This window comes from Dyella telluris, from assembly GCF_014297575.1.
Classification (GTDB): domain Bacteria; phylum Pseudomonadota; class Gammaproteobacteria; order Xanthomonadales; family Rhodanobacteraceae; genus Dyella; species Dyella telluris.
On sequence record NZ_CP060412.1, the window covers coordinates 338789 to 396459 of the forward strand.

53 protein-coding genes and 1 tRNA gene (1 of these 54 cut by a window edge) are annotated in these 57671 nt (G+C 65.4%); 25 read left to right on the forward strand and 29 right to left on the reverse strand.

All coding sequences use genetic code 11. From position 1 onward, the window contains the following. Window positions 1-310: 310 nt before the first annotated feature. From H8F01_RS01690 to prmB, 9 genes are all read right to left on the reverse strand, one after another. On the reverse strand, window positions 311-958 hold the full coding sequence (locus H8F01_RS01690) for a phosphoribosylanthranilate isomerase (RefSeq protein WP_187057373.1): 648 nt from the start codon (window positions 956-958) through the stop codon (window positions 311-313). After that, window positions 955-1722, reverse strand: a complete 768-nt coding sequence (gene truA / locus H8F01_RS01695; RefSeq protein ID WP_187057374.1) for a tRNA pseudouridine(38-40) synthase TruA — start codon at window positions 1720-1722, stop codon at window positions 955-957. The genes H8F01_RS01690 and truA overlap by 4 nt, the downstream gene beginning before the upstream one ends. A 105-nt stretch (window positions 1723-1827) precedes the next feature. Then, a complete protein-coding gene (locus H8F01_RS01700; protein WP_187057375.1) occupies window positions 1828-4257 on the reverse strand; it encodes a motility hub landmark protein FimV in 2430 nt (809 codons plus the stop codon). Window positions 4258-4460: 203 nt separating this feature from the next. Then, the gene (locus H8F01_RS01705; RefSeq protein WP_187057376.1) at window positions 4461-4751 is read right to left on the reverse strand and encodes a hypothetical protein; all 291 of its coding nucleotides are present in this window, start codon (window positions 4749-4751) and stop codon (window positions 4461-4463) included. Beyond that, on the reverse strand, window positions 4751-5779 hold the full coding sequence (locus H8F01_RS01710) for an aspartate-semialdehyde dehydrogenase (protein WP_187057377.1): 1029 nt from the start codon (window positions 5777-5779) through the stop codon (window positions 4751-4753). The genes H8F01_RS01705 and H8F01_RS01710 overlap by 1 nt, the downstream gene beginning before the upstream one ends. 111 nt (window positions 5780-5890) lie before the next feature. Then, window positions 5891-6910: a 2-hydroxyacid dehydrogenase gene (locus tag H8F01_RS01715; RefSeq protein ID WP_187057378.1), complete on the reverse strand. Its 1020-nt coding sequence runs from the start codon at window positions 6908-6910 to the stop codon at window positions 5891-5893. Window positions 6911-6961: 51 nt separating this feature from the next. Beyond that, window positions 6962-8050 carry a chorismate synthase gene (gene aroC, locus H8F01_RS01720; protein ID WP_187057379.1) on the reverse strand — a complete coding sequence of 363 codons (1089 nt, stop codon included), beginning with the start codon at window positions 8048-8050 and terminating at the stop codon, window positions 6962-6964. A 35-nt stretch (window positions 8051-8085) separates the two neighbouring features. Next, window positions 8086-8652, reverse strand: a complete 567-nt coding sequence (locus H8F01_RS01725; RefSeq protein ID WP_187057380.1) for a GNAT family N-acetyltransferase — start codon at window positions 8650-8652, stop codon at window positions 8086-8088. A gap of 5 nt (window positions 8653-8657) precedes the next feature. Further along, window positions 8658-9584, reverse strand: coding sequence for a 50S ribosomal protein L3 N(5)-glutamine methyltransferase (prmB, locus tag H8F01_RS01730; protein WP_187057381.1), 927 nt, complete (start codon window positions 9582-9584; stop codon window positions 8658-8660). Between the two features lie 128 nt (window positions 9585-9712). Here prmB and asd point away from each other — a divergent pair, with 128 nt between their 5' ends. Both asd and H8F01_RS01740 read left to right on the forward strand, forming a co-directional pair. After that, entirely contained in the window at window positions 9713-10558 is an 846-nt protein-coding gene (gene asd / locus H8F01_RS01735) for an archaetidylserine decarboxylase (protein ID WP_187057382.1), read from the forward strand. 150 nt (window positions 10559-10708) lie between these two features. Further along, window positions 10709-11146 (forward strand): hypothetical protein, encoded by a 438-nt coding sequence (locus tag H8F01_RS01740; protein ID WP_187057383.1) that lies wholly within the window; start codon window positions 10709-10711, stop codon window positions 11144-11146. Between the two features lie 81 nt (window positions 11147-11227). Here H8F01_RS01740 and H8F01_RS01745 read toward each other — a convergent pair whose 3' ends face one another. Next, a complete protein-coding gene (locus tag H8F01_RS01745) occupies window positions 11228-12730 on the reverse strand; it encodes a transglycosylase SLT domain-containing protein (RefSeq protein WP_187057384.1) in 1503 nt (500 codons plus the stop codon). Between the two features lie 165 nt (window positions 12731-12895). Between H8F01_RS01745 and H8F01_RS01750 the strand changes: the two genes are divergently transcribed. From H8F01_RS01750 to greB, 4 genes are all read left to right on the forward strand, one after another. After that, complete coding sequence (locus tag H8F01_RS01750) at window positions 12896-14401, forward strand: helicase HerA-like domain-containing protein (protein ID WP_187057385.1); 1506 nt, start codon at window positions 12896-12898, stop codon at window positions 14399-14401. Window positions 14402-14447: 46 nt separating this feature from the next. After that, the gene (locus H8F01_RS01755) at window positions 14448-15725 is read left to right on the forward strand and encodes a tetratricopeptide repeat protein (protein ID WP_187057386.1); all 1278 of its coding nucleotides are present in this window, start codon (window positions 14448-14450) and stop codon (window positions 15723-15725) included. Window positions 15726-15870: 145 nt separating this feature from the next. Next, the gene (locus H8F01_RS01760; RefSeq protein ID WP_187057387.1) at window positions 15871-16302 is read left to right on the forward strand and encodes a hypothetical protein; all 432 of its coding nucleotides are present in this window, start codon (window positions 15871-15873) and stop codon (window positions 16300-16302) included. Between the two features lie 109 nt (window positions 16303-16411). Further along, window positions 16412-16909, forward strand: a complete 498-nt coding sequence (gene greB / locus H8F01_RS01765; protein WP_187057388.1) for a transcription elongation factor GreB — start codon at window positions 16412-16414, stop codon at window positions 16907-16909. Between the two features lie 13 nt (window positions 16910-16922). Here the strand turns inward: greB and H8F01_RS01770 are convergent, their stop codons facing one another. From H8F01_RS01770 to rimO, 4 genes are all read right to left on the reverse strand, one after another. Beyond that, window positions 16923-17414 (reverse strand): hypothetical protein, encoded by a 492-nt coding sequence (locus H8F01_RS01770; RefSeq protein ID WP_187057389.1) that lies wholly within the window; start codon window positions 17412-17414, stop codon window positions 16923-16925. 52 nt (window positions 17415-17466) lie between these two features. Next, window positions 17467-18507, reverse strand: coding sequence for a phosphate/phosphite/phosphonate ABC transporter substrate-binding protein (gene phnD / locus H8F01_RS01775; protein WP_238481109.1), 1041 nt, complete (start codon window positions 18505-18507; stop codon window positions 17467-17469). A gap of 98 nt (window positions 18508-18605) precedes the next feature. Continuing rightward, window positions 18606-19409, reverse strand: coding sequence for a DUF3025 domain-containing protein (locus tag H8F01_RS01780; protein ID WP_187057390.1), 804 nt, complete (start codon window positions 19407-19409; stop codon window positions 18606-18608). 15 nt (window positions 19410-19424) lie between these two features. Further along, on the reverse strand, window positions 19425-20744 hold the full coding sequence (gene rimO, locus H8F01_RS01785) for a 30S ribosomal protein S12 methylthiotransferase RimO (RefSeq protein WP_187057391.1): 1320 nt from the start codon (window positions 20742-20744) through the stop codon (window positions 19425-19427). Window positions 20745-20849: 105 nt separating this feature from the next. On the opposite strand from rimO, the gene H8F01_RS01790 reads away from it, so the two are divergent. Further along, entirely contained in the window at window positions 20850-21521 is a 672-nt protein-coding gene (locus H8F01_RS01790) for a dienelactone hydrolase family protein (protein WP_187057392.1), read from the forward strand. Beyond that, on the forward strand, window positions 21518-21931 hold the full coding sequence (locus H8F01_RS01795) for an HIT domain-containing protein (protein WP_187057393.1): 414 nt from the start codon (window positions 21518-21520) through the stop codon (window positions 21929-21931). Before H8F01_RS01790 ends, H8F01_RS01795 begins: the two co-directional genes overlap by 4 nt. 64 nt (window positions 21932-21995) lie before the next feature. On the opposite strand, the gene H8F01_RS01800 is transcribed toward H8F01_RS01795, so the two are convergent. The 3 genes from H8F01_RS01800 to apbC form a co-directional block, all read right to left on the reverse strand. After that, window positions 21996-22457 (reverse strand): hypothetical protein, encoded by a 462-nt coding sequence (locus H8F01_RS01800; RefSeq protein ID WP_187057394.1) that lies wholly within the window; start codon window positions 22455-22457, stop codon window positions 21996-21998. A gap of 127 nt (window positions 22458-22584) precedes the next feature. Beyond that, window positions 22585-23151 (reverse strand): dCTP deaminase, encoded by a 567-nt coding sequence (gene dcd, locus H8F01_RS01805; RefSeq protein WP_187057395.1) that lies wholly within the window; start codon window positions 23149-23151, stop codon window positions 22585-22587. Window positions 23152-24408: 1257 nt separating this feature from the next. Beyond that, a complete protein-coding gene (apbC, locus tag H8F01_RS01810; RefSeq protein WP_187057396.1) occupies window positions 24409-25497 on the reverse strand; it encodes an iron-sulfur cluster carrier protein ApbC in 1089 nt (362 codons plus the stop codon). 149 nt (window positions 25498-25646) lie between these two features. Here apbC and H8F01_RS01815 point away from each other — a divergent pair, with 149 nt between their 5' ends. Continuing rightward, window positions 25647-26096, forward strand: a complete 450-nt coding sequence (locus H8F01_RS01815) for a DUF2147 domain-containing protein (protein ID WP_187057397.1) — start codon at window positions 25647-25649, stop codon at window positions 26094-26096. A 100-nt stretch (window positions 26097-26196) separates the two neighbouring features. Here the strand turns inward: H8F01_RS01815 and H8F01_RS01820 are convergent, their stop codons facing one another. From H8F01_RS01820 to H8F01_RS01830, 3 genes are read right to left on the reverse strand one after another with little or no spacing between them, the layout of a single operon-like run. Further along, window positions 26197-26997 carry a DeoR/GlpR family DNA-binding transcription regulator gene (locus H8F01_RS01820; protein ID WP_187057398.1) on the reverse strand — a complete coding sequence of 267 codons (801 nt, stop codon included), beginning with the start codon at window positions 26995-26997 and terminating at the stop codon, window positions 26197-26199. Then, window positions 26990-27631 (reverse strand): HAD family hydrolase, encoded by a 642-nt coding sequence (locus tag H8F01_RS01825; protein ID WP_187057399.1) that lies wholly within the window; start codon window positions 27629-27631, stop codon window positions 26990-26992. Before H8F01_RS01825 ends, H8F01_RS01820 begins: the two co-directional genes overlap by 8 nt. Further along, a complete protein-coding gene (locus H8F01_RS01830; protein ID WP_274380576.1) occupies window positions 27628-28797 on the reverse strand; it encodes an MFS transporter in 1170 nt (389 codons plus the stop codon). The genes H8F01_RS01825 and H8F01_RS01830 overlap by 4 nt, the downstream gene beginning before the upstream one ends. 373 nt (window positions 28798-29170) lie before the next feature. Between H8F01_RS01830 and metG the strand changes: the two genes are divergently transcribed. From metG to H8F01_RS01875, 9 genes are all read left to right on the forward strand, one after another. Next, entirely contained in the window at window positions 29171-31261 is a 2091-nt protein-coding gene (gene metG / locus H8F01_RS01835) for a methionine--tRNA ligase (RefSeq protein ID WP_187057400.1), read from the forward strand. A 10-nt stretch (window positions 31262-31271) separates the two neighbouring features. Then, complete coding sequence (gene rsxB, locus H8F01_RS01840; protein WP_187057401.1) at window positions 31272-31880, forward strand: electron transport complex subunit RsxB; 609 nt, start codon at window positions 31272-31274, stop codon at window positions 31878-31880. Next, entirely contained in the window at window positions 31877-32512 is a 636-nt protein-coding gene (gene nth / locus H8F01_RS01845; protein ID WP_187057402.1) for an endonuclease III, read from the forward strand. The genes rsxB and nth overlap by 4 nt, the downstream gene beginning before the upstream one ends. Window positions 32513-32980: 468 nt before the next feature. After that, the gene (locus H8F01_RS01850; protein ID WP_187057403.1) at window positions 32981-33289 is read left to right on the forward strand and encodes a hypothetical protein; all 309 of its coding nucleotides are present in this window, start codon (window positions 32981-32983) and stop codon (window positions 33287-33289) included. A gap of 236 nt (window positions 33290-33525) precedes the next feature. Continuing rightward, window positions 33526-34191, forward strand: coding sequence for a response regulator (locus H8F01_RS01855; protein ID WP_187057404.1), 666 nt, complete (start codon window positions 33526-33528; stop codon window positions 34189-34191). Next, window positions 34188-35597 (forward strand): sensor histidine kinase, encoded by a 1410-nt coding sequence (locus tag H8F01_RS01860; RefSeq protein ID WP_187057405.1) that lies wholly within the window; start codon window positions 34188-34190, stop codon window positions 35595-35597. The genes H8F01_RS01855 and H8F01_RS01860 overlap by 4 nt, the downstream gene beginning before the upstream one ends. Window positions 35598-36011: 414 nt before the next feature. Next, window positions 36012-39251 (forward strand): efflux RND transporter permease subunit, encoded by a 3240-nt coding sequence (locus H8F01_RS01865; RefSeq protein ID WP_187057406.1) that lies wholly within the window; start codon window positions 36012-36014, stop codon window positions 39249-39251. Then, on the forward strand, window positions 39241-40422 hold the full coding sequence (locus tag H8F01_RS01870; protein WP_187057407.1) for an efflux RND transporter periplasmic adaptor subunit: 1182 nt from the start codon (window positions 39241-39243) through the stop codon (window positions 40420-40422). Before H8F01_RS01865 ends, H8F01_RS01870 begins: the two co-directional genes overlap by 11 nt. Before the next feature lie 4 nt (window positions 40423-40426). Then, window positions 40427-41920, forward strand: a complete 1494-nt coding sequence (locus H8F01_RS01875; RefSeq protein WP_187057408.1) for an efflux transporter outer membrane subunit — start codon at window positions 40427-40429, stop codon at window positions 41918-41920. Between the two features lie 102 nt (window positions 41921-42022). Here the strand turns inward: H8F01_RS01875 and H8F01_RS01880 are convergent, their stop codons facing one another. The 4 genes from H8F01_RS01880 to H8F01_RS21765 form a co-directional block, all read right to left on the reverse strand. Next, window positions 42023-43534 carry a SulP family inorganic anion transporter gene (locus H8F01_RS01880; protein WP_187057409.1) on the reverse strand — a complete coding sequence of 504 codons (1512 nt, stop codon included), beginning with the start codon at window positions 43532-43534 and terminating at the stop codon, window positions 42023-42025. A gap of 14 nt (window positions 43535-43548) precedes the next feature. Continuing rightward, window positions 43549-44232 carry a carbonic anhydrase gene (locus tag H8F01_RS01885; protein WP_187057410.1) on the reverse strand — a complete coding sequence of 228 codons (684 nt, stop codon included), beginning with the start codon at window positions 44230-44232 and terminating at the stop codon, window positions 43549-43551. A gap of 219 nt (window positions 44233-44451) precedes the next feature. Next, complete coding sequence (locus H8F01_RS01890; protein WP_187057411.1) at window positions 44452-44808, reverse strand: hypothetical protein; 357 nt, start codon at window positions 44806-44808, stop codon at window positions 44452-44454. 211 nt (window positions 44809-45019) lie between these two features. Beyond that, a complete protein-coding gene (locus tag H8F01_RS21765) occupies window positions 45020-46660 on the reverse strand; it encodes a prefoldin domain-containing protein (RefSeq protein ID WP_187057412.1) in 1641 nt (546 codons plus the stop codon). Window positions 46661-46882: 222 nt separating this feature from the next. On the opposite strand from H8F01_RS21765, the gene rnt reads away from it, so the two are divergent. From rnt to phoU, 6 genes are all read left to right on the forward strand, one after another. Continuing rightward, window positions 46883-47542, forward strand: a complete 660-nt coding sequence (gene rnt / locus H8F01_RS01900; protein ID WP_187057413.1) for a ribonuclease T — start codon at window positions 46883-46885, stop codon at window positions 47540-47542. Between the two features lie 412 nt (window positions 47543-47954). Beyond that, on the forward strand, window positions 47955-48986 hold the full coding sequence (gene pstS, locus H8F01_RS01905; RefSeq protein ID WP_425490127.1) for a phosphate ABC transporter substrate-binding protein PstS: 1032 nt from the start codon (window positions 47955-47957) through the stop codon (window positions 48984-48986). Window positions 48987-49172: 186 nt separating this feature from the next. After that, on the forward strand, window positions 49173-50189 hold the full coding sequence (gene pstC / locus H8F01_RS01910; RefSeq protein WP_222615711.1) for a phosphate ABC transporter permease subunit PstC: 1017 nt from the start codon (window positions 49173-49175) through the stop codon (window positions 50187-50189). Then, window positions 50189-51064 (forward strand): phosphate ABC transporter permease PstA, encoded by an 876-nt coding sequence (gene pstA / locus H8F01_RS01915; protein WP_187057415.1) that lies wholly within the window; start codon window positions 50189-50191, stop codon window positions 51062-51064. Before pstC ends, pstA begins: the two co-directional genes overlap by 1 nt. Continuing rightward, a complete protein-coding gene (pstB, locus tag H8F01_RS01920) occupies window positions 51057-51872 on the forward strand; it encodes a phosphate ABC transporter ATP-binding protein PstB (RefSeq protein WP_187057416.1) in 816 nt (271 codons plus the stop codon). Before pstA ends, pstB begins: the two co-directional genes overlap by 8 nt. Window positions 51873-51959: 87 nt before the next feature. Then, on the forward strand, window positions 51960-52694 hold the full coding sequence (gene phoU / locus H8F01_RS01925) for a phosphate signaling complex protein PhoU (protein ID WP_187057417.1): 735 nt from the start codon (window positions 51960-51962) through the stop codon (window positions 52692-52694). A gap of 95 nt (window positions 52695-52789) precedes the next feature. On the opposite strand, the gene sugE is transcribed toward phoU, so the two are convergent. The 4 genes from sugE to rnr form a co-directional block, all read right to left on the reverse strand. Continuing rightward, complete coding sequence (sugE, locus tag H8F01_RS01930; protein WP_187057418.1) at window positions 52790-53113, reverse strand: quaternary ammonium compound efflux SMR transporter SugE; 324 nt, start codon at window positions 53111-53113, stop codon at window positions 52790-52792. 127 nt (window positions 53114-53240) lie between these two features. Next, window positions 53241-53528 (reverse strand): CBU_0592 family membrane protein, encoded by a 288-nt coding sequence (locus H8F01_RS01935; protein ID WP_187057419.1) that lies wholly within the window; start codon window positions 53526-53528, stop codon window positions 53241-53243. After that, window positions 53525-54271 carry a 23S rRNA (guanosine(2251)-2'-O)-methyltransferase RlmB gene (rlmB, locus tag H8F01_RS01940; RefSeq protein WP_187057420.1) on the reverse strand — a complete coding sequence of 249 codons (747 nt, stop codon included), beginning with the start codon at window positions 54269-54271 and terminating at the stop codon, window positions 53525-53527. The genes H8F01_RS01935 and rlmB overlap by 4 nt, the downstream gene beginning before the upstream one ends. Continuing rightward, window positions 54268-56910, reverse strand: a complete 2643-nt coding sequence (rnr, locus tag H8F01_RS01945; protein WP_425490057.1) for a ribonuclease R — start codon at window positions 56908-56910, stop codon at window positions 54268-54270. The genes rlmB and rnr overlap by 4 nt, the downstream gene beginning before the upstream one ends. 157 nt (window positions 56911-57067) lie before the next feature. Here rnr and H8F01_RS01950 point away from each other — a divergent pair. After that, window positions 57068-57152, forward strand: a tRNA-Leu gene (locus H8F01_RS01950). A gap of 79 nt (window positions 57153-57231) precedes the next feature. On the opposite strand, the gene H8F01_RS01955 is transcribed toward H8F01_RS01950, so the two are convergent. Continuing rightward, on the reverse strand, window positions 57232-57671 hold the 3' portion of the coding sequence (locus H8F01_RS01955; protein ID WP_187057421.1) for a ThiF family adenylyltransferase. It continues 1123 nt past the right edge of the window; the window shows 440 of its 1563 coding nt (coding positions 1124-1563); its start codon lies beyond the right edge, outside the window; the stop codon is at window positions 57232-57234.

Consider the following 57671-nt stretch of genomic DNA (forward strand, 5'->3'; position numbering starts at 1 on the left):
ACAGATAGGGCATCTATCCACAGTGTTTTCCAGCATGCATCCACATTCGCTGTGGAAAACATGGATGGCACCGACATGTATCGACGCTTGTCGCGCACAGGGTGCGCTCCTACAGGGTGGGGATCGCGCATGGGGGGAGCGCACCCTGTGCGCAACGGCGAGGCGCTGCACAATCGCGCATCAACGCGTCACGATGTCTTTTCCATCAAATAGATAGGGCACCTATCCACAGTGTTTTCCAGCATGCATCCACATTCGCTGTGGACAACATGCCTGACACTGCATCGACCCAGGCCCAGGGGCGATGCCGTCAGCCGCCCGTCCCGTTCGCCTCAAGCTGCGCATCGGCGTCGCGAACCGCCCGAATGAAGTCCGCCAGCTTCCGGGAATCCTTGATGCCGGGCGACGACTCGATGCCACTGGCGACATCCACGCCCCACGGCCGTGCGGTGCGCACGGCATCGGCCACATTGGCGGGGACCAGGCCACCGGCCAATACCAGCGGCTGGGTGAGATCACGTGGCATCAGTGACCAGTCGAAGGCCTTGCCGCTGCCACCGGCCTCGCCCAGGCCGTGGCCATCCAGCAAGAGACCGGACGCGTCGGGATAACGCCGCAAGGCCGGCAAGGCCGCGGCGCCATCGCCCATGGCAATCGCCTTCAGGTAGCGGTGCCCGAACTGGCTGCACCATTCGTCCGTCTCGGCGCCGTGGAACTGCAACAGGTCCGGCCGGATGGCGGCCACGGCATCGCGCACGAAGGCCGCGTCGTCATCCATGAACAGCGCAACCGTCGTGACGAACGGCGGCATGGCGGCCACGATCGCCGCAGCCTGCCCGATCGACACGCGCCGCTTGCTGCGCGCCGTGAGCACTACCCCGATGGCATCCGCACCCAGCTGCGCCGCGAGCAGCGCATCGTCGATACGGGTCATGCCGCAGCACTTGATGCGCGTCACTGGCTCACCTCGGCCGGCAGGCCCCATTGCGCTTCGTAGCGCGGTCCAAGAAAGGTCAGGCCCGACGCCGGAGCCGTGGGGCCGGCGACTTCGCGATTGCGTCCTTCCAGCAGCTCGCGCATCCATGCCACCGGCTGCTCGCCACGGCCAATGGGCAGCAACGAGCCCACGATGTTGCGCACCATGTGATGAAGGAAGGCATTGGCCTCCACCTCGATGATGACCTGCTCGTCCTCGCGCCGCACGCTCGCCCCGAGCATCTGGCGACGCGCATGTGCCGCCTGGCAGGAGATGGCACGGAACGCAGTGAAATCATGCTCGCCAACCAGCGCCTGCGCGGCTTCGTGCATGCGCGTGGCGTCGAGCGGCAAGCGTTCCCAGGTGACGTAGCGGGCGTCGAGCGCGGCGCGCACCTGCCGGTTGAGGATGCGGTAGCGATAACGTCGGCTCCGCGCGGAAAAGCGCGCATGGAAGGTCGGCTCCACCGGCTGTGCCCACAGCACCGCCACCGTCGGCGGCAGGTTGGAACAGGTACCCAGCACCCAGCTGCGCATGTCGCGCTGCACCTCGGTGTCGAAGTGCACTACCTGGCAGCGCCCATGCACACCGGCATCGGTGCGCCCGGCACAGGTCACTTCCACCGGGTGGGCAGCGACGAACGACAACGCACGCTCCAGCGCGCCCTGCACGGTTTCCCCGTGGGTCAGCCGCTGCCAGCCGGAGAATTCAGTGCCGTCGTATTCAATACCCAGGGCAATGCGCATGACATCCAGGAAAAAAGGCCTACAGAAGCGCAAAGGTTAGCAGGCTCAAACGCACACGGGCCGGCAAGAGCCGGCCCGTGTGGCAACGCTTCGAAAAGCGAGGTATCAGCGGATGGTTTCGAGCAGGCGCTTGGCCACGTCCTTCTGCATCTGCGTGCCTTCGTGAATCACTTCTTCCAGCATGGCCTGTGCGCCATCCGGATCGCCCATGTCGAGGTAGGCGCGGGCCAGGTCAAGCTTGGTGTCCACCGGATCGTCACTGAACTGACCGCCCAGGTCGTGATCCAGCTCATGGTCGGCCGCCTCGTGACCAAAACCGGTGTTCAGGTCGTGACTCTGCGGCAGCGCCTTGTCTTCCAGCGCTTCCTCGCCCTCCGGCTCGGCGAAGTGCCAGGTCGGCGTGTGGGCTTGGACGTCGTGCTCTTCCTCACGCACCTCGTCATGACCACCCGTAACCGGGGTGCCGCCGGCCGCCTGGGCCTGACGCGGGGTCAGGTCGAAGTCGAAGTGGTAACCACTGACCTTCGGCGCATGCTGGGCCGGCGAGGTCGGGATCGGCGGAATGTCGTCTTCATCGTGATCGTGGTCCAGCTCGTGTTCCTTGGCATAACTGCCCAGGTCGAACTGGTCCAGCGCCTCGTGCTCGTCGCCGGCATGCGCGCGCATGGTCGGGAGGGCGTGGGCAAACAGCGGATGCTCCGGCACCAGGTCTTCGCCCATGTGCACCACGTCCACCCACTCCGGCTGCTGCGGGTCGGTGATGTGGGCGTGCATGGCTTCGGCTGCGGCTTCGAAGTGATCGACGTCGCGACGGCTGTAGTAGAGGCTGACCAGTTCCAGGTGCAGGCCGATGTCGTCCGGATGCTCGGCGAGCTGGTCGAGCAGCTCTTCCTGATCGTGATCTGCGTCGGTCGCGCCACCCGGGGTGACGGTGCCAAAGCGATCGGCCAGCGAGGACGCACCCGCGCCAGCCTCCGGCGCAGCGGCCTTGCGGCTGCGGCCACGCAGGGCTGCCAGCAGGCCGAGCAGGATCACGCCGGCACCGGCGCCCCATGCCCAGGTCTGCATGTACCAGGGATCTTCCTCGGCCACAGGCGCCGCCGGCTGGGCGGCGGGCTTGGCTGCCGGTTTGGCCGGCGCAGGCTTGGCCGCAGCGACCGGTGCCGAGCTGGCATGCGCAGGCGCACTGGCACTGGAGGCCGGCGCAGCCGATGCCGTCGACGGGGCACTGCCCGCGGCGGCAGGCGCGTTGGCCTTGACCACGGTTTCCGCTTCGGGCGTCTTGGTGGCGGTTGCCTTGGCAGCCGCCGCAGCAGCGGCAGCAGTCGCGGCAGCCGCCGGCTGGCCAGCCGTCTTGCGGGCGTCGGCAAGCTTGTGTTGCAGGTCGGCGATCTCGCTGTCCTTCAGCGACAGCAGGCGCTCGTTCTTGCCGTTGATGTCTTCCAGGTCCTTCAGGCGCGACTTGAGCTCGTCACCCTGCTTGGTCAGGGAGGTCAGGGCCTCCTGGCTGCGCAGCAGGTCCTGATGCAGGGCCACCATGCCCTTCTCGGCAGCGGCCTTGTCGCCCTTGCCACCGTGACCGGCGGCGTTGTCGGAGCCTTCCTTCGACGGCACCAGCGCCAGGTGGTCACCCGTGGGGTTGGCCGCGGCGGGTGCCGAGGAGGCGTTGGCGCGCGTACCCGTATCAGCGACCGTGGTCGGCGTGCGGGCGGCGCCGGAGCGCCAGTCGCTGTTCTGCTGGCGCACTTCGGCCAGGGCCGCCGCGGCGGTCAGGGCGGCGGCGTCTTCCTTGGTGGGAATGCGCAGCACTGCGCCGGTCTTCAGCGCGTTGATGTTGTCGCGGTAGAACGCGTCCGGGTTGCTGCTCTTGAGGGCCAGCAGCATCTGGTTCATGTCCACGCCGGCAGGCGCGGTTTCATGCGCGATGGCGGAGAGTGTCTGGCCGCGCTCCACCGTGTACGAGCCGCCAGCGCTGGCATTGGCGCGCGGCGCCGGTGCGGGCTTGGACGGCTTGGCTTCCGGTGCGGGCGCGGGTGCGGCGGCGGTCGATTCGGTGCTGGAGGCGGCCGGCGGGGTCGTGTGACGCGACGGCTTGCCTGCTGACTGTGTCGGCGCACGGGTGGCCGGCACATTGCTGGCGGCACTGCCGGGCGGATCAAGCAGGATGGTGAACTCGCGCAGGCTCTTGCCCGAGGCGTTGTTCACTTCGACCAGCAGGTCCAGATAGGGATCGTTGACGGGTGCCGCACTGGTGATGCGGATCACCTTCTTGCCGTTGGCGCCATCCACCACGGCGAACTGCAAGGGGATCGAAGGGCCTGCCGCCACGCCAGCCTGGGCGGCGTCCTCGGAGGACGCCAGCCGTGCGGTGAGGTTCTGGAGCTCGGCGGGGCTACCGGGGTTGACCGGAATTTCGGCCACCAGCGGCTGCCCGAGGGCGGATTTCACCTGGATCTGGCCCAGCTCCAGCGCGGCTGCCTGGCTACTGCCGAGGGCGAGCGCCAGCAGTATCGACAGCTTCAACGAACGATTCATCGTGTTTTCCCCCGAACGACCCCGTGACGTTTTTATATCGGCGCGGCCAAACAACGTTACACCCGCGACGAGGCGTCACTTTAGTTAGATACAAGCCAATCAACAATAGCGTTGATCAGTATTTACAGCACCTTGCTGACTCTTCTTCTCGTGGGAGGATGCCTCCGGGAGGCCCCTCGGGGGGCTCCCGGGACACCCTCTGCTTAGTGCCCCGAGGACGGGGACGCCGCGTTCAGGGCCTTCAGCTGGGCCTGGAGCTCGGCGATGGTCTGGTCCTTTTCCTTGAGCTTGCTGTCGGCGTCGTGGGACTTGCCCTCTTCGCGCGCCACGTCGCCCTGCAGCTGCTTCACCGTCGCCTGCTGCTTTTCGATGGCCTGGGCAACCTGCTTCTGGTCACCGGCCGGGGCAGCAGGCGTTGGCGACGACTGTGCCGCCCGGGTGGTTCCAGCGAACACCAGTGCACACAACACCAACCCGGTCAGCACATGCTTCATTACAGATAGTCCTTGATGAGAAGTTCTGCGATTTGAACGGCGTTGAGCGCCGCACCCTTGCGGATGTTGTCGGACACGATCCACATGTCCAGGCCACGTTCGTGCGAGATGTCCTCGCGAATGCGGCCCACGAAGACCGGGTCCTTGCCGGCGGCGTCGGTCACCGGCGTCGGGTAGCCACCCGCCTTCTGCTCGTCCACCACCACCACGCCTTCGGCTGTCTCGAGCAGCGCTCGCGCCTGCGCGGCGGTGATCTTGTCGCGCGTCTCGATGTGCACGGCCTCGGAGTGGCCGTAGAGCACCGGCACGCGCACGGCGGTGGGGTTCACCTGGATGGTGGGGTCTTCGAAGATCTTGCGCGTCTCCCACACCATCTTCATTTCTTCCTTGGTGTAGCCGTTGGGCTGGAAGTCGTCGATGTGCGGGATCACGTTGAACGCGATCTGCTTGGAGAATTTCTTGGGTTCCGCGTCCTGGAAGCTGAGCATCGCGGAGGTCTGCTTCACCAGCTCCTCCATGCCGCTGCGGCCGGCGCCGGAAACGGACTGGTAGGTCGCCACGTTGATGCGCTCGATGCCCACCGCGCGCTGGATGGGCGCCAGCGCCACCAGCATCTGCATGGTCGAGCAGTTCGGGTTGGCGATGATGCCGCGCGTGGTGTAGTGCGCGATGGCATGCGGGTTCACCTCACTCACCACCAGCGGGATGTCGTCCTGGTAGCGATACTCGGAGGTGTTGTCGATCACCACCGCGCCCGCGGCGGCGGCACGCGGCGCATGCTCACGGCTGACCGAACCGCCGGCGGAGAAGAACGCGATGTCCACGCCGTTGAAGTCGTAGTCGGCCAGGTTTTTTACGGTGACCTGTTTGCCGCCAAAGGTGATTTTCTCACCGGCCGAACGCTCGCTCGCCAGCGGCACCAGCTCGCTGACGGGGAATTCGCGCTCGGCCAGGATGGCCAGCAGGGTCTCACCCACGGCGCCCGTAGCGCCGACCATTGCCACCTTGTAGCTGCTCTTCTTGCTCATGTCCCGGTATCAGGTAGGAGGGATCGAAAACCGCTCCGGCCTCCGCATCTGCGGAAATCTAGCCGGGGCGGCGCTTAAAACAACGTGCAACACGCATGGGCGTGAATGTCATCACGCTTTATGTGCGGTCCCGTGCGCCAAAACCGCTGGATTGAGGGCGGTAGGCGGCTTTCCCGCCGACTCGCCGAAGCCCAGTGCCGCGATCACATTGTCCACCGCCAGGTTGGCCATGGCGCGGCGGGTTTCTTCGCTGGCGCTGGCAATGTGCGGGGTCAGCACGACGTTGTCGAGAGTAAGCAGGTCCGGATGAACCGCCGGCTCTCCCTCGAACACGTCCAGCCCAGCCGCTGCCAGTCGCCCCTCGCGCAGCGCCGCCGCCAGCGCGGCATCATCCACGATACCGCCACGGGCCACGTTCACCAGCACGGCGGAGGGCTTCATGCAGGCCAGTTCCGGCGCGCCGACGGCATGCCGGTTCTCCGGCGTGAACGGCAGCACCAGCACCAGGAAATCGGACCGGCGCAGCAGTTCCGCCTTGTCCACCAGGGTGGCCTTGCACTCGCGCTCCACCATCTCCGGCAGGCGCGAACGGTTGTGGTAGAGCACGTTCATGTCGAAGCCGGCCGCGCGACGCGCGATGCCCTGCCCGATCCGTCCCATGCCCAGGATGCCCAGCGTGCGCCCGTGCACGTCCAGGCCCAGCCAGTCGTCGAAGCGCATGTGACTGCCCGGCCACTGCCCTGCCCGCAGCCAGCGCTCGGCAGCGCACACGCGGCGGCCAGCCGCCAGCATCAGCGCCCAGGCAAAGTCGGCCACGCTTTCGGTGAGCACGTCCGGCGTGTTGCTGGCGACGATGCCGTGGCGCGTGAGGGCGTCCAGGTCGAGGTTGTTGAAGCCCACGCCAAGGTTGGCCACGGCCTTCAGGCGGGTATTGCCCTCCAGCACGGTGGCGTCGATGCGATCGGCCAGGCCGACGACGGCGCCATCCACGCCGGCCAGTTTGCGCTGCAGTTCCTCGGCGCTGTGCCGGCGCTCCACCGCTTCGGCATCCACCTCGAAATATTCGGCCAGGCGGGCCAGGACATCGGGAAACAGGGGGCGGGAGACCCAGACTTTCGGTTTGGCTGTCATCACTGTGTACTTCTTGGTACCGCGCCGGCCCGCGAACGGACCGGCACGCGATCAGGGAAGGCGGGGAGACACCTCGCCCACGTCGCCGCACTGGGCGCGATGGCGGAGCGCGTGATCCATCAGCACCAGCGCCATCATGGCCTCGGCGATGGGCGTGGCACGAATGCCCACGCAGGGGTCGTGCCGCCCCTTGGTCACCACGTCCACCGGCTCGCCGGCCAGGTTCACGCTGTGGCCGGGAATAAGGATGCTCGAGGTGGGTTTGAGCGCAATGGAGGCCACCACGGCCTGCCCCGTGCTGATGCCGCCCAGGATGCCGCCGGCATGATTGGAGGCGAAGCCGTCCTTCGACATCTCGTCACGGTGCTGGCTGCCACGCTGCGGGACCACGCCGAAGCCGTCGCCGATCTCCACGCCTTTCACGGCGTTGATCGACATCAGCGCCGAGGCAAGGTCGCCATCGAGCTTGCCGTAGATCGGCTCACCCCAACCCGGCGGCACGCCTTCGGCCACCACGCTGACGCGCGCTCCCACGGAGTCGCCCGACTTGCGCAGCGCATCCATATACGACTCCAGCCGGGACACTTCGTTGGCGTCCGGCCAGAAGAACGGGTTCTGCTCCACCGCGTTCCAGTCGAATGCGGCGGGCGTGATGTCGCCGATCTGCGAGAGGTAGCCGCGCACGTGCACGCCGTAACGCTCGGCCAGCCACTTCTTGGCGATCACGGCTGCAGCCACGCGCATGGTGGTTTCGCGCGCCGATGATCGGCCGCCGCCACGCGGGTCGCGGATGCCGTACTTCTGCCAGTAGGTGTAATCGGCGTGGCCGGGACGGAAGGTCTGGGCGATGTCGCCGTAGTCCTTGCTGCGCTGGTCCGTGTTGCGGATCAGCAGCGCGATTGGCGTGCCGGTGGTCTTGCCTTCGTAGACGCCAGAGAGAATCTCCACCTCGTCCGCCTCGCGGCGCTGCGAGGTGTGGCGGCTCTTGCCGGTCGCGCGGCGATCGAGATCGGCGCGGAATTCTTCCTCGGCAATGGGCAGCCCCGGCGGACAGCCGTCGATGACGCAGCCGATGGCGGGGCCGTGGCTCTCGCCAAACGTGGTGACGGTGAAGAGTTTGCCGAAGGAGTTGCTGGACACGTGGCTCGGGTCGTCTGCGGGATAACCCTCACAGCTTACCGCGATGCAGCAAATCCTGCGCCCCTTCCGTGAAGCTCGCGCCACTCGCGCGCCAGCAAGGCGAAGATCACGTCGTCCACCCACTCGCCACGGAACTGCAGGCTCTCGCGGAAATGCGCTTCCTGGCGCATGCCGACGGTCTTGAGCAGGGCCATGCTGGCGGCGTTGCGGGGATCGACCGAGGCGTGCACGCGATGGACGTCCAGCCTGCCAAACAGCTCGCCAAACAGGCCATGCAGGGTTTCGCGGGCGTAGCCCCTGCCCTGCGCCGCGGGCGCCAGCGTGATGCCGAATTCGGCCTGCCCGTCGGCGGACAGGCAGACCCCGAGATCGCCGATCAACGAGCCATCCTCGGCAAGGCGGATGGCCCGCTGGAACCATTCGCCCGGCGACGGCGCCGAGCGCGCCGATTGGTTTCGGATGAAACACTCCACCTCACCGAGCGTTTCAGGCCGCCATCCCTGATAGCGCGACACCTCCGGATCGGCGCGATAGCCGAACAACGCCGGCGCATCGCTTTCCTTCAGTGCATCCAGTCGCAGTCGTTCCGTCGACAGCTCCATGGGAATCAGCGCCCCTTGCGGGCCTCGGCCGCTGCGCGGATCACCGCAGCGTGCTCGATCAGGTCGCGACGCTCCAACGCAAACACGCCCATGGCGCCCACCTTGAACTCGATCCACACGAACGGGACTTCCGGCAGCAGCTCCGCCAGCTGGCGTTCGCTCTCGCCCACTTCCACGATGAGCAGGCCGTCCTCGGTGAGGTACTCGGCAGCTTCGTCGAGCATGCGCACGCAGATGTCCAGGCCGTCTTCGCCCGAGGTCAGGCCCAGCTTGGGCTCGTGGCTGTATTCGCCCGGCAGCGCGGCGTATTCGTCTTCGGTGACGTACGGCGGGTTCGACACGATCAGGTCGTAACGGCGGCCCTTCAGGCCGTTGAACAGATCCGACTTGATCGCCTCGACGCGGCCTTCCACGTGCTGGAACGCGATGTTCTCGCGCGCCAACGACAGGGCGTCGTCGCTGATGTCGACAATGTCGACCTGCCAGTCCGGGTTGTACTCGGCCATGGCAATGCCGATGCAGCCCGAGCCGGTGCACAGGTCCAGCGCGCGCTCGACGTGGCGATGATCCAGCCACGGCTGGAAGCCCGACTCGATCAGCTCGGCGATGGGCGAGCGCGGCACCAGGGCGCGGCGGTCGCTCTTGAACTTCATGCCCGCGAACCAGGTTTCACCCACCAGGTAAGCCACCGGCAGGCGCTCGGTCACGCGGCGCTCGATCAGCGCCAGCACGCGCTCGCGCTCTTCCGTGGTCAGGCGGCCCGCGCCATAGGCCGGCGGGATATCCGGCGGCAGGTGCAGGCTGGCCAGCACCAGGTGGGTGGCCTCGTCGATGGGGTTGTCGTGGCTGTGCCCGAAGGTGAGCCCGGCCGCCGAGAACCGGCTGGCGCCGTAACGGATGAAGTCGATGATGGAGGCGAGTTCGTGGGTCACGGCGGGCACTGGAAGCGTCGAGGGGTCGCAGAGTATAGCCGGTGCGGCGTGTGGACCTAAGCGCCTGTTTACGCTGCCCCGGTGCGGCGCAAGGCGTAATCGGCGCGCGCTTCATTCATACTTGGCGGATGACCTTCAACGTACTCCTGCAATACATCCTGCCCCACCGCGCCCTGTCGCGGGTGGTCTACTGGGCCACGCGCTGGACCTTCAAGCCGTGGAAGAACTTCCTGATCAGCACCATCGTGCGCAACTATCAGGTGAACATGGCCGAGGCGGCGCAGCCCGATCCGCTGGCCTACCAGCACTTCAATGCGTTCTTCACCCGCAAGCTGCGGCCGGATGCCCGCCGTGCGGACGCCAACCCCAAGGCGCTGGTTTCCCCGGCCGACGGCAAGATCAGCCAGATGGGCAAGATCGTCGAAGGGCGCATCTTCCAGGCCAAGGGCCAGGAGTACACGGCCGCCGAGCTGCTGGGCGACGACGCCAGCGCCATGCCTTACCGCAACGGCCGCTTTGCCACCATCTACCTGTCGCCGCGCGACTATCACCGCGTGCACATGCCCCTGAAGGGAACGCTGAAGGAAACCGTGCACGTGCCCGGCCGCATCTTCAGCGTGGCGCCGTTCGCGGTGGAAGCCATTCCGCGCCTGTTCGCGCGCAACGAGCGACTGGTCTGCCACTTCGACGGCGAGCACGGCCCATTCGTGGTGGTGATGGTCGGCGCCATCCTGGTCTCCAGCGTGGCCACCGTGTGGGATGGCCTGGTGATTCCGCCGTATGCCTCGTCGATACGCCGCAAGTCGTTCGCTGGGCAGAACATCACGCTTGAGCGCTTTGCCGAGATGGCGCGCTTCAACATGGGCTCCACCGTCATCATGCTGTTCCCGGAAGGGACGGCCGAACTGGACGCACTGACCTCGCAGCAGCCCGTGCAGGTGGGCCAGCGCCTGGGTCTCGAACTCCAGGGCTGAACCGGCGCGCGTCAATATTTTGACGCGCAAGGTGACGCGTTTCGTCGTTTTGTGACCTTTTTGGCGCAACGACCGTACCGGGCGCCGCTATGCTCCCGGTCCGGCGGCGCCGCGTGCGCACGCCATCCCAGGGCCAGACCGAGGAGAGCCATGCGCATCGTCACCCGACTCATCGCCATGAACCGCGCACGCCTGCTCGGCCGGCAGCTGCGCGAGATCGAACGCCAGGTGCATAACCTGCCCAAGCGCACCCGCGCCCGCCTCGGCACCATGGCACTGCGGGAGATCGGCCAGGCCTCGCGCTGTGACTTCCCCCATCTTTACGGCACGCCGCCGGAAGAACGCTACCTGGCCTGGGGCCAGGGCACCGACATCGGCCTCGCCCGCGCCCGCTCAGACAACGCCGAGGTGGCCATGCGTGGCATCGCCCTGTGGCTGGCGGTGGCTTACCACGAGACCAAGAACACGCCGCACGAGAACATCCGTCCGCATCACCGCGACCTGATGCGCCTGCTGCGCGAGCTCAAGGAACAGCACCGCGCCGACCCCATGCAGGAGTGGGGCGTGCAGGCCACTGCTGCGGCCTGAGCGCGCAAACGCCCAAGGCAAAAACGCCGCCCCACGGGCGGCGTTTTCACATGCGTGACGCGTGTCGCCGCGCGGACCGGATCAGCGACAGGTCGGCAGCTTGAGCACCTGCCCCGGCTTGATTTGGTGATGCCGCAGCTCGTTCATGTCCGACACTTCCTGCAGGGACGAACAGCCGACCTTGTTGACGATGGAGGTCAGCGTGTCACCGCGCTTCACCACGTAGCTGCGCGTGCGCGAGGTATTGGAGCTGCGCGACGGCGAGGCCACCGGCGCGGGCGAAGAAGGCACCACCGGCAGCACGGCGGTGTGCAGATCGTTCGCCAGGATCGGCCACGGACCATCCGTGCAGCGCGCCTCGTACGGTTTCTCCAGCACCTTGGGCAACATGATGCGTGAACCGGTTGGCTGGGATACCTGGGGATCCAGTCGCGGATTGAGGTTGCGCAACGTACGGAACCAGCCGTCCTGCATGCCCGCGGCGGAACCCAGGCACACGGTGAGTTCGGTGAGCGAGGCCGGTCGCTTCAGCACCACGCTGCCCTGCGCACCGTCCACCTTCGGGAAGCGCAGGTTGTAGCTCTCCGGATGCAGGAACAGCCACGCCGCCGCCAGCACCGACGGCACGTAGTCGCGCGTCTCCTGCGAAAGCTGGTTGTAGATGGTGGGGTCGTACAGGCTTACCGAGGTGTTGTCGCCAACTAGGCGACGCATGCGGCCTTCGCCACCGTTGTATGCGGCCAGGCTGATCTCGAGATTGTTGTTGAACGCCTTCAGCTGCTCGTCCATGTACTCCGCATTGGCGCGGGCGGACTCGGCCGGGTCGAAGCGCGAATCGAAGCCGTCTTCGGTATTCAGGCCAAAGCGCAGGCCGGTGGCGTACATGAACTGCAACGGGCCTGCCGCGCCGGAACGCGACACCGCGTGCACCTTGCCACCCGACTCCTTCGCCATGATGCCGAACAGCAGCGCCTCGGGCAGGTCCTGCTTCTGGTATTCGGGCCACATCTGGTAGCGCAGGAACTGATAGTTGACGTAGGCATCCATCAGGTTGCCGCGCCACTGGGTCAGCCACATTTCCAGCGCGGCCTTCACCGGGCCATTCATCGCGATCAGCTGCGACAACTGCTGGCCACGCAGCAGCGTGACGCTGCGCTGCGCCTCGGGCAGGCTGGCCGCACCGGTCTTGCCGGCATCGCTGCCCTCGGGCAGGTCGTCGCTCATGGCGCTCAGATCGTCGCCCATGTCGAAATTGCCGTCCTTCAGGCGCAGCAGGCGATCGAAGGCCGAGAAGAAGCGTTGCGGATCGCAGCCCGGGGTGGACGGGCAATGCGCTGAAGCCACTTTCAGCTGATCGAGCGCCGTGCTCAGGGTCTGCTGCGAGGCCTTCGTGTTGCCCGCGCGTGCCTGCGCCAGCGCCGTCTCGTACCCCTTGCTGGCCTGGTCGAGCTGCGCGTAAAGCTGATTGGCCTGGGGCGTGGCGGCGGGCTTCGTACCTCCCCCACTCGAACACGCGGCCAGCAACAACAATGCGCCGGCCAGGGGTGCCATGCGCAACGAACGGGGAAAAGCAGGAAAAACCATGGACGACTTCACTGTCGGGCCGAAAGGTCGACCTTACTGCGCGCGCCCCTGCCGACTCAACCGAAAAACCACGGTATCGGGCACGCACCTGCCTTCTCGCTCAAGCCGGGGCGCAAGAACCTGACGCGTGGCTACAATCGCAGGGCAACCTACGGATGGAACGTCATGACTGAGATTCTTATCGGCCGCAACGACGAGAGCAGCGTCAGCCTCGACCCGCGTTACGGCAATCGCCACGGCATGATCGCCGGCGCCACCGGCACCGGCAAATCGGTCTCGCTGATGGTGCTGGCTGAAGGCTTTTCGAAGCTGGGCGTGCCCTGCTTTCTCGCCGACGCCAAGGGCGACCTCGCCGGCCTGTCGATGGCCGCCGTCGAACCGGGCGACAAGCTCAAGGCGCGTCTGGCCAAACTGGGCCTCGCCGACTGGAAGCCGCAGGCCAACCCGGTGATCTTCTGGGACATCTACGGCAAGCTCGGCCACCCCGTGCGCGCCACCATCAGCGAGATGGGCCCCACCCTGCTTGGCCGCATCCTGGAACTCAACGACACGCAGGAAGGCGTGCTCGAAGTGATCTTCAAGGTGGCCGATGACCAGGGCTGGCTGCTGCTGGACTTGCCCGACCTTCGCGCCATGCTGGGTTTTGCCAGCGAGAACGCCAAGGACATCTCCGCGCATTACGGCCTGATCAGTACGCAGAGCATCGCCGCGATCCAGCGCGCCGTGCTCAAGCTGGAACAGGACGGCGCCGACCAGTTCTTCGGCGAGCCCGCGCTGGAGCTGGCCGACCTGATGCGACAGGACATGAGCGGCCGCGGCGTGATCAACGTGCTGGCCGCCGACCAGCTCATCCTCAAGCCGCGCCTGTATTCCACCTTCTTGCTGTGGCTGCTGTCCGAACTGTTCGAGCAATTGCCGGAGGTGGGCGATCTGGACCAGCCCAAGCTGGTGTTCTTCTTCGATGAAGCGCACCTGCTGTTCGACGATGCACCGCCCGCCCTGCTGCAGCGGGTTGAACAAGTGGTGCGCCTGATCCGCTCCAAGGGCGTGGGCGTGTATTTCTGCTCGCAGAACCCGGACGACGTGCCGGGCAACATCCTTGGCCAGCTGGGCAACCGCGTGCAGCACGCGCTGCGGGCGTTCACGCCGCGCGATCAGAAGGCGGTGAAGGCTGCGGCGGAAACCTTCGTGGCCAATCCGAAGCTCAACGTAAGTGAAGCCATCACCCAGCTCGGTGTGGGCGAGGCATTGGCATCCACGCTGCGTGACGGCGGCGTGCCGTCGCCGGTGGAGCGCGTGATGGTGACCACGCCTACGGCACGCATCGGCGCCATCACCGAGGCCGAGCGCGCCACGGTGCGCCAGCGTTCGCCCGTCGGCGGTAAATACGATACGGCGATCAACCGCGAATCGGCGGCGGAAATCCTCGCCGCGCGGGCCACGCAGAAAGCGGCCAATCCGCAGAGCATCGGCAAGCCGACGCCGGCCGGGGCACCCGCGCCCGAGGGGCCGGGCTGGAGCGATGCCGTGCGCGATGCCTTGCTCGGTACCAGCCGGCGACAGGGCATGATCGAGGCCATGGCCAAGTCCGCCAGCCGCGCCGTAGGGTCTCGGCTGGGGCAGCAGATCGTGCGCGGCGTGCTTGGCAGCATCTTCGGCGGCAAGCGCTGAACCACCCATCTGACGCCTCCCGTCAACGGGAGGCGACGAGCCGCCCATGCCACGCGTCCGCACTGTTTCACCCGACACGCCACTCGCCGAACGCTTCACCGCGGGGCTGAGTTATCCGCTGCGCGGCGGTGGTCTGGCCGCCTGCGTGGTGCTCGCACTGGGCCAGTGCCTGGTGATGATCCCCGCCTACGTCGGCCTGTTCGCCGGCTTCGTGCTGTGGGCCGCCACGTGGCGTTACGCGGCCGCCTGCCTGCTGCATACCGCCAACGGGTTCGCCGACCCGCCGGACGTGGGCATCGAAGAAAACCCGGCGGCGGGCCACTGGCTGACCATGGTCCACATGATCGTGGTGATGGCCTGTGCCGTGAGCACGGTGCTCTATCCCGCCATGTTCTGGCCGCTGGTGCTGTTCTTCGCACTGACGCTGCCCGCCATCGACATGTCGCTGGCGTTCGATGGCAATCCGCTGGTCGCACTCAATCCGCTGAACTGGCAGGCAGTGATCGCGCGACTGGGCGCGGGTTATTTCATTCCCGTGGTGATCAATGTGCTGGTCGGTGGCCTCATCGTGCTGCCGGCATTAACCTCCCGCTGGCTGCCACTGGCCATCTCGCTGCCGCTGTTCGCCTTTGCCTATACCTACCTGATCATCTTCAACCTGCACTTGATGGGCGCGATGATCCATCAGCATCACGAGCAGTTCGATCTCGAGCCGGAAGCGGACACGCTGATCCGCGAAAGCGGCCAGGACGAGGACGAACGCCTGCTCGCACGGGTGCACGAGATGGCACTTGTCGACCGGCGGGCGGCGATCGGCATGCTGGTGGATCGCATGCAGGGACGCAGTGCACCCGCTTCGCTGCACCACGCCTACCGCGACCTGGTGCGCAAGGAAGGGTTGAAGGATGCCCTGGTCGAGCATGGACATCTCTGGATCGCCGCGCTCATGGCACAGGACGATCCACGCCGTGCACTGGGACTGGTGCAGGAATGCATCGACATGGACCCGGGTTTTCTTCCCGATGACCCCGCTACGACCGCGACACTCGCCGAACTCGCCGCCGGCATGGGCATGACGCGACTTTCGCTGAAACTGTGCCGTGGCTATCTCAGCCGCTGGCCACGCTCACCGGAATGCCTGCGCATGGCGCTGTTGGCGGCCGACCAGATGGCAGACCGTCTGGGCCAGCGCGCCGAGGCGGCCGTGCTGCTCGGCAAGCTCGCCACGGCATGGCCACAACACCCGCTGCAGCCGACCCTTGCGACACGTGCGTCACGCCTGCAACAGGCTGCCGGTACTGCCCACACGCCGGCTGTCGACTAGCCGTTTTTCGTGTTGAAGCAGCCGTGACGCGGGTGTAGCGTCCGCTGGCCATCTCCTTTTGGTGCACTGCCCCGACCGCTAGCGACCCCGGTGCCTGGCGGTCGCGCCGTCGACCGGTTCACACCTGGTGCACGAGGAGGTTTCCATGCGTCACTTCATTGGCAAACTGGCATGGCTGGGCCTGATGCTGGCGACACCTGTCGCCTTTGCGCAGGGCAACGCAGCGGCGAAAGAGCCGCCCAAAGCCATTGTTTCCCTGTATCGCGTCGCGCCCGGCAAGCACGAGGCCTTCCTCAAATGGATGGCCGACCGCGATGCCATCGACAAACAGCTAGGCCTGCCCCGCGCGCAATGGTATGCGCACTTCCAGGGTGACTCCTGGGACTACATCGCCATCGCACCGGCGCTCACCGACGCGCAGCAGAAGAAAGAAGACGATGCCGCCAGGGCCAAGGGCCTGACGACGGGCGCGAAGTCGTCGATCGAGTTCCGGCAGTTCATCGCCTCGCACACGGACACGGTCGCCTTCGGCCCCATGAACGTCAGCGACATGATCACCCTCATCGACGCACCCTGACGGGAGAGACGGGAGAGACGGGAGGGGACATCGTGCCGCTCCCGCCATCGCCATGGCTCGCCGGGCGGTTAAAATGGGCCGTACGCATACGCAACGGAACGATCTACGCATGAGCCGCTGGCGCCCACCTTCGCCCTCGTCCACCGCCATCATCACCCGCGACGGCTTCGAAAAGCTCAAGGCAGAGCTTGATCATCTGTGGCACACGCTGCGACCGGAAGTGGTGAAGGCATTGGCAGCGGCCGCTGCCGAAGGCGATCGCTCGGAAAACGCCGAATACACCTATCGCAAGAAGCAGCTTGGCGAAATCGATCGCCGCGTGCGTTATCTGAGCAAACGCATTCCCTCGCTCAAGGTGGCCGAAGGCGCGCCAGTGGACCGCGAGGTGGTGTTCTTCGGGGCGAGTATCGAGCTGGAGAACATCGACTCCGGCGAAAGCGTGCTCTATCGCATCGTCGGCCCGGACGAGACGGATGCACGCCTGGGCTGGATCAGCATCGACTCGCCGCTGGCCCGTGCCGTGCTGAAGAAGCGCGTGGATGACGAGTTCGACGCCGAACTGCCCGGCGGTCGCACGCGCTTCATCATCATGGCGGTCAGCTACTGAGTGCTGGCGCGGGTCACTGCCCGCGCAGCAAGGCCTGCACTTCCGCCTGGTGCGATTCGACAAAGCGGATGTTGTTCGCGTTGACCCAGGTCTGGTTGAGGTTGCTGGACAGCGCCGGATCGCTGCGCGCCTGCACGGCCATGATGGCGTTCATCAGCGCAATATTGGCAAGCATGAATTCGCGCGGCGTGAAGCCGTACTTCTTCACCAGCGCGGGAATCCGCGGATCGGCCGCCATGGCCTGATTGGCCAGGTCGTCCAGGCTGTGCACCTTGATCTGGTCCGGCGAGCCCTGCGGCGGAATGCCGGTGGCGCGAGCCTCGCGCGTCGCCGCTGAAAGCCGACCGAACACGTCATCGGTAAGCATGTACTGCTTGATCTGCTGCTTGTCCGCCTGCGGCAGCCCCGGCGGGGCCGTCTGCGCCTGCACCAGCGGCACGGCGCCGAACACCAGGGCTAGCATGCCGACGCGGCAGGCAACCAGCAGACGATCCAAAACAGCCATCGGGAATCTCCGGAAAAGAAAGCACCCTACCATCGGGTGCTTGAATGACACTTCATTCGCGCAGAAGTTGCTTCAAATCCGCCTGGTAGGCGGTGTCGATCTGCCCCATCCGGGTCTTCTTGGCCTGATCGTTCACCCAGCGACCATGCTCGGCCTGCTCGCGCATGAGCCGGTACTCCATGTCGATGAAGGGCCGCAACACCGCATTGTCGGCCGGGGCAAAGCCGGCGAGGTTGGGAATCCGCGCAAGGTTCGCCCGCTCGCGCTCACCCGCCGCGCCGGCAGCACGGCCATAGTTCTGCATGAATTCGATCAGCTGGCGCCGCTGCGGCTCGGGCATGCCGTCACGCACGACCAGTACGCCGGATGGAATCAGCGTGGAGTGCCAGATCACCCGCAACTGCGAGGCTTCCGTGGGGAAGTTGCGGCGAAACAGATCGAGATCCGGGTTGTTGCAGGTCGCCACGTCCACTTCGCCGTTGCTCACGGCAAGCGCGTTGTTCTGATGATTGCCTACGCGCACGCTGGCGAAAAACGTGTCCGAATTGAGCCCGTTGGGCGCAAACACTTCCGCCTCTGGCGCCACATAGCCGGTGACCGACAAGGTTTCGCCGCGCGCATATCGCCAGTGTCCTGGCTTCGCCAGCAGATCCTTTACCGAGCGGATCGGGCTGTTGGCACGCACGATCAACATCGCCACGTTGCCCTTCGCGCCATCGTCGCGCTCGAATTGCGCCACCACGCTCATGTGCTGGTGTTCCACTGCCTCGATGGCCAGTCGACCGGAAAGGAACGCCATGTCCACGCGCTGCTCGCCGATGGCACCGGACAGCCCGGCATAGCTGCTTACCGATACGGCGGTGACGGGATGGCCGAGCCTGTGCTCGAGATCCTCCAACAAGGGACGCCATTGTTCACGGGATTCAGCCGCACTGCCGATGGGCAGGATGCCGAAACGGATCGGCGTGCCAGTCGGCGCCTGCACGACTTCATCGGCCACGACCTCATCGGCCTGGACAGACACAAGGAACAGCAACACGCAGGCCATGCCCAGCGACCGGAGCCAGCCGGCATGCATCCATCGACAGCGCACTCGACAAGCCGTATCCATACTCGCTCCCCGCGCCCCGCTGCCTTGTTGTAGCGCGATTGGTGGGCCGCCGCAATTTGTTGCAAGAGTGGTACGGCTACTCAGAGCTCGAGCGGCAGCGGGTACTGGCGTCCCTCGCGACGCGGCTGGTAGCAGGCGGTATTGAGGTGAAACGATTCCACGGCACTATCGGGATGCCAGCCCGGCAGACCCGACAGCGGCAAGGGCCGCAGATCCAGCGGGTCGCGCAGCAGGCGCCCGGACGCGATGCCATCGACACAGGCCGCTACCGCGTCGCCCTTCCCCGCCGGGTCCATGCACACCAGCGCCTTGCTTACGAGCAGCTTGCTCGGGGTCAACGCGTGCTCAAGCAGGGCATGGCCGAACACCTGCACCACGGCCCGGCCTTCCTGCCACGCCGCCCTTTCGCGCCAGAACAGGGCGAACCAGTCGTGGGCATCCCACAGATCGAGCAAGGCTCGATCCCGCAAGGTCACGATGACACCCGCCTCGTCGAAGTGGGTCATCGCGTACTGCGGACGAGAGCGTTCACGCGGCCCCATCACCGCGATCTCGCGCATCTGCGCGGCATTCAACGCGCGCTTGAGCGACGGATAGCGCAACCACGCGAAGGCATTGAACAGGTCGTGCCAGTTCGCTTCACGCGTGGCGATGTCACCACGCACGGCAATGCGCTGCTCGTAGTGCAATCCATCATCGAGCAGCTCCGGCGTCTGCGCGACAAACCGCTCGCGCTGCCCGGCAGGGCGTGCGGCATTCAATGCATCGATGGAGGGCCAGCACGCCGCCTGCATCCAGGCCACGTGCTCGCGCCAACCATGCAACGGCTGGCGCGTGAACACGTCGGGGTCGACGCTTTCGCGGGCGGGCGCGATGTAACGCATCACGCCGCCCGGGAATCAACCAGCCAGACGCGCGTGCAGGTCGTGGTCGTCGGCGTCTTCGATCACCACGTCGACGAACTGGCCCGGCTTGAGCAGCTGGCCGTTGGCGATGTGCACCACGCCATCGATTTCCGGCGCGTCGGCCGACGAACGTGCGACAGCGCCTTCGGCGCCAGCCTCATCGACCAGCACCTTCATGGTGCGGCCGATCTTGCGCTGCAGCTTGGCCGCGGAGATTTCCGCCTGCACCGCCATGAACTGCTCCAGGCGGTCTTCCTTCAGTTCTTCCGACACCGCGCCCGGCAGTTCGTTGGCCTTGGCACCGTCCACCGGCGAATAGGCAAACGCACCGACGCGATCCAGCTCAGCCTCGCGCAGGAAGTCGAGCAGTTCCTCGAACTCGGCATCCGTCTCGCCGGGGAACCCCACGATGAAGGTGCTGCGGATGGTCAGATCCGGCACCACCTTGCGCCAGTTGCGGATGCGCTCCAGCGTCTTGTCGATGTTGCCCGGGCGCTTCATCAGCTTGAGGATGCGCGGGCTGGCGTGCTGGAACGGGATGTCGAGGTACGGCAGGATCTTCCCTTCCGCCATCAACGGCATCACTTCGTCCACGTGCGGGTACGGGTAGACGTAGTGCAGGCGCGTCCACAGGCCCAGCTCGGACAGGCCTTCGCACAGCTCGGTCATGCGCGTGCGGTAGGTCTTGTCACGCCACTGGCGCTCGGCGTACTTCACGTCCACGCCGTAGGCACTGGTGTCCTGCGAGATCACCAGCAGCTCCTTCACGCCGCCCTTCGCCAGGCGCTCGGCTTCCAGCAGCACTTCATCGACCGGGCGCGACACCAGGTCGCCACGCATCGACGGGATGATGCAGAAGCTGCAGCGGTGGTTGCAGCCTTCGGAAATCTTGAGGTACGCGTAGTGCTTCGGCGTGAGCTTGATGCCGGTGTCCGGAATGATGTCCAGCAGCGGATTGCGCTTGGGCGGCAGCGCCGCATGCACGGCGCTCATCACGCTGGCGTAGTCCTGCGGGCCGGAGATGGCGAGCACATCCGGATAGGCCTCGCGGATCAGCTCCGAACGCTTGCCCAGGCAGCCGGTGACGATCACCTTGCCGTTCTCGTGCAGAGCCTCGCCGATGGCGTCCAGCGACTCCTGCACGGCCGCATCAATGAAGCCGCAGGTGTTCACCACCACCGCGTCAGCCGCGCCGTAGCTGGGCACGATCTCGTAACCCTCGACCTTCAGCTGGGTAAGGATGCGCTCGGAATCGACGAGCGCCTTGGGGCAACCCAGGCTGACGAAACCGACTTTGGGCGAGACCTGCGACATGACGTGGGGACCGTAACTATGCGGAAAACGGACCATTATATCCCAGCACGAGGCCAATCCCTGAATGGCTAGAATTCGGGCCTCGCCAACCGGGAAGCACCAGCCATGGGCCAGACCATCAATCTCAACACCACGCGGATGCAGTGCATCGGCGCCTACCTGGCCCAGCCGGAGGGGAAACCCAAGGGCGGCATCGTGGTGATCCAGGAGATCTTCGGCGTCAACGAGCATATCCGCCACGTCGCCGACCGCTACGCCGAAGCCGGCTATACCGCCATCGCGCCCTGCTTCTTCGACCACCTGGAGACCGGCGTGGAGCTGGGCTACAACGAAGAGGGCTACAAGCACGGACGCGAACTGGTGACCGAACTGGGCCTGGACCGCGCCGTGGAAGACGTGGCCAGTGCCGCGGAAGCCATCGCGTCCGCCGGCGCCATTGGCACCGTCGGTTACTGCTGGGGCGGCACGGTGGCCCTGCTCGCCGCGCTGCGCCTGGGCCTGCCGTCAGTGAGCTATTACGGCGCCCGCAACGTACCCTTCCTCGGTGAAAAGCCCAGGGCGCCGGTGATGTTCCACTTCGGAGAGAAGGACAAATCCATTCCACCGGAGATGGTGCAGAAGCACCGCGAGATGCTTCCCCAGATGGACGTGTTCACCTACCCCGCCGACCACGCCTTCAACCGCGATATCGGCGCACAGTACGACGAGGCCAGCGCGAAACTCGCCCTGCAGCGCACGCTGGCCTTCTTCGACACGCAGCTGGCCAGCAACGCATGAGCAACCCGGCATTCGCCCTCGATCCGCGCCTGGACAATGACACGCGGCTCGTCGCATCGCTGGCTTTGTGCGATGTGCGACTGATGAACGATGCACGCTTCCCCTGGCTGGTGCTGGTACCCCGCCAGGCGGACAAGGTGGAGATCTGCGATCTGTCGCCGGACGACCAGGCCCTGCTCTGGCGTGAAGTCACCCAAGCCTCGCAGGCGCTGCGGATCGTCGAGCCCTTCGACAAGCTCAACCTTGGCGCGCTGGGGAACATCGTGCGCCAGCTGCACGTGCACGTGGTGGCTCGCCGCGAAGGCGACGCCGCGTGGCCGGGCCCGGTATGGGGCAGCGGCACAGCGGTGCCTTATGGCGAGCAAGCCCTGGCCGCGCTGCTGCAGACACTGCGCGAAGCCATCGGCTGAGGTTTCTTCAAGGCACAAAAAAAGGCCCGCGAACATCGCGGGCCTTTTCGTTACGCCTTGCCGCTTACATGTGCTGCTGCGGCGGCGGGGCATCGGCCTTCACCGGCGCCTTGTAATCCTCGAGATCACGCGCCTTGGTGTCGACCACGCTGATCTTCTTCAGCGTGCCGCCATCGTCGTAGTACACGGTGAAGCCATAGTCGATCTGCAGGCGGGCCATGTACTGCAGGTGCTGCTTGCGCACCTTGGAGTCATCGCTGGGCTCGAGCAGGACCGTCTTGGGCAGCTTGCCCTGATCCTTGAGGTAGGCGAAGTGGCTACCGGTATCCAGCGCCGACAGCACGGCGCCGTCCACGATGAACTGGCCGCTCTTGTAGGCCTGGATCACCGCGTCGAACTGGCTCTTCATGTCCGCGGTGCGGACTTCATCCTTGGTGCCGCCGCGGTGGCAGCCGGCCAGCACCAGCATGCTGCCCAGCAGGATGGCTGCACCCGCGCGGGTCAGCAGCGTGGAAAAACGGGTCATGCGGGATCTCCTGCAATGCATCGAAGTCAACGTTAGGAGTGTAGCGCCGCCCCGGCCCCGTGCATGGGGTCCGGACGGCAACCATTCAGGTGAACACGACCGACGCCCCGGCGGGCGCCACGCCGTTTCAGGTGCGCGGCAGGGTAACGCCCTGTTGCCCCTGGTATTTGCCGCCGCGATCCTTGTAGCTGGTCTCGCACTCCTCATCGGATTCGAGGAACAGCATCTGGGCCACGCCCTCATTGGCGTAAATTTTCGCGGGCAGCGGCGTGGTGTTGGAAAACTCCAGCGTCACGTGCCCTTCCCACTCCGGCTCCAGCGGCGTCACATTGACGATGATGCCGCAGCGCGCATACGTGCTCTTGCCAAGGCAGATGGTGAGCACCTTGCGCGGGATGCGGAAGTACTCAACCGTGCGCGCCAGCGCAAAGGAGTTGGGCGGAATGATGCAGACATCCGCTTCCACGTCGACGAAGCTCGTCGGATCGAACGATTTCGGGTCGACGATGGTGGAGTTGATGTTGGTGAAGATCTTGAACTCGCGCGCGCAACGCACGTCGTAGCCGTAGCTGGACGTGCCGTACGACACCAGACGCCCATTGTCGCGCGTCTTGACCTGACCCGGCTCGAACGGCTCGATCATGCCGTGCTGCTCGGCCATGCGCCGGATCCACTTGTCGGATTTGATGCTCACTCGGGCTCCCGGAGGGCTGGTGTGTCGCGCCGGATGGCGTAAAGGTCGGGAAAATAGCGGAAATGGAGGGGGGGCCGCCAGTCGGGGGTGGCTGAGACTTGGATTACGGTGGCCGAGGTTGACTCGTAAGCTGCTGATGGGATTGGGCAAGTGCCTGACTCGCCACGTCGTTGAGTGCCGCCACTGGCCCATCTCGTACCTCCGCCCACCACTCGTCACCTTGGCGGAAGGTGGGGGCCAGTGACTGGACTTCGGGCCTCCGGGGGGGGCGATATCGCGATCTGGCTCGCCTGCCGCGGGCTTCCGACCTCCTGCCGGAGGCCGGGTCACTTTCTCTTGCGTGCCCAAGAGAAAGTAACCAAAGAGAAGGGCACCCCATCGCGGCGCTGGCCGATGAAGCCGGCCAGTGCGTGAGGGTCGGCCGGGCTTTTCGACAGGACTTCCATGTCCTGTCGAAAAGGGATCGGCATCCTTGCCGATCCCCCTGCGGGCCTGTCGTCCGCCCCTCACCGCCGCTCAAGGGGGGCGGGTAGGTCAAAAGCGTCGAGCCGACGGCTCGTGCAGCTGCGCTGCACATCGCGTTGCGCGACGGCGTGTTGCGTACCGGCTCAGCTTGTCTGTAGGAGCGCACCTTGGGCGCGACCACCTGACGGAGCGGAATCGACATGGCGCTGCGGTCGCGCACAAGGTGCGCTCCTACAGGGGGTCTCGCACCGTGTGAAGTCCGTTTCTCTCTCACCTCAGTGCCCACCCCCGTCCTCTCCCGAACGGGAGAGGACGAGCGACAGGTGATGTTCAACGTGAACCACCAAGTGGCAAGGAAGGAGGTGCCGCGCAGCGGCACGACGCTCCGCGTTAAGTCCTCTTCGCTTCGGCGCGTTGCGAAGCGCTTGGAAGTACCCGCTGTGTAGAGGCGGAGGTTGCCAAGCAACACTGTTCCTCAGCCGTTCGGGCTTATCCCACCGGCATGCTGCCAGCTTTTAAGGCCATTTCTTTGGGTTACTTTTCTTTGGGCCAGCAAAGAAAAGTGACTCGGCCTCCGGCAGGAGGTCGAAACGCCTCCGCTGCGTAAGCGGCAACCTGGCGCCTGCGTGACTACCGAAGGCAGAAAGCCAAGTCACTGGATCCCAGCCTGCGCTGGGATGACGACTAAAGAATGAGGCGGTGAGGCGAGACCCCGCGCCTGGCCCCAACCCTCTCACCAGCGCAAAAAGGCAAAAGACGGCTCGCAAGATTCAGGCGATAAACAAGCGCCGCTTACGGCGCCCCTTCCACCATGATCTTCCCAAGCCCAAGCGACTTGTTCCGCGGCATCCGCGACAAGCGCCCCGCCGCATTGCGCGCAATCTCGCGATACCGCGCCGCCAGATCCGAATCGGGCATGGCCGCCACCGTCGGCGTGCCGCCATCAGCCTGCTCGCGGATGCGAATGTCCAGCGGCAACGAACCGAGATAGGCCACGTTGTACTGCTCGGCCATGCGCGCACCGCCGCCCTCGCCGAAGATGTGCTCCTCGTGCCCGCAGTTCGAACACACATGCGTGGCCATGTTCTCCACCACGCCCAGCACCGGCACTTCGACCTTCTCGAACATCTTCAGCGCCTTGCGCGCATCCAGCAGAGCAATGTCCTGCGGCGTGGTCACGATGACCGCACCGGACACCGGCACCTTCTGCGACAGCGTGAGCTGGATGTCGCCCGTGCCCGGCGGCAGGTCGACGATGAGGTAATCCAGTTGCTCCCAGCGACTGTCGTTCAACAACTGCATCATCGCCTGCGTGACCATGGGGCCGCGCCAGATCATCGGCGTTTCTTCCTCGATGAGGAAACCGATGGACATGGCCTGCAGGCCGTGCGCTTCCAGCGGAATGATGGTCTTGCCATCCGGCGACTGCGGCTTGCCGCTGATGCCGAGCATGCGCGGCTGGCTGGGGCCGTAGATGTCGGCATCGAGCACGCCCACCTTGGCACCCTCGGCCGCCAGCGCCAGGGCCAGGTTGGCGGAAACGGTGGACTTGCCCACGCCGCCCTTGCCCGAGGCCACCACGATGACGTTCTTCACGCCGGGCTGCGGCGCCAGCGTGCCCTGCACCTTGTGCGAATGGATGCGCGTGCCGACGGATACGGAGGCGGTGGCGATGGCCGGATCGGCCTCCAGCGCGCGCTTGATGTCCGTTGCCAGCGCGTCGGTGACACCCTTGGCCGGATAACCCAGCTGGATGTCGACGGATACGCGATCGCCGTCCACGCCGACGGCGCGCACGGCATCGGCAAAGGGAGCACCCGTATGGGAATCAACGAGTTCGCCAAGAATGTGGCGGACCAGGGCTTCGCTCGCCTGCGTCATATCGAGATCTATGGCCTGTCATGGGGATGCCCCATTATGCCAGCGTGGCCCCGTCGACGGCCTTTGGCGGTCTCGCATTGCAGCTTGACGCCTTCGCGCAAGGTCGGTCAGGCTCCGGAACATACGCTTTCGTACGGGAGGAATCATCCATGAAGTCACTGCTTCGCACTGCCATCGTCGCCGGTCTGCTGCTGGGCGCCGGCAGCGTGTTCGCCGCCGAGGTCACCCCGGTGGGCACCTGGAAGACCATCGACGATGAGACGGGCAAGCCCAAGTCCATCGTGAAGATCACCGACGAAGGCGGCGAACTGAAGGCCACCGTGGTGGAAGTGCTGCAGTCCGACGACGGCCCGCACCCGATCTGCAAGAACTGCGACGGCGAGCGCAAGGACAAGCCGATCGAAGGCATGAACATCATGTGGGGCGTGCACAAGGACGGCGACACCGTGTGGGACGGCGGCAAGATCCTCGACCCCAAGACGGGCAAGGTCTACAAGGTGAAGCTGCAGCCCAGCGAAGACGGCAGCAAGCTCACCGTGCGCGGCTACATCGGCTTCTCGCTGCTCGGTCGCAGCCAGGAGTGGCAGCGCCAGCAGTAATTCCCGCCTTCTTTTTGTAGGAGCGCACTTGTGCGCGACCGCAGAGGCGATGGGCGCCTCGGTCGCGCACAAGTGCGCTCCTACAGGAAGGCCGCGACGCTCAACCCGGCGTGGCTTCGGCCCGATGCACAGCCACGCCACGCGCCGTGAATGCCGCCCGGATCGACTTGTCCGCCGAATGCTCCACCACCAGGTGCTGCACGCGCGCCAGCTCGGCCACCTGATGCGCCGCCACGGCGCCCAGCTTGTCATCGGTGGCCACCACCACGGTCTCGTCGCTGGCCTCGATCATCGCCCGCTTGAACAGCGACTCCTCGCTGTCGAAACCCCAAAGTCCGTGGGCTGCATCGATGGCGCAGGCACCGGGAAAACACAGGTCCGCACGCACCCTGCGCACCTGGTCCACCGCCTGCGAACCGGTCGCACCACCGATGGTGGTATCGATGCGACCACCAATCAGCAACACATCGAAGCCTTCGCGATCGAGCAGCACCTGCGCGATGTGCGGCGCGTTGGTGATGACGGTGAGGCGTGCGTCGCGCGGCAACGCGGCGGCAATGGCGGCGTTGGTGCTGCCAGCATCGATCAACAGCGTCTGCCCGGCCTGCACCAGGGCCGCGGCCTTGCGGGCCAGCGCCTCCTTGCGGGCGGAGTGTTCGTTCCGGCGCTGCTTCAGCGGGGTCAGCGTGACGGCCGGCAGCAGTGCACCGCCGTAGACGCGCTTGCACAAGCCCATCGCCGCCAGTTCACGCAGGTCACGGCGAATGGAATCCTCGGAAACCTCGAACGCCTGCGCCAGTTCGGCCGCCACCACGCGACCTTCGGTGCGCAGGCGCTCCAGGATGCGTTGCTGGCGTTCTTCCGGCAGTGCGTTGCTGTCCGTTGCAGGCGACTTAACCATGCGATGCCTCGCGCGCCGGTGCTTGAAGCAGTTCCAGTTCGATCAGCCGCCGGCGCAGGCCCTCCGCGTCGCGGAACCACCAGCCCTGCATGCCCAGCGCTTCGGCTGCCGCCACGTTGCGTGCCGAGTCGTCGATATAGAGCGCCGTGGATGGCTCGACCTGATAGCGCTCCAGCAGGCGCTGGTAAATGCGCGGATCGGGCTTGATCAGGCGCTCCTCGCCGGAAACGACGATGCCTTCGAACCACTGCAGGAACGGGAAAAGCTGGCGCGCGATGGGAAAGGTTTCCTGCGACCAGTTGGTCAGCGCCAGCAGGCGCACACCACGCGCACGAAGTTCGGCCAGCAAGGCGACGCTGTCGTCCATCGCACCCACCAGGGTTTCTTCCCAGCGCAGGTGATAGGCGTCGATCAGCGCCGCGTGTTCCGGGAACCTGGCGCGCAACACGGCGGTGGCTTCAGCCCAGGGACGGCCAGCGTCCTGCTGCTCGTTCCACTCGCTGCTGCACACCTCGCGCAGGAACCATTCCATCTGCGCTTCGTCGGGAATCAGTTGCCGATAGAGGCGGCGCGGATCCCAGCCGATCAGCACGTTGCCCAGATCGAAAATCACGGTGTCCACTTGCTTGCTCATCGCTTCACGATCCTTGCCGAAAGACCCACCAGCACCAGCAGGCCAGCCACGCCGGCGAAGGCCATCGGGAGGCTGCTGGCATGCGCTACGAAACCAATCAATGCAGGTCCGCTCAGCAAACCCGCATAGCCCAACGTCGTTGCCGTGGCGATGGCGATGGCCGGCGGCGTGCCCGGCAGGCGTCCCGCGGCGCTGAACATCACCGGCACGATGTTCGATGCGCCCAGGCCGATCAGCACGAAGCCTGCGAGCGACGTCGTGGCATCGGCCACGCAGGCCACCAGCAGGAAGCCGGCAACCGCCAGCGCGGCGCCGATACGCACGGCCCACTCCGGCCCGTAGCGGCCCACGAAGCGATCGCCGGTCAAGCGGCCCAGCGCCATTGCCACCGAGAAGAATGCATAACCGAATCCGGCCGACGCGGGTGCTACACCACGGAAATCGCGCAGGAAAACGGCACTCCAGTCCAGCATCGCGCCCTCGGCCAGGAAGCTCACGAAGCACAGCAGACCGAGCAGCCAGGCCAGCGCATGCGGCATGCCGAGCGGCTCCTTCCGCGGTTCATCGATGGAAGGCGCGTCGTCCAGCAGATCGCCGCGCAACAGCAGCACAAGCACCACCAGCAGCACCGCAATGGCGCTCGCGGCCAGCGCCAGCGGCACCCCGGCCGCCAGCAGGCCGCTCATCACCGCCGCGCCGGTCAGGCCGCCCACGCTGAAAAGGCCATGGAAGCCTGACATCAGGCGCCCGCCATCCAGTCGCTCGACATCGACGGCATGGGCGTTCATCGCCACGTCCACCGCGCCCAGCATCACACCGAAGTAGAGCAACGCGGCGATCAGCGCAGCGATGCTCGACACCATCGCCAGCGCCGGCAGGGCCGCGCACATCAGCAGCCCGGAGGCCACGATCAACGTGCGATTGCCGAGCTTGTGCGCCAGCCAGCCAACGAAGGGCATGGACAGCATGGAGCCTCCGCCGAAGGCGAGCAGTGCCAGGCCAAGCTGGGCGTCATCCAGGCCAAGCCGGGCCTTCGCGTAGGGCACCATGGGCGCCCATGCGGACATGCCGATGCCGGACACGAGGAAGATCAGGCGCGTCGCCCGCTTGGCCGACGGAATCGTCGGGCCGGGCGAGGCGCGTAGAGTGTCGGTACTGGCGTCCAAGGGTCTTCCCGCATCAAAGAACGGACGTAAATGTATTAAAACGTGCACAAACGTGCAACTTCTTTGGCACGACCGCTGCCGACCCTGATGCCCCGAGCATGCCTCTGCGCCCGTGACATCGTTGCAGTCCGGCGGAAGCTGCCGCGCTTCCGCCTGCACGCGCCATCGGCGAACACGCCAGCCCGCGACGACGCCACCACAGGATCGGCAACGATGCGCGGGCATCGGCGCGCGTTACTTCCATGCACGCCACACACGGGTAATGGCACCGCAACCACGCCGCCACACCGGGCGTCCATACGGCCATGATGCGGTGGCCATGGCGTCGCATGCCATAATGGACAACCCCCGCCATCAAGACCGTTGCCGCCCCATGAGCCGACGCCTTCTCGTCACCAACGCGCTGCCCTATGCCAATGGCCCACTTCACCTGGGTCACCTGCTGGGCTACATCCAGGCCGACATCTGGGTGCGCGCGCAGCGGATGCAGGGCAACGAGGCCGTTTATGTATGCGCGGACGATGCCCACGGCACGCCCATCATGCTGGCCGCGGAAAAGGCCGGCCTTTCGCCGGAGCAGTACATCGAAGGCATCCGCGTCGGCCACGAAGCCGATTTCGCGGCCTTCGGCGTGGCGTTCGACCATTACCACTCGACGCATTCGGAAGAGAACCGCGAGCTTGCCTCGCTGATCTACACCCGCCTGCGCGATGGTGGCTTCATCGCCCGCCGCAGCATCCAGCAGCTGTTCGATCCGGAAAAGGAGATGTTCCTGCCGGACCGCTACATCAAGGGCATCTGTCCCAACTGCAAGACGCCCGACCAGTACGGCGACAACTGCGAAAACTGCGGCGCCACGTACGCACCTACCGACCTGATCAATCCCTACTCGGTGATGTCCGGCGCCACGCCGGTGCTGCGTGATTCGGAGCATTTCTTCTTCGAACTGGGCAAGTTCGAAGCACTGCTGCGCGACTGGTTCGGCGGCAAGCTCACCGATGGCCAGCCGGTGGCCAACAGCGGCGTGGTGGCCAAGCTGCGCGAGTGGCTGGATGGCGGCCTGAAGGATTGGGACATCTCCCGCGATGCGCCCTACTTCGGCTTCCCCATTCCCGACGAACCGGGCAAGTTCTTCTATGTGTGGCTGGACGCGCCGGTGGGCTACCTGGCCAGCTTCAAGGCGCTGTGCGAGCGCAGCGACCTGAAGTTCGAGGATTTCCTGGCGCCGGACAGCCGCGCGGAAATGCACCACTTCATCGGCAAGGACATCATCAACTTCCACGGCCTGTTCTGGCCGGCGATGCTGCACGGCGCGAACTTCCGCGTGCCGACGGCACTGCACGTCAACGGTTACCTGACCGTCAACGGCGCCAAGATGTCCAAGTCGCGCGGCACCTTCATCAAGGCGCGCACGTATCTTGATTCGGGCCTGCACCCGGAATTTCTGCGCTACTACTTCACCACCATGCTGAGCGACACGCCGGTGGACGTGGACCTGGACCTCAAGACGTTCGAGGAACGCGTCAACTCGCACCTGGTCGGCAAGTGGGTGAACATCGCCAGCCGCACGGCGGGCTTCATGCACAAGTTCTTCGACGGCCGCCTGGCGCCCGCGTTCAGCGAGGAAGAACAGGAGCTGTGGCGCGAACTGCTCTCGCTCTACGGCGACGTGCCTGCGCTGTACAACAGCAGCGAGTTTGCCGAAGTCGCGCGCCGCTTCGTGACCATGGCCGACATGGTGAACGGCTACATCGCCGCCAAGGCGCCGTGGGCCATGGCCAAGGACGAATCGCTGCGCGACGAACTGCACCAGGTGTGCTCGTTCGCGCTGGCCGCGTTCCGCCTGCTGGCCGGCCTGCTCAAGCCGGTGGTGCCTGCCACGGTGGAGGCCGCCGAGCGTTTCCTCGCCGCGCCCATCAACGGCTTCGACGACGCGCGCGCCGAACTGCACAACCACACCATCAACGCGTTCGAGCCCCTGCTCGGCCGCATCGACCCCAAGCACGTCGAGGCCATGGTGGAAGCGTCGAAGGATTCCCTCGCGCCCGCCGAAGCCAAGCCTGCCCCGAAGAAAGCCAAGGAACAGAGCAAGACCATGACCGAAGCCACCACCACGCCCGCCGCCGAAACCGCTGTCATCGGCATCGACGATTTCGCCAAACTCGACCTGCGCATCGGCAAGGTCACCACCTGCGAATTCGTGGACGGCTCGGACAAGCTGCTGCGCTTTGAACTGGATGCCGGCCCGCTGGGCACGCGCCAGATCTTCTCGGGCATCCGCGCCGCCTACGGCGAGCCGGAAAAGCTGGTGGGCCGCAACGTGGTGTTCATTGCCAACCTCGCCCCGCGCAAGATGCGCTTCGGCCTGTCCGAAGGCATGATCCTGTCCGCCGGCGACGGCGGCAGCGACCTGTTCCTGCTCGATGCCGACCAGGGCGCCAAGCCGGGCGCCACCGTTCGCTGATCATCCCGCCATGTCGCTGGCCGACCGCATCGACGCCCTGCTCCCGCAGACGCAATGCGAACAATGCGGTTATCACGGTTGCCGCCCTTACGCGGAGGCGATCGCACGCGGCGAAGCAAGCATCAACCAGTGCCCGCCGGGTGGTGCCAGTGGCATTGCCCGGTTGGCCGCACTGCTGGATGTACCTGTGTTGCCGCTGGACCCGGAGCACGGCGTGGAAAAGCCGCGCATGCTCGCGCGCATCGTCGAAGCGGACTGCATCGGCTGCACCAAATGCATCCAGGCCTGCCCGGTGGATGCCATCGTGGGCGCATCCAAAGTCATGCACACGGTGATGACCGACGACTGCACCGGTTGCGAACTGTGCGTACCGGCCTGCCCGGTGGACTGCATTGTGCTCGTGCCCATGCCGCAGACGCAGGTGGATGATCCTGCTCACGCTGACCTTTCGCGGGTGCATTTCCAACGCCGCGAGACGCGACTGGCGCAGGACAAGGCTAAACGCGAAGCGGAGCTTGCCGCACGCAAGGCGGAAGTAGCCGCCGCCTCCACGCCGACCAATCCCGTGCTGGCCGCCCTGGCGCGTGCCAAGGCGAAACAACAAGGGAAGCCCCAGTGAAGAAGGCGGACGTCGTCGAGCTGTTCACCCGTTTGCGCGAACTCGATCCGCACCCAACCACCGAGCTCAACTACACCACGCCGTACGAATTGCTGGTGGCCGTGGCTCTGTCGGCCCAGGCCACCGACGTCGGTGTGAACAAGGCCACCAAAAAACTCTTTCCCGTCGCCAACACGCCGCAGGCGATGCTGGATCTGGGCGAAGAGAAGCTCAAGCAGTACATCAGCACCATCGGCCTGTTCAACGGCAAGGCCAAGAACGTCATCTCGCTGAGCCGCATTCTGGTTGACCAGTACCAGGGCGACGTGCCGCAGACGCGCGAAGCGCTGGAGGCCCTGCCCGGCGTCGGCCGCAAGACGGCGAACGTCGTGCTCAACACGGCCTTCGGCCACCCGACCATCGCGGTGGACACGCATATCTTCCGCGTCTCCAATCGCACGGGACTGGCACCCGGCAAGGACGTGCGCGCGGTGGAGGACAAGCTGGAGAAAGTCATCCCGCCCGAGTTCAAGCAGGATGCACATCACTGGCTGATCCTTCATGGCCGCTACGTGTGCAAGGCGCGCAAACCCGATTGTCCACAATGCGTGATCCGCGACTTGTGTCGCTACAAGGACAAGACGCAGGACTGAGTGCAACGACCAAACGCACGAGCGTGATGGTTACGTTGGCAACGAGTTCGCGCATGCATCGGCATTACATTTCAAACGCATCGTGCACGCGCGAGTGCTGCACCATCACCATCATGATGGTGTGCACGCATCACTATGTCGTCATCGCAACGACATCTCGTCAGGCAGCGCGAACTGTTTCGTCTGCAACAACGCCAGTCGCCCTCGTGCCCGCATCCATGCGCAAGTCATCGAAGTGTCGTGTGTGATGGAACCGCTCCGGCCGGCTCGTCACGCGGGCATGGCGCGGCTGTCAGGCAGGCGTTACTTTTGCGGGCAAAAAGGCATGACTAGTGGCCTATGCACTAAGACAAATGCCCCAAAACCTCATAAATCCATCAGCGTTTCGCGCGACTTCCTCAAGCTTGCCGGGCAGCACCAGCCTAAGTTCAAACCTCCCCCGGAACTCCCCCGTCAGGAGGCCTCACCATGAAGCGCACCATCCTCTCCGCTGTCGTGGCTGTAGTCGCATTCGCCTGGATCGGCCAGGCGCAAGCCACCGTGGAAACCTATACCGTTGATCTCAACGGATACGCCATCATCGGATTCGTGGGCAGCACGCCAGAAGATTATGCCCACGCCCGGCAGCAGGCGACCAATTGGGAAACCCAGCGCCACCTCATGCTCAAACCGCAATCTATCAAAGCCGTGGCCATCGACCAGTCGCAGGGCGTGGCCTATAACGACGCCCAGTTGCGCGAGGCCATTGTGAAAGCGGCCCTGGCAAAAACGCCCTGAACACAAGCCATTCACGCTTTCGACAGCGCCCTCCCCCATGGCGCTGAAACAGGAAGGAAGACGGCAGGCGAGCAGGCCTGCCGTTTTTCTTTTTGTGGCCGCCGATTGACGCCACCCGTCTCACTTGCCAACGTGACACCCCGGAAGGGAAAAGATCCACAAAAGGTAGATTGCGGATCATCGTGGGTGGTACGGCCCGAGCCGTGCCTCGCCGAGTCCGACACGGGTGCCATGGCATGCATATTTTGCTGGTCGAGGATGATGCCGAACTGGGGGGCGCGATCAAGCACGCGCTGGAGCACCAGTCCTACGCGGTGACCTGGCTGCGCGACGGGCGCGAGGCCATGGAAGCCCTGCGCGGCGACCCGGTGGACCTGGTGCTGCTCGACCTGGGCCTGCCCGGCAAGGACGGCCTGGAAGTGCTGGCCGAAGCCCGCCGCGCCGGCGTGAAAACCCCGGTACTGGTGATGACTGCACGCGACGCGCTGGAAATACGCATACGCGGGCTGGATCTGGGCGCCGACGATTACCTGGTCAAACCGTTCCACCTCGGCGAGCTCGCCGCGCGCATCCGCTCGCTGGCCCGCCGCACCCAGGGCCTGGCCGACAATCTGGTCGAAGTCGGAGGCCTGAGCCTGAACCTGGCGACGGCCGAAGTGGAGTTCCGCGGCGAGCGCGTCACGCTGACCAGGCGCGAATTCGCCCTGCTGCGCGTGCTGATGGAGCGCGCCGGTCGCATCGTGCGGCGCGAGACCCTGGAGAACTCCGTTTACGGCCTCGACACCCTTGTCGAGCGCAACGCCATTGAGGTGCAAGTGCACTGGTTGCGACGCAAGCTGAGCCCTGAAGTGATCCACACCGTGCGCGGCATCGGCTACATGATTCCCCGCGAGCCCAAATGAGCGACCCCGCCTCCCATCCGGCCAGCCTGCGCACACGCCTCACCTGGCTGATCATCGCCGTGATGGTGGCGGTGCTGATTCCGCTCGGCTGGATCAGCTACCGCCGCGAGCTGCGCGAAATGAACGAGCTGCTGGACGGCCGCCTTGCCCAGGCGGGGCGTACGCTGGGCACGCTGATCGCCCACGGCCAGGCGCCGCTGCGTGACGCGGACCTGCCGGCCATCCAGCAAAGCGGAGACAAGCATCACCACGGCGTGGTGGTCTCCGTGCACCCGCGCAACTACGAACCGGAAGTGGGTTTCCAGGCTTACGACCCGCAGGGCGACCTGATCGCGGCCACCTCGAACTTCGCCGAGCTGCCGCCGCCCACCATCGAGGAACGCGGGTTCCGCGATATCCAGCACCAGGGCAGCCAGTGGCGCACCTTCACCCTGCAGAACCGCTGGAATCTGGTGATCCGCATCGGCGAGCGCTCGGACAACCGCAGCGACATCGCCCGCGGGCTCGTCATCGAGCACACCCTGCCGCTGTTGATCGGCCTGCCGCTGCTGGTGTTGCTGGTCAGCCTGGCGGTGAAACGCGGCTTGCGGCCGGTGGCCGTGCTTACCGACATGCTGGACCGGCGCACGCCCGGCAGCCGCAAGCCCATGCCGGCCGAGTTGGCGCCCAGCGAGATCAAGCCGCTGATCGTGGCGCTCAACCAGCAGCTGGAACGCCTGGAAGACGCACTGGACCGCGAACACCGCTTCGCCACCGACGTGGCCCACGAACTGCGCACGCCGCTGGCAGCCACGATGATCCATCTTGAAAGCGCGATGATGTCGGATGACCCCACCGAGGTGGAGTTCACCGTGCGCCACGCACAACAGAGCATGGCGCGGCTGGGTCGACGCATCGAACAGATCCTGGCCATGGCACGACTGGAGGCAGGCGCCGCGTCGCAGCAGCGCGTGCCGATGGATCTGAACCGCATTGCCACCGAGGTGATCGAAGAACTCGCGCCACTGATCGCCGACAAGGACATCGAGCTGAGCCTGACCAATGACGACGACATGATCGTGGTGCTTGGTCATGAGGTGGCGCTGACCGCCATGTTCCGCAACCTGATCGAGAATGCCCTGCGCTATACGGAAACCGCGGGACAGGTCGATGTATCCATCCGCCGCGAAGGTGAGCAGGCGGTCATCGATATCTGCGACAACGGCCCCGGCATTCCCGAGGACAAGCGGCAGGCGGTGTTCCAGCGCTTCCATCGCGAGGTGGAGAGCGCCACACGGGGGTACGGTCTGGGCCTGAGCATCGTGCAGCGCGCGATCGAACTGCACGATGCTTCCATCGAGCTGCTGGAGTCGCCGCTGGGGCGGGGCTTGCTGGTGCGGATAAGGATGGCGGCTCAGGCGGGGTGAGTTAGCTGGGCGAGAAGTCTTCGCTCCGTCGGGCCAAAGACACTGGATCCCCGCTTTCGCGGGGATGACGGTGAGGGAAGTTGAGCGTTTAGGAATACTCGAGGCGCTCCCGCTTCCTGCTCGTCATCCCCGCGAAGGCGGGGATCCAGTGACTTTCTGCCTTCCGGCCCGTAAACAGCTACCACTCCGCACAGCCCCCTTTCATCCCCCCAAAAGGTTTCCACAAGACTGCGTTGCGATCATGGCCAGCATCGGGCCCCGGGCCCCTTTGCCATGAGACCACCATGCCCAAGCACAGGATCTGCTCCGGACCGCCCTGCTGAACCGTCTTCCGCCGCCATTTTTTCAATGCCGTGACAGCCGCAACGTCACGCCACGGCGCCCCGAGCGCCGGAGCAACGCTGGAAACGACCCATGCTAGGCCTTGTCCGAATTGCCCTGTCACGACCGCTGACGTTTATCGTGCTGGCCGTGCTTATCCTCATCGCCGGTCCGCTGGCGGCCTTCCGTACGCCCACCGACATCTTCCCGAACATCGGTATTCCGGTGATCAGCGTGGTGTGGAGCTACAACGGCCTGCCGCCCGACCAGATGTCCGGCCGCGTCGTGTACTACTACGAACGCCAGCTCAGCACCTCGGTGAACAACATCGAGCATATTGAGTCGCAGTCGCTGCCCGGCATGGGCATCGTGAAGATCTTCTTCCAGCCGGGCGTGGACATCCGCACGGCTACCGCACAGGTCACCTCGATCTCGCAGACGGTGCTCAAGCAGATGCCGCCGGGCATCACCCCGCCGCTGATCCTCAACTACAACGCCTCGACCGTGCCGATCCTGCAGATGGCGCTGTCAAGCAAGAGCATGTCCGAGGCGAAGATCCTCGACCAGGGCCTCAATGTGATGCGCCCGATGCTCACCTCCGTGCCCGGCGTCGCCGTGCCCACGCCTTACGGCGGTGCCGCGCGCCAGGTCACGCTGGATCTGGATCCGCGCGCGCTGGCCGCCAATGGCCTTTCCGCGCAGGACGTGAGCAATGCGCTGGCCGCGCAGAACCAGATCATCCCGGTGGGCACGGCCAAGATCGGCACGTACGAGTACCACGTGCAGCTCAACAACAGCCCCAACGCCATCGACGAGCTCAACCAGCTGCCGGTAAAGACGGTGCACAACGCCACCATCACCATTGGCGATGTGGCCCATGTGCGCGATGGTGCCGCGCCGCAGACCAACGTGGTTCGCGTGGATGGCAAGCGCGCCGTGCTGATGCCCGCGCTGAAAGTGGGCGAAGCCTCCACGCTCGCCGTGGTCTCGGGCATCAAGTCGCTGATGCCGCTGGTGCGCGAATCGCTGCCGGACAACCTCAAGGTGACCCTGCTGAGCGACCAGTCGACCTTCGTGAAGGGGGCGATTTCCTCGGTGGCGCGCGAGGGCGTCATCGCGGCGCTGCTCACCTCGGTGATGATCCTGATCTTCCTGGGCAGCTGGCGTTCCACCGTGATCATCGCGGTATCGATCCCGCTCGCCATCCTTTCGGCCATCGCCCTGTTGTCGGCCTCCGGCCAGACGCTGAACGTGATGACGCTGGGTGGCCTGGCGCTGGCCGTGGGCATCCTGGTGGATGACGCCACGGTGACCATCGAGAACATCAACTGGCATCTCGAGCAGGGCAAGAGCGTGCACGACGCCATCATGGATGGTGCCAAGCAGATCGTGACGCCGGCCTTCGTCTCGCTGCTGTGCATCTGCATCGTGTTCGTGCCGATGTTCCTGCTCAACGGCATCGCCGGCTTCCTGTTCCGTCCGATGGCGCTGGCGGTGATCTTCGCCATGGTGTCGTCGTTCGTGCTGTCGCGCACGCTGGTGCCGACGCTGGCGATGTACCTGCTGAAGCCACACCACGTCGAAACGGGTCTGGGCGATCATCCGGAAGACCAGTACATCAACCACCACGAAGGCGATCAGCCGGTGGTGCGCAAGCGCAGTGCGATCCTGGAATCGCTGGTGTCGTTCCAGCAGAAGTTCGAGCACCGTTTCGCCCAGGTGCGCGATGCCTACCACGCGACGCTCACCGTGGCGCTCAACCACCGCAAGCGTTTCGTCATCGGCTTCCTCGTGTTCGTGGTTGCATCGTTCGCGCTGGTGCCGTTCCTTGGTCGCGACTTCTTCCCCGACGTGGACGCCGGCGCCATCGCCCTGCACGTGCGTGCGCCGATGGGCACCCGCGTGGAAGAAACCGCGGCCGAGTTCGACCGCATCGAAAATGCCATCCGCAAAGTCGTTCCTGCCGACCAACTCGACACAGTGATCGATAACATCGGCCTGCCGCTGTCGGGCGTGAACATGGTCTACAACTCCAGCGGCACCATCGGCCCGCAGGATGGCGACATCCAGGTGGAGCTGAAGGAAGGCCACGCGCCCACCGCCGATTTCGTGCGCGAGCTGCGTGCGCAGCTGCCGCGCGAATTCCCGGGCACCCAGTTCGCCTTCCTGCCGGCGGACATGAGTTCGCAGATCCTCAATTTCGGTGCGCCGGCCCCGCTGGACGTCTCCATCGCCGGACGCGACCTGAAGGCCAACGAGGCGTATGCCACCGAGATCATGAAGCGCCTGCGCCAGGTGCCCGGCATCGCGGACGTCCGCCTGCAGCAGAGCACCAGCTATCCGCAGCTCAACGTGACGGTGAACCGCACCCGTGCCGACATGCTCGGTGTCACCGAACGTGACGTCACCAACACCATGGTGGCGTCCCTGGCCGGCAGCTCGCAGGTGTCGCCCACCTTCTGGCTCAACCCGAAGAATGGCGTGTCCTACCCCATCGTGGCCGCCACGCCGCAGTACAAGATGGACAGCATGTCCGATCTTGCCGGCCTGCCCGTCACCCCGGCCGGCAACGGTGCGAGCCAGGTGCTTGGCGGCCTTGCCACCTTTACCCGCGTGCCCAGTGCCGCGGTGGTGTCGCACTACAACATCATGCCGTCGTTCGACATCTACGCCTCCGTGCAGGATCGCGACCTCGGCGCCGTGGCCGGTGACGTGCAGAAGGTGCTGGACCAGTTCGCCGCCTCGCGTCCGAAGGGCACGCTGGTCAGCCTGCACGGCCAGGTCGGCACCATGAATGAAGCCTTCAGTGGCCTGATCTTCGGCCTGATCGGCGCGATCGTGCTGATCTACCTGCTGATCGTGGTGAACTTCCAGTCGTGGCTTGATCCGTTCGTGATCATTACCGCCCTGCCCGCCGCACTGGCCGGCATCGTGTGGATGTTGTTCCTGTCGCACACCACGCTGTCGGTACCCGCGTTGACCGGCGCCATCATGTGCATGGGCGTGGCCACGGCCAACTCCATCCTCGTCGTCAGCTTCTGCCGCGAGCGCCTCGCCGAGCACGGTGATGCGATGAAGGCCGCACTCGAAGCCGGCTTCACGCGCTTCCGCCCGGTCTGCATGACGGCGCTGGCGATGATCATCGGCATGCTGCCGATGGCGCTGACGCAGGAACAGAACTCACCGCTGGGCCGCGCCGTGATCGGCGGCCTGCTGTTCGCCACTTTCGCCACCCTGCTCTTCGTGCCGGTGATCTTCAGCATCGTGCACGGCCGCGAGCAGGCGCAAACCCAATCCGATTCCGCTCTTGGAGAACCCGTCCATGTCGCATGACGCCATCACCGCTGCACCCGCGCGAACGCCGAAGCTGGGCAAGGCCGTGCGCATTGGTCTGGCCGTGGCCGTGCTCGCCACCATCGCCGGTATCTCGGTACGCGCCTACGATTACCACCGCGTTGTGAAATGGACCGACGCGCAGATCACGCCCAGCGTGCAGGTCGTCACGCCAGAAACCCATGGTGGCCAGCAGGGTCTGACCCTGCCCGGCCATCTGGACGCATGGATCAGCGCGCCGATCCATGCGCGTGTCAGCGGCTACCTGAAAACCTGGAGCCGCGACATCGGCAGCCAGGTCGCCGCCGGCCAGTCGCTGGCCGAGATCGACACGCCGGAACTCGACCAGCAGTACGAACAGGCCAAGGCCAACCTGGCCCGTGCGCAGGCCAATGCACGCCTGGCCGTACTTACCGACAAGCGCTGGAAGAACCTGCTCACCTCCAACTCGGTGTCCAAGCAGGAAGCCGACGAAAAAGCCGGCGAAGCCGAGGCGGCACAGGCCAACGTGCTTGCCGCGCAGGCAGACGTGGATCGCATCGCCGCGCTGGAAGCGTTCAAGCACATCACCGCCCCCTTCGCCGGCACCGTCACCGCGCGCAATACCGACATCGGCGACCTGATCAGCGCCAACAGCGACAGCACGCCGGCGCTGTTCACCGTTTCGGACACCACGCGCATGCGCCTGTACGTACAGGTGCCGCAGGGCTACGCCGATGCGATCAAGCCCGACATGTCCGTGCAGCTCGATGTGCCGGATCATCCGGGCGAACAGTTCACTGGTCACCTGATCGGTAACTCCGGCGCCGTGAGCCAGGCCACCGGCGCCCTGCTGGCGCAGTTCGAAGTGGACAACCCCAAGGGTGACCTGTTGCCCGGCGCCTACGCCGAGGTGCACATCCCAATGACTGGCAACAGCCAGACGCTGACCGTGCCGGCCACCACGCTGATCTTCCGCGCCCAAGGGCCGCAGATGGCCGTGGTCGGTACCGACAACAAGGTCGAGCTGCGCGATGTGCATATCGCGATGGATCTGGGCGACCACCTGCGCATCGACAAGGGCCTCAAGGCCGGCGATCGGGTGATCAACCATCCGTCGGATTCGCTGGCACAAGGCGATGTCGTACAGGTCGCTCGCGCCGAAGCGGCCGGCGCCGCCAAGCCGGAGTGATGCCATGACCGTCAAGCTGCCACTGTTGCGTCGACTGCTGCCACTCGCCCTGGTGGCTGTGCTGCCGGCGTGTTCGCTCGCACCTGCCTACAAGAAACCGGATGTCGGCCCGGTGCCTGACAGCTACGCCGGCCAGACCGCCGATGGCCTGTGGTCGCCGGCGCATCCCGCGGACATGGCCTCACGCGGCCCCTGGTGGTCGGTCTACGCCAACCCGCAGCTGGATACGCTGGAAAAGCAGCTGGACGAATCCAATCCCAGTCTGGCCGTGGCACTGGCGCGTTACGACGCGGCCCGTGCCTTGCTCGGCGAAGCACGTTCGGATCTGTACCCCACGCTGGGCGTGGGTGCATCCACATCGCGCAATCGCCAGTCCGACAACCGCCCCCTGCGCGGCAGCAACCAGCCCAACGAATACAGCGCCAACACGTTCGGTTTCGGGCTGGGCTACGAACTGGACCTGTGGGGCCGCGTGCGCAATGAAGTCGCCGCAGGCAAGGCCAACGCCACGGCGGCGCAGGCGGATCTCGCCTCGGTGAAGCTGAGCCTGGAAGCGCAGCTGGCCGACCTGTACATCACCCTGCGCGGCTACGACGTGCAGGAACGCATCCTGCAGGACACGCTGGACGCTTACCAGCAAGGCCTGGACATGACCGAGCGCCGCTTTCAGGGCGGCATCGCCTCGGGACTGGACGTGAGTCGCGCCAAGACCCAGCTTTCCGACGCGCAGGCGCAGGTGTCGGAAGTCGTCGCGCAACGCGCGCTGACGGAGCACGCCATCGCCACCCTGGTGGGCCAGTCGGCGTCGCGCTTCACGCTGCCTGCGGACAAGGCGCCCATGGATGTGCCCGCCATTCCGCTCGGCGTGCCGACACAGCTGCTGGAACGTCGCCCGGATATCGCCGCCGCAGAGCGCCGCGTGTTTGCCGCCAATGCGGAAATCGGCGTGGCGCGCGCGGCCTTTTTTCCGCGCCTGAGCCTGTCGGCGGTGTTCGGCTTCCAGGACACCGGCATGGGCAATCTGCTCAGCGCGGGCAACCGCTACTGGGCACTGGGGCCGGATCTGGCAATGACGCTGTTCGACGGCGGCCTGCGCAAATCGAAGGTGCAGGCCGCGCAGGCGAACCTGGATGCATCGGCAGGCCTTTATCGCGGCATCGTGCTCAGCGCCTTCCAGCAGGTGGAAGACAACCTCACGCTGCTGCAGCAGTTGGGCAAGGAGGCCCATCAGCAGGATGACGCCGCCAGTGCGGCGCACGACTCGCAGACCATCGCCACCAATCGCTATCGCGAGGGTGCCGTCAACTATCTCGACGTGGTGAGTGCGCAGACCGCGGCCTTGCAGGCCGAGCGCAGTGCAGAACAGGTACGTACGCGGCGCCTGCAGGCGAGTGTTGATCTGATTCGTGCACTGGGTGGTGGCTGGGATTCCGCCCAGTCAGCCCAGCTGTCGACCACCGCCAGTGCGGTGGCCGACAGCACGCCCCAGGCCCGCTGACGCGACGGTACCTACGCCGTCGCGACTGCCCGGGGATCTCAGGAGCCCCTCATGAGGAGAGGGAGGGGAGGCACGAGGAGGCTCCTTTCATGGCGAGAGGCCCTATGCCGCTCGCCTCACGCCTTCCACGCGCTGGTTGAGTTGGTGCCAGTCCACCACCAGCTCGCAACCGCGCGCCGAAGCGTTTCTGCCCCAGTCGCGCAGCAGTTCCAGGCATGCCTGGTCGACGTGATGCAGACGATCCACTTCCAGTTGCAGGCGCGTGTTGGCCGGCACGCGTTCCAGCGTGCGTGCCACGGACGGTACGCGCAGGAAGGTGGCCGAACCTTCCAGTCGCAGCGATGCCGAACCCGGTTCGTCGTGATGGTCCAGGTCCACCTTCAGGCGCGCGGAATGCAAGGCCAGGCGGAACAGCGACAACGCGAAACCGATCAGCACGCCGGCCAGCAGGTCTGTGGCGACGATGGCAACCGTGGTGGCCACGTAGATCCACGCCGTGCCCTTGCCGTACTGCGCCAGCGCCTTCACCTGCTTGAAGTTCACCATCTTGATGCCGGTGAACACCAGGATGCCGGCCAGGCAGGCCACCGGCGTCATGCGCATCAACCACGGCAACAGCGAAGCAAACACCAACAACCAGCCGCCATGCAGGATGGTCGCCATGCGCGTGGCCGACCCGGCCTGCACGTTGGCGGCACTGCGCACGATCACGCCGGTCATCGGCAGCGCGCCGAACAGGCCGCAGATAGTGTTGCCGATACCCTGCGCGGTGAGCTCGCGGTCGTAGTTGGTGCGCGCACCGTCGTGCATGCGGTCCACCGCTGCCGCCGACAACAGCGTTTCCGCGCTGGCGATGAAGGCAAACGTCAGCGCCGCAATCATCAACGACGGCTCGAGCAGGCCCGCCAGATTGGCGAAGCTCGGCAGCGACACGGCGGACAACAAGTTGGAAGGCACGTCCACCGTCTTCACCGACAGCCCCGCGAACTGCACCACGGCCGTCAACGTCACCACGGCCAACAGCGCACCCGGCACGAAACGCAGCTTGGCCGGACGCAGTTTTTCCCAGCCCAGCATGATGGCGATGGTCGCCACGCCCACGCCCAGCGCCGTCATGCTGCCGGCATCACCCTGCACTGCATCGATCACCGCGCCCGGAAGCGCCGCGAAGTTCTCCAGACCACGCGCCTTGGGCAAGGCATCCATCAGCACATGCATCTGCGAGGCGACGATCAACACGCCGATGCCCGACAACATGCCCGCCACCACCGCCGGCGAGCACATGCGGAACCACACGCCCACGCGACACAAGCCGGCCGCCACCTGGATCAGGCCAGCCAGCAGCACCACCGGGCCCAGTGCCATCACGCCATGCTCGCGCACCAGTTCGAACACCAGCACGGCAAGGCCCGCTGCGGGGCCGCTCACCTGCAACGGCGAGCCCGCGAACATGCCCACGATGATGCCGCCCACGATGCCGGTGATCAGGCCCGCTGCCGGCGGCATGCCCGACGCGATGGCGATGCCCATGCACAAGGGCAGCGCCACCAGGAACACCACGATGGAGCCGAGCAGGTCGCGTCCGAACAAACCCTGCTTGAAGTAGTTGCTCATCACGACGGCGGTCCTCAGGCAGCCGACGCCGTCGGCAAGGAGAAACGCGCATGCGGCGTGGCTTCGGGCACCTCGCCCTTGCCCGGCTCGATCTGCACGAAGCGGCCATGCTGCGCGTCGAAAGCCTTCAGCTCGGCATGCTCGATGTCATAGACCCAGCCATGAATGCTCAGCTGCCCGCTGGCCAACGCCGCAGCCACGGCGGGCAAGGTGCGCAGGTGTTCCAGCTGGCCGACCACGTTTTCTTCCGTCAGGCGACGCAACACTTCGGTTCCGTGCAGGCCGCTGCCGTTCTGCTCGACGACGTAACGCGCTACGTCCGCATGCTTCATCCATGCCGCCACCGACGGCATGTCCTGCACCAGGTCCGGGTGCTGCAAGGCCTTCATCGCGCCGCAATCGGAATGGCCGCAGATCACCACATGGCGCACCTTGAGCACTTTCACCGCGTACTCGATGGCAGCCACCACGCCACTCACATGCTGCGCGTAAGGCGGCACGATGTTGCCGATGTTGCGATAGACGAACAGCTCGCCCGGCTGCGCGGAAAACATCAGCTCCGGCATCACGCGCGAATCGGCGCAGGTGATGAACATGGTGCTGGGGCTCTGCCCCGCCGCCAGCTTGCGGAACACTTCGCGCTGGGCCGGGAAAACATCGTTGCGGAACTGCTCGAAACCTTCGATCAAACGCTTCATGCGAATACTCCAGATGAAAAATCGGATACGAACGCCCACGGCGCGACGCGCGCCGGCAAGGGCGTGTTGAGAAAAACGTAGGGAACAGATGGCCGCGACCACGTGCGGGCACGCAAGGCGCACCGCATGCACGGGATCAGCTCAGGATCAGGACCATCGGGCGCGACAGGCCCGGAGGCAGGCGCGCAGGGAGATGCTTACCGCACAAGCGGCAGCGGATCAGACGGCTTCGGGCGGGCGCAGCAGGCTCGCTGGCGCATGAAGGCTCAGGTCGTACGACACGGACGCAGGAGCCTGGGTGGGCATCGGAACCCACAGATAAGCCACGTCGAACGGATGGAGGATGTCGTCCATGCCGCCGTTGGTGGAACTGGTGTCTTCCGGGGAAGACGCATCGCCATCGTCGGCCGCCGTATCGGCGACGTCGTCGGCGAGCACCAGCGACGCCACCGCCTTGTCGCCCGACGCATCGGACGACAGCTGCACCGGGCGCACCGGCGTGCCGACCAGCAGAAGCAGGCCGAACAGGAACGCCAGGAATACGGCAAAGCGGGAGCGGAGGAGACGCGAAGTCATGGTGTCGACGTTATCGGAAAGCGCATGACTGTCGCAAGACTTTGCGGAAGATCAATTGCGCATCATCGCCAACATGCCAGCAAATATTCATGTTCGCGACGCCTGCATTCACGCGGGACGTCGCGCACAAAAAGCAAAACGGCGGGCTGATGCCCGCCGTTTTTCCATCCCTGGGTCGAACTCCCTTGCGATAACCGAACCGCCGATCCGCTTAGAACGGGTAGTAGCGGAAGGAGGTGAAGAACATGTTCTCGGTAGCCTTCGGCGAAGCAAGGCCGTTGCCGAGCGGACCGCTGACGCCATTGATGAAGCCCTGGCCAGCGAACGCTTCCTTCTGCGTGTACGAGTACTGCGCACCGAACTGCATCTTGCCGAACTTGCCCTGGTAGAACTTCCACCAGAAGCCGGCCGTGCCCTGCCAGATCTGCTTGGCATTGCCCACGCAGCTGGTGCCGCCGGCGATGTCGCACTGGCTGTTGTTGTAAGCCGGGTTGCCGTAGCCCAGAGCGACGACACCGTTGTTCCACGCGGTGAAGTCCTTCTTGCTCGCCTGCTCGCGGCCGCCGAACAGATAGACGTCCACGTCGGAGTTGGCGTGCCAGGTCAGGCCCGTCAGTATCATGTTTTCCTTGATCGGGGCGATGTTGCCGTTCGGGCTGAAGGTCACGTCGGAGAGCTGGGCGCTGCCGTAGCGGCCGATGCCCTTGCCGTCCATGCCGGAGAGCTGCCAGTCGAGGGTCTTGTCGATGAGCGGCAGCACCATGGCGGCACCCCAGCCACCACCCCACGTGTCGTGGTTCTGGTACGAACCGTTGACGGCGTAGCGGTTGTAGAAGGCGCGAGCCAGGCCGAACACTTCGTAATGGCCGTAACCCGGGTCAGCCGCGAACTTCACGATGATGTCCGGGATGTGGTTCAGCGACAGCGTGTTGGCCGAGTCGTAACCGGAGCCAGCGGTGATGTTGTAAGCGGTCTGCTGGACCGGCGCCTTGCTCTGGTTCGGGCTGGAGTAGAACGTGGTCTGCGGGTTCTCCAGCGAGATACCCAGCCAGTACTTCTTGTCCCAATCCTTGACCAGGCGGATCTGCGCCTGACGCGCCCAGGTGAAGCCCGGGATGTACTGTGCGTCGATCTGCGGCGGGGTCAGCTCGGTGCGCGGGGTGATGCCCTTGCTGTTGAGCGTCAGCAGCGACCAGTTCTGGCCGGCCAGCAGGTGCAGGCCCGAGGTATCCCAGTCAGCCGTCATGTAGACGTTGCGCATGCGCGGGTTGAACGAGTTGGACTCGTTCTGGTTCGCGGTCTGGGCGCCACCCAGGAAGTCCATTTCGACGTAACCGGCGAGATGGGTGTTCGGATCCACGTCACCCTGCACGAGGGCCGACAGGCGGCTCTGGCGAGCGGACAGGCGGAACTCGTTCATGTGAGCGGTCTGCACGTTCTTGTACGGAATCGCGCTGTAGTTGGAGGCGATGTCCGCGCCTTCCTGGGCCGAGCGGTAGATCGATTCGGCAGCGAGGAAGCCGCCAAGCGTGATGTTCACGCCCTTGTAGGCCAGCTTGTCGGAGGACTTCTTGACCTGCGCGTCGGTGGCAGCCACCTGCTTCTGCACGGTCTCGACGGCCTGGCCAGTGGACACGTTGATGTCCGACTGAGCGTCCGTACGCTGCTCAAGCTCCACAACCTTCGCCTGCAGGGCCTGCAACTGGGCCTTCAGCGCCTCGATCTCGGCGCTCTGCGACGACTGGCTGGTGGTCTTGGAGGTGGACTTCGCCGGGGCCGGATCGGCCATGACGTGGAAGCTGGTAACGCCCAAACCGGCAGCAACGGCCACCGCGAGCAACTTGGAACGCATGGATATTCTCCGCATGTAGGTAAGAACCACCTGGACCGCCCCCTTTGATCCCTCGATCTCCGGCCGTCCAAGCACGATCGGAGGGCAGGATGGGCTTTGGGCTTTACCGTTAGATGGACGTTATGTGACAGAACGAAGACATGCGTTCGCGCACGTATGGCAACGACTCGCTTACACGTCGCGCCGGCAGGGACTGATAGCCACGGCTGCTATGCTTGCTGGATGGATAACCTCAACAACAGCATGGCCGGCCGCATGGCCGAGCGCTTCCGGGGCTTTCTGCCGGTTGTCGTGGACGTTGAAACCGGCGGATTCGACGCCGATCGTGATGCCCTGCTGGAAGTCGCCGCCGTCATCCTGCGCATGACGCCCGAGGGCTACCTGCAGCCCATGCCGGCCGTGGCCGCCCACGTCCACCCCTTCCCCGGCGCCAACATCGACCCGCGCGCACTGGAAATCACCGGCATCGACCCGGACAACCCGCTGCGAGGCGCGCTGGACGAGCGCGTGGCGCTGGACCATGTGTTCAAGCCCATCCGCGACGCCATGCGCGACATGGATTGCCAGCGCGCCATCCTGGTAGGCCACAACGCCGCGTTCGACCTGGGCTTTCTCAATGCGGCCGTGCGCCGCGTGGGTCACAAGCGCAACCCGTTCCACCCTTTCAGCTGCTTCGACACCGCCACCCTGAGCGGCCTGGCGTTTGGCCAGACCGTGCTGAGCAAGGCCGTGCAGGCCGCCGGCCTGCCGTTCGACACGCGCGAGGCCCATTCCGCCATTTATGACGCCGAGCGGACCGCGGAGTTGTTCTGCACCATCATCAACCGCTGGCGCCGGCTGGAAGAATTCGAGCGGGACCAGATCGGGATTGAGTCGCTGTAAGCGGCTCGCGGGCGTGGATGGGCCATCGGGTTGCCGCCCACCTGCCCCTCTGGTGCTGCATTCCCCCCAGCGTCATTCCGGCGAAAGCCGGAATCTCGTGCCTTTCGCTCTTGCTCAGTAGGTCACCCTGAAAGCAAAGGCACTGGATTCCGGCCTCCGCCGGAATGACGTTGAGGGAGCATCGGGCTGCCGAAGACCTTGGGCACTCGACGACAGTCCGGACCTATCGATGGGGCTGCCAGACAGGCAGATCGCCCATCGCGGCAATCCTCGTCCCATCAATGATTTATGACAGCCACCCGTCAGCTGTCATATCCCTGAAACATTGAACTCATTTCATTGCAACACGGCACGCATGAAATAACGGCGGGCGGGAATCCCCCGAGACCCTTATCGCTAAGGAGCAACCGTGTTGATCACTACCAAATCTTTGACCCGTATCGGCACGGCGGCTGTGTTCGCCACCGCCTCGCTGTTCGCCATGGGCGCGCAGGCGACCGACATCACCGGCGCCGGCTCGAGCTTCGTCTACCCGGTGCTCTCGAAGTGGTCCGCGGGCTACGCCGAGAAGACCGGCAACAAGCTCAATTACCAGTCCGTCGGCTCGGGCGCCGGCGTGGCGCAGATCAAGGAAGGCACCATCGACTTCGGCGCCACCGACGCGCCGGTGAAGGCTGAAGACCTCGCGCAGTTCGGCCTGGGCCAGTTCCCGGTCGTGGTGGGCGGCATCGTGCCGGTGGTGAACATCCCGGGCGTGGAAGCGGGCCAGGTCAAGCTGGACGGCGCCACCCTCGCCGACATCTTCCTCGGCAAGATCACCATGTGGAACGACCCGCGCATCGCCGCGGCGAACGCTGGCGTGAACCTGCCGGCCAAGAAGATCACCGTCGTGCATCGTTCGGACGGCTCGGGCACCTCGTTCAACTTCACCAACTACCTGTCCAAGGTCAGCCCGGACTGGGCCGCCAAGGTCAAGTTCGGCACGGCCGTCGAGTGGCCGACCGGCGTGGGTGGCAAGGGCAACGAAGGCGTGTCGCAGTACGTCAAGCAGATCGTCGGTTCGATCGGCTACGTCGAGTACGCCTATGCCGTGAAGAACAAGATCAGCTGGGTGAACTTGAAGAACGCCGCCGGTCAGGTTGTCGCGCCGAGCGCCGAAGCCTTCGCCGCTGCCGCTGCCACCGCCGACTGGGGTAGCGCCAAGGACTTCAACGTGATCATGACCAACGCCTCCGGTGCGCAGGCATGGCCGATCACGGCGACCACCTGGGTGGTGATGTACAAGAAGCCTAAGAACGCCGAGCACACCAAGGTGGCTTTCGAGTTCTTCAAGTGGGCGCTCGAGAACGGCCAGAAGGACGCCGCCTCGCTCGACTACGTGGCGCTGCCGGACACCTTGGTCAAGAAGATCGAGGCTTACTGGAGCACCGAGTACAAGCACTAAGGTGCCCGTCTCGTCGGTCACGCAACAGCAACCGACGAGATCTATCCTCGTGACCTGACTGCAGGACCACGGCCGCCCGACTAACCTCGGGCGGCCTGTTGTTGAAAGGCGCCCGGAACCGGCGCATCTTCCCTGATCCCGGCGGCTTGCAACCGCCAGGCCTGAATGCCGAGGAATTCTCCGCACATGCAAGCGAATGTAGGCGCTGTAGCCTCCACCGTGCCCCAGGAGCAGCGCGCCCAGCGCGACGCCCGGCACGACCGCCTGTTCAGCTGGTTGCTCAAGGGCTGTGCCCTGCTGGTGCTGGCCTGCCTGCTTGGCGCCGCCGGTGCCACGCTCTGGGGCGGCCGACATGCTTTCGGCACGTTTGGCTGGCACTTCCTCGTCAGCGCTACCTGGGATCCGGGTTCGGATACCTACGGCGCGCTGGTGCCGGTGTACGGCACGCTGATGACCTCGTTGATCGCGCTGATCATTGCCGTGCCGGTGAGCTTCGGCGTGGCGCTGTACCTTTCCGAAGTGGCGCCGCCGTGGCTGCGCACGCCGGTGGCCTCGGCCATCGAACTGCTCGCGGGCATCCCGTCGATCATCTACGGTATGTGGGGCCTTTTCATCTTCGCGCCCTTCTTCGCCGACCACATCAAGCCGTGGCTGACCAACTACCTTGGCAACAAGCCGGACGACGGCAAGCTGTCGTGGGTGGCGCAGCACACCTTCCTGGGCAAGCTGTTCGGCAGCGACTATCCGTTCGGCGCCAGCATCCTTACCGCCGGCATCGTGCTGGCGGTGATGATCATCCCGTTCATTTCCTCGGTGATGCGCGAAGTGTTCCAGACGGTGCCCACGCGCCTGAAGGAGTCGGCGTATGCGCTGGGCTCCAGCACGTGGGAAGTCTCGTGGGACATCGTGCTGCCCTATACCCGCTCGGCGGTGATCGGCGGCATCTTCCTCGGCCTGGGCCGCGCGCTGGGCGAGACCATGGCGGTGACCTTCGTGCTTGGCAACGCCATGCAGCTGTCGCCCTCGATCCTTGATCCGGGCGCATCCATCGCCTCCACCATCGCCAACCAGTTCAGTGAAGCGGCGGGCCTGCAGAAGTCCACGCTGATGGCGCTGGCCTTCCTGCTGTTCGTGGTGACCTTCTTCGTCCTGCTGATCGCGCGCTGGATGCTGCGCCAGCTCGCCCACAAGGAGGGTCGCTGATGGCCGGCAACTCCATGCTCTATACCCGCCGCCGCATCAAGAACATCGTGGCGTTGTCGCTCAGCGTGCTGGCCACGCTGATCGGCCTGATCTTCCTCGCGTGGATCCTGTGGGAAACACTGCGCCAGGGCGTGAGCGCCCTCAAGCCGCAGCTGTTCACCAAGATCACCGCGTATGGCGAAGACGGTGGCCTGGCCAACGCGATGGTCGGCAGCCTGATCGTCAACCTGATCGGCATTGTCATCGCCACGCCGATCGGCGTGCTGGCTGGCACCTGGCTGGCTGAATACGCCAACGGCACCAAGCTGGGCGAGTCGATCCGATTCCTCAACGATATCCTGCTGTCGGCGCCGTCGATCGTGCTGGGCCTGTTCGTCTACACCATCGTCGTGCTGCCCTCCACCGCACTGACCAGCGGCTCCACCACGTTCTCCGGCTGGGCCGGTGGCGTGGCACTGGCGCTGATCGCGCTACCGGTGATCGTGCGCACGTCGGACGAAATGCTCCGCCTGGTCCCCTCCACGCTGCGCGAAGCCTCGCTGTCGCTGGGCATTCCGCAGTGGAAGCTCACCACGCAGATCCTGATCCGCGCCGCACGCTCGGGCATCATCACCGGCGTGCTGCTGGCGCTGGCACGCATCAGCGGTGAAACCGCCCCGCTGCTGTTCACCGCGTTCGGCAACAACTACATGACGCTCAACCCGTCGGACAAGATGTCCAGCCTGCCCCAGATGATCTACCAGTACGCCAACGATCCGGGCGAAGGCCTGCATGCCATCGCGTGGGCCGGTGCGTTCGTGCTGACCATGTTCGTGCTGTTGCTGAGCCTTGCTTCCCGTCTGGTCCTTTCCCGTAACAAGGTGTCCCATGACTGAGTCCGCCGCCGCCGGCATCCACCCGCAGTCTGCGGCCACGCCTGCCCCCATCGCGCCCACCAAGCTGAAGGTGCGCGACCTGCACTTCTACTACAACGGTTTCCATGCGCTGAAAGGCATCAACATGGATATCCCGGAGAAGAAGGTGACGGCCATCATCGGCCCGTCCGGTTGCGGCAAGTCCACCCTGCTGCGCATCTTCAACCGCATCTACGCGATCTACCCCAAGCTGGAAGCCAAGGGCGAGATCATCCTGGACGAGGAGAACATCCTCGATTCGCGTTACTCCATGAACCGCCTGCGCAGCAAGGTCGGCATGGTGTTCCAGAAGCCGGTGCCGTTCCCGATGACCATCTTCGAGAACGTGGCCTACGGCATCCGCCACCACGAGAAGCTCTCGCGCGCCGACATGGACATCCGCGTGGAGCAGGCGCTGCGCAGCGCCGCGCTGTGGGACGAAGTGAAGGACAAGCTCAAGCAGAGCGCGCTGGGTCTTTCCGGCGGCCAGCAGCAGCGACTTTGCATTGCGCGCGGTATCGCGCTGAAGCCCGAAGTGCTGCTGCTGGACGAACCGACCTCGGCGCTCGATCCGATCGCCACCGGCCGCATCGAGCAGCTGGTGGAAGAGCTCAAGAGCGAGTACACCATCGTCATCGTCACCCATAACATGCAGCAGGCAGCCCGTTGCTCGGACCTCACCGCCTTCATGTACCTGGGCGAGCTGATCGAGTTCGACCGCACCGAGCAGATCTTCACCAAGCCCGGCAAGAAGCAGACCGAGGATTACATCACCGGTCGCTTCGGCTAAAACGACACGCTATTCCCTCTCCTCTCCGGGGAGAGGGCTAGGGTGAGGGGTCACGGAACCTCACCTTCCACTGATAGGGAATCCCCCATGAGCGGCAGCAGCAAAGAACACATCATCAAGAGCTACGACGACGAGCTGACCCGCCTCACCGGCGAAATCGTCCGCATGGGCGAGCTTGCGGTGAGCCAGCTGGAAGCAGCCATCGACGTGATCGACCGCCGTGACGAGCGCGCCGCGCAGCACGTGGTCAGCAACGACGACGCCATCGACCTGCTGGAGCAGGAAATCAGCCACGACGTGGTGCGCCTGCTGGCGCTGCGCGCGCCCATCGCCGGCGACCTGCGCAACGTGTTCGCGGCGCTGCGCATCGCGGCCGACATCGAACGCATCGGCGACTACGCCGCCAACGTGGCCAAGCGCTCCATCCCGCTGTCCATGGTCGCCCCCATTGCACCGACCAACGGCCTGGGCTATCTGGCCGAACTGGCCGCGAAGGAAGTGCGTGACGTGCTGATGGCCTATCGCGACCGTGATGCCGAGCGCGCCTACCAGGTGTGGAAGGAAGACGCAGAGCTGGACGAAGCCTATACCGGCTACTTCCGCCAGCTGCTCACCTACATGATGGAAGACCCGCGCAACATCACGCCGTGCACGCACCTGCTGTTCATGGCCAAGAACATCGAGCGCATCGGCGACCACGCCACCAACATCGCCGAAAGCATCTGGTACCAGGTGAACGGCGAGCCGCTGACCGCCCAGCGCGCCAAGCGCGATTTCACCTCGAATCCGGAACCGACCAAGCTCGGTCACAAGCAGGACTGACAAAGCCTCCTGTAGGAGCGCACTTGTGCGCGACCGGTGCTGCCTCGGCGCCGCGGTCGCGCACAAGTGCGCTCCTACCGATGGAGAATCCCGGTTTAGTGCGCGCCGCCGGCGAGCTTCAGCCCCACCATGCCCAGCACCACCAGCCCCACGCAGGCCAGCTGCAAGGGCGAGGCCGAATCGCCGAACAGTACGATGCCGAGAATGACGGCACCCACCGCACCGATGCCCGTCCAGATCGCGTAGGCGGTGCCAATGGGCAACGTCTTCACCGCCATGGCCAGCAATACGACACTGGCCGTCATGGCCGAGCCCGTGATCACGCTGGGCCACAGGCGGGTGAAACCTTCGGTGTACTTGAGCCCCACCGCCCACACGATTTCGAGCAGGCCGGCGAGTACGAGATAGATCCAGGGCATGACGCACTCCTCTGGAAGAAGAGCAGGGTCGTCCCCGCGGAAACGGATGCTGACGGGGTCGTCCCCGCAGACTGGCCCCGTTGCGGGACCAGTCCAGCCATTTTACGGATGCCGCCTGAACCCCGTGTCAGGAGGCGATCTTGCTGCCCAGCTCGCGCGCATCGCGGCGTGCACGGCGCGAATGCACGATGCCGTAGACACCGATGATGACCCAGGCCACCTGCATCAGGAACGCCGGCCAGTTCATCGCCGTGCCAAACACCAGCGACAGGATCACGCCCAGCGCGCCCAGCACGTTCATCAGCTGGTACGCCAGGCCGTTGCCGTGAAGCTTGTGGGCTTGCAGCAGCAGGAAGGCCAACAGCACCAGTGCCACGCCGATGTAGCCGGCCCAGTCATGCCACAAGAATGTCATCGCTTCTCACTCCTTTGTCGCAATGCCTCGAACAGGACGATGCCCGTGGCCACGGACACATTCAGGCTCTCCATGACGCCCGGCATGGGGATCTGCGCCACGAAATCACAGGTTTCGCGCGTCAGGCGACGCATGCCCTCGCCTTCGCTGCCCAGCACCAGGGCCACCGGGCCGCACATGTCGATGCTGTAGATCGAGGTGTCCGTATCACCGGCCAACCCGGTGATCCATACGCCGGCGTCCTTGAGCGTGCGCAGCGCACGCGCGAGGTTGGTGGCGGCGATCAACGGCACGCGATCCGCGCCACCGGCCGAAGCACGCCGCACCACCGGCGTCAGGCCGACAGCACGATCCTTCGGCACGATGACCATGGTCGCACCAGCCGCTGCCGCGCTACGCAGGCATGCGCCGAGGTTGTGCGGGTCGGTCACGCCATCCAGCACCAGCACCAGTGCATTCTGGCCGGCCGCTTCGAGCAGGCGCTCAATATCGTTCTCCGAGCCCATCGGCGGTGCCTCGTAACGCGCCACCACGCCCTGATGCCGTGCCTCGCCCGAGACGCGATCCAGCTCATCACGTGGACGGTGATGCACGGGGATGTTCAGGGCCTTGGCCCGCGTCGCCAGCTCCTGCACGCGCGCGTTGCGCTGGCCCTGCTCGACCAGCACCTCACGTACGCGCGACGCGTCATTGCTCAGCGCGCCCTCGACGGGGTTGATACCGACGATCCAACTGTCACTCATCGTTTGCTCTTCTTCTTTCCAGCTTTCTTGACGTGTGCGGTGACCTTGTCCGCTGCCTTGGCCTTCTTGCCCGTAGCCGCGCGCTTGACCTTGCCGAAGGCTTCCTTGGCAGCGGCCTTCGCCTTGGAGAACGGGCTGGCGCTTACCTTGGCCTTGCCACCCGTGGCAGCCTTGCGTTCGATGGGGGGCAATGGCGGCAGGGACACCGCGGGGCCGGCATTATCGCGCGCCGCAGGGCGTTCCGTCCCCTTGCTGCTGTCCTTGCGGGTCTTGGGCAGCGAATAACGCTCGCCGGCCGCGGCATAGTCATAGCGACGCTCGGTACGCGGCGGCACGAAACCGCCTTCCTTGCGCGGCGCCACCAGGCGGAAGTCGATCTTGCGGTCTTCCAGGCTGGCGCGCAGCACCTGGATGCGCACGTGGTCGCCCAGGCGGAACTGCATGCCGCTGCGCTCGCCCTTCAGCAGGTGACGCACCGGGTCGAAGTGGTAGTAGTCGTTCGAGAGCTGGCTGATGTGCACCAGGCCCGACACCTTCGAGTCGTCCAGCTCCACGAACAGGCCGAACGAAGTGACGCCGGTAACGGTGCCGTCGAACTCGCTGCCCACGTGCTTGGACATCCACGCGCACTTGAAGCGCTCGTCCACGTCGCGCTCGGCTTCTTCTGCACGGCGCTCGCGCTGCGAGCAATGCACGGCCATGGCCGCCATTTCGCTGGCGCTGTAGTTGTAGGCGGACGGTTTGCCACCCGTGAGGGCATAGCGGATCGCGCGATGCACCAGCAGGTCCGGATAGCGGCGGATCGGCGAGGTAAAGTGCGCGTACGCCTCCAGCGCCAGGCCGAAATGGCCGCGGTTGTCGGGCTGGTAGGCCGCCATGCTCTGCGAACGCAGCAGCACGGACTGGATCAGCTCGCGCTCGGGGCGATCGTGCACCAGCCGCAGGATGTCCGCGTAGTCGCCCGGCGTCACCTCCTCCACCGGCGGCATGCGCAGCTTGAACTCGCGCAGGAACTGCTGCAGGTCTTCGTACTTCTCGGCCGGCGGCGGTTCGTGGGCACGGAACAGCGCCGGGATCTTCTTCTTTTCCAGGAACAGTGCCGCCTGCACGTTGGCGGCGATCATGCATTCCTCGATCAGCTTGTGCGCGTCGTTGCGTTCGGTGGCGCCAGCCGATTCCACTTCGCCGCGCTGGTCGAGGCGGAACTTCACCTCGGGCGTTTCGAAGTCGATGGCACCGCGGCGCTTGCGCTGCTCCGCCATGAGCTTGTAGAGGCCGTGCAGGTGCTCGACCTGCGGCAGCACGTCAGCCAGCTCGTGGCGCGCGTCCGCATCGTTGAGGCCAATGGCCTGCCACACGCGGTCGTAGGTGAGGCGCGCGTGGGAGCGCATCACCGCGTTGTAGAACTTGGACTTGGTCACCTCGCCCTGCGCGTCGACCACCATGTCGCACACCATGCACAGGCGTTCAACCTTGGGGTTCAACGAGCAGATGCCGTTGGAAAGCGTCTCCGGCAGCATCGGCACGACGAAGCCCGGGAAATAGGTGGAGGTGCTGCGCTCGAAGGCTTCCTTGTCCAGCGCGGAGCCCACCTTGACGTAGTGCGACACGTCGGCGATGGCTACTACTAGCCGGTAGCCGCCGCCACGCTTGGGTTCGGCGTACACCGCATCGTCGAAGTCGCGTGCGTCGGCACCGTCGATGGTCACCAGCGGCAGCGCGCGCAGATCCACCCTGCCCTCGCGCTCCTCGGCGGTGACCTGCGGCTCAACCTGCGCGGCATCGCGCGTCACCGCGTCGGGCCAGTCGTGCGGCAGGTCGTGACTGGCGATGGCCATTTCCACCAGCAACGACGGCTGCAGGCGCTCGCCCAGTACGGCGCGGATGGCGCCCAGCGGGCCGCGGTGCGGCGTCGGCGGGTCGGTGATCTCGGCCACCACGATCTGGCCGGAGCGCGCGCCCATGTCCTTGCCGGGCACGATCATCACGTCTTGATGCACGCGGCGATCGTCCGGGGCGACCAGGGTCACGCCGTTCTCGATCACCACGCGCCCCACCAGCCGCGGCGAGCGTCGCTGCAGCACTTCGACGATGGCGCCCTGTTTGCGGCCACGGCGGTCGATGCCGACCACGCTGGCGAGCACGCGGTCACCGTGCAGCACGGCGCGCATCTGCTGGGGGGAAAGATAGAGGTCGTCGCCGCCGCCATCCGGGCGCAGGAAGCCGTAGCCCTCGGCATTGGCCAGCACCACGCCCTGGATCAGGTCCAGCTTCTGCGCCGGCGCATAGCCGCCACGACGCCCCAGCAGCAGCTGGCCGTCGCGCACCATCGCGCCCAGTCGCTTGCGCAGGGCATTGAGTTCGTATTCGTCATGCAGAGACAGCGCTTCGGCAATGCGGGCCTCGGTCAATAGTTCGCCACGCTCTTCGAGCAGCGCGAGGATCGCCTCGCGGCTGGGGATGGGCCGCTCGTAGCGCTGTGCCTCACGCTCGGCGTGGGGATCATCCAGCACGCCCACGGCCGGTCGCTGTCGCGACGGATCGAGCGTCGCACGCCTGGGACGGGCATTGCCGCCCTTCGGCGGCTTCGGGCCCCGCGTGGCTTCCTGCTTGTTGCGCGGTTCTTTCTTTTTGGTCACTTCCTTGCCTTTGCTTGGTTTCTTGCCTGGTTTATCGGGAACCCGGACCGCGCGAAAGGCGATCCGGAAAAAATTTTTGTGAAGAATAGTTGACAACCTACCAACACATGCCTAATCTACGCGGCTCACGCAGACCACTTTGCGAAGCGTGACACCTGCCCAGGTGGCGGAATTGGTAGACGCACTAGTTTCAGGTACTAGCGGGTAAAACCGTGGAGGTTCGAGTCCTCTCCTGGGCACCAATTATAGAAGAAGCCCGCAGCGATGCGGGCTTTTTCGTTTCCAGCATTTACGTATCGCCAGACTGTTTCGCCACGCGTGTCATCCCGCCACGCGCAGCGCGTTGAGTCCTCCCGTCAGCGAATACACGCTGCGCATGCCTTCGCCGCGCAGCAGCCGTGCGGCGTGACCGCTACGGCGACCGCTGGCGCACACCAGCAGGTAACGACCTTCCGCGAATTCAACCGCGCGCTCGCCCACCTGCGCGGACGGCACGTGCAACACCGCCATGACCGGCATCGGGTCAGTGGCCAGCTCCTCCGCTTCGCGCACGTCCACCACGAGATAGCCGGCGGCCACGGCATCTTCCAGGCGATCGAACACCAGGTCGATGTCGTCTTCCTCGATGGAGCGGGCCAGCGCCTGTCGCGCCACCTCGATGCATCCACCGCGTTCGGCGCAGCCATGCGCTGCGTCGATCGGCAGGTGCTGAATGGTCAGGTCGATCAGGTTCACCAACGACAGCGCGTGCGCGTTGGGCT

Coding starts and splice junctions, on each gene's coding strand:
- H8F01_RS01770 (WP_187057389.1), bottom strand. CDS start 17,414: ATGGCTGTTTTGGATCGTCTGCTGGTTGCCTGCCGCGTCGGCATGCTA.
- H8F01_RS01885 (WP_187057410.1), bottom strand. CDS start 44,232: ATGAAGCGTTTGATCGAAGGTTTCGAGCAGTTCCGCAACGATGTTTTC.
- rlmB (WP_187057420.1), bottom strand. CDS start 54,271: ATGAGTGACAGTTGGATCGTCGGTATCAACCCCGTCGAGGGCGCGCTG.
- rsxB (WP_187057401.1), top strand. CDS start 31,272: ATGTCGCTGGCCGACCGCATCGACGCCCTGCTCCCGCAGACGCAATGC.
- metG (WP_187057400.1), top strand. CDS start 29,171: ATGAGCCGACGCCTTCTCGTCACCAACGCGCTGCCCTATGCCAATGGC.
- H8F01_RS01820 (WP_187057398.1), bottom strand. CDS start 26,997: ATGGTTAAGTCGCCTGCAACGGACAGCAACGCACTGCCGGAAGAACGC.
- H8F01_RS01875 (WP_187057408.1), top strand. CDS start 40,427: ATGACCGTCAAGCTGCCACTGTTGCGTCGACTGCTGCCACTCGCCCTG.
- sugE (WP_187057418.1), bottom strand. CDS start 53,113: ATGCCCTGGATCTATCTCGTACTCGCCGGCCTGCTCGAAATCGTGTGG.
- H8F01_RS01935 (WP_187057419.1), bottom strand. CDS start 53,528: ATGACATTCTTGTGGCATGACTGGGCCGGCTACATCGGCGTGGCACTG.
- H8F01_RS01725 (WP_187057380.1), bottom strand. CDS start 8,652: ATGGAGCTGTCGACGGAACGACTGCGACTGGATGCACTGAAGGAAAGC.
- H8F01_RS01870 (WP_187057407.1), top strand. CDS start 39,241: ATGTCGCATGACGCCATCACCGCTGCACCCGCGCGAACGCCGAAGCTG.
- H8F01_RS21765 (WP_187057412.1), bottom strand. CDS start 46,660: ATGCGTTCCAAGTTGCTCGCGGTGGCCGTTGCTGCCGGTTTGGGCGTT.
- rimO (WP_187057391.1), bottom strand. CDS start 20,744: ATGTCGCAGGTCTCGCCCAAAGTCGGTTTCGTCAGCCTGGGTTGCCCC.
- H8F01_RS01755 (WP_187057386.1), top strand. CDS start 14,448: ATGCCACGCGTCCGCACTGTTTCACCCGACACGCCACTCGCCGAACGC.
- H8F01_RS01825 (WP_187057399.1), bottom strand. CDS start 27,631: ATGAGCAAGCAAGTGGACACCGTGATTTTCGATCTGGGCAACGTGCTG.
- truA (WP_187057374.1), bottom strand. CDS start 1,722: ATGCGCATTGCCCTGGGTATTGAATACGACGGCACTGAATTCTCCGGC.
- H8F01_RS01740 (WP_187057383.1), top strand. CDS start 10,709: ATGCGCATCGTCACCCGACTCATCGCCATGAACCGCGCACGCCTGCTC.
- H8F01_RS01750 (WP_187057385.1), top strand. CDS start 12,896: ATGACTGAGATTCTTATCGGCCGCAACGACGAGAGCAGCGTCAGCCTC.
- rnt (WP_187057413.1), top strand. CDS start 46,883: ATGGATAACCTCAACAACAGCATGGCCGGCCGCATGGCCGAGCGCTTC.
- H8F01_RS01890 (WP_187057411.1), bottom strand. CDS start 44,808: ATGACTTCGCGTCTCCTCCGCTCCCGCTTTGCCGTATTCCTGGCGTTC.
- H8F01_RS01705 (WP_187057376.1), bottom strand. CDS start 4,751: ATGAAGCATGTGCTGACCGGGTTGGTGTTGTGTGCACTGGTGTTCGCT.
- asd (WP_187057382.1), top strand. CDS start 9,713: ATGACCTTCAACGTACTCCTGCAATACATCCTGCCCCACCGCGCCCTG.
- phoU (WP_187057417.1), top strand. CDS start 51,960: ATGAGCGGCAGCAGCAAAGAACACATCATCAAGAGCTACGACGACGAG.
- greB (WP_187057388.1), top strand. CDS start 16,412: ATGAGCCGCTGGCGCCCACCTTCGCCCTCGTCCACCGCCATCATCACC.
- H8F01_RS01745 (WP_187057384.1), bottom strand. CDS start 12,730: ATGGTTTTTCCTGCTTTTCCCCGTTCGTTGCGCATGGCACCCCTGGCC.
- H8F01_RS01850 (WP_187057403.1), top strand. CDS start 32,981: ATGAAGCGCACCATCCTCTCCGCTGTCGTGGCTGTAGTCGCATTCGCC.
- H8F01_RS01715 (WP_187057378.1), bottom strand. CDS start 6,910: ATGACAGCCAAACCGAAAGTCTGGGTCTCCCGCCCCCTGTTTCCCGAT.
- H8F01_RS01855 (WP_187057404.1), top strand. CDS start 33,526: ATGCATATTTTGCTGGTCGAGGATGATGCCGAACTGGGGGGCGCGATC.
- H8F01_RS01700 (WP_187057375.1), bottom strand. CDS start 4,257: ATGAATCGTTCGTTGAAGCTGTCGATACTGCTGGCGCTCGCCCTCGGC.
- H8F01_RS01815 (WP_187057397.1), top strand. CDS start 25,647: ATGAAGTCACTGCTTCGCACTGCCATCGTCGCCGGTCTGCTGCTGGGC.
- H8F01_RS01780 (WP_187057390.1), bottom strand. CDS start 19,409: ATGCGTTACATCGCGCCCGCCCGCGAAAGCGTCGACCCCGACGTGTTC.
- pstB (WP_187057416.1), top strand. CDS start 51,057: ATGACTGAGTCCGCCGCCGCCGGCATCCACCCGCAGTCTGCGGCCACG.
- H8F01_RS01865 (WP_187057406.1), top strand. CDS start 36,012: ATGCTAGGCCTTGTCCGAATTGCCCTGTCACGACCGCTGACGTTTATC.
- H8F01_RS01790 (WP_187057392.1), top strand. CDS start 20,850: ATGGGCCAGACCATCAATCTCAACACCACGCGGATGCAGTGCATCGGC.
- pstC (WP_222615711.1), top strand. CDS start 49,173: ATGCAAGCGAATGTAGGCGCTGTAGCCTCCACCGTGCCCCAGGAGCAG.
- H8F01_RS01880 (WP_187057409.1), bottom strand. CDS start 43,534: ATGAGCAACTACTTCAAGCAGGGTTTGTTCGGACGCGACCTGCTCGGC.
- apbC (WP_187057396.1), bottom strand. CDS start 25,497: ATGACGCAGGCGAGCGAAGCCCTGGTCCGCCACATTCTTGGCGAACTC.
- H8F01_RS01800 (WP_187057394.1), bottom strand. CDS start 22,457: ATGACCCGTTTTTCCACGCTGCTGACCCGCGCGGGTGCAGCCATCCTG.
- H8F01_RS01860 (WP_187057405.1), top strand. CDS start 34,188: ATGAGCGACCCCGCCTCCCATCCGGCCAGCCTGCGCACACGCCTCACC.
- H8F01_RS01795 (WP_187057393.1), top strand. CDS start 21,518: ATGAGCAACCCGGCATTCGCCCTCGATCCGCGCCTGGACAATGACACG.
- H8F01_RS01760 (WP_187057387.1), top strand. CDS start 15,871: ATGCGTCACTTCATTGGCAAACTGGCATGGCTGGGCCTGATGCTGGCG.
- H8F01_RS01710 (WP_187057377.1), bottom strand. CDS start 5,779: ATGAGCAAGAAGAGCAGCTACAAGGTGGCAATGGTCGGCGCTACGGGC.
- pstA (WP_187057415.1), top strand. CDS start 50,189: ATGGCCGGCAACTCCATGCTCTATACCCGCCGCCGCATCAAGAACATC.